Consider the following 56882-nt stretch of genomic DNA (forward strand, 5'->3'; position numbering starts at 1 on the left):
CCTTAGTGACTGCTGCTCGCCAGCGCCGGAGTAGTACCAACCGGAACTGAAGTTGAACATGCCGTCAGCATGTTTGGCGGTGTGCGATACGAATGAATCGTTGTCGATGGTGTGCTTGTCGACGGCGTTGAAGCAGAAGAGTCCATCGTCGGCCAGTGCGGCATGCACGCTAGCGACACAGGCATTCAGCCGCTCTATAGAGCCGCTGTAGTGGATGGAATACAGAAAACAGGTAATCAGGTCGACCGGCTGATCCACTCTGAAGCCACACATGTCCTGCAGGGAAAACCGTGCTTCCGGGCAGCGAATCGCTGCTCTGTCCAACATGGGCTGGTTGATGTCGAGCCCGCTGCTTTCATAGCCCGCATCGATGAAACGTCGGACATGCGGTCCGGTGCCACAAGCGAGATCCAGATGCCTGCAGCCTGCGTTACCAAATAGTTGCTGCAACCTATGAATACAGTAACTTTGCGCCTGGTAATCGATATCGGCACACATGAGATCGTAGTAACCCGACAGGTCGGTATAAATGGCGGTTCCGAGCATGGTGGCCCTGAAGTTTGAGCTGGACGTTAGGGGGCGCGCATCATATCCGGGCCGTATGAAATCGCCCATCGATTGCGCCTGGAATTATTTCGTCCTGCATGTCGGGCGCGGTGCGTACAGCCGAATGCCGGAGAGTCTCATCTCGCTGACAGAGCACGTTTCCCAACGAACACCACCCCCGGCCAATACAGCGAAGCAACGTCGCCCGATGCCAGCCAAGGCCGTCAATTAGCTGTGTTTGATCAGACGCAGCCCCGCTTCCGACGCGCGGTCGATACGATTAAGCCGCTGTCCACGGAATCAGCCATTCAGCCCATTCTTTCAACTAGAAAATCTTAAAGAATCCGGATCTCACCAACTCAACGGATTCTGAAAATGTTCATGCGCTCCCTCCTCGCTGCTGCCGTATCCCTCGCCTTGGTCGGGCAGGCTCAGGCTGTTGATCAAACGGCTTCCATTGAGCAAAACGGAAATAACAACACCGCAGAGGTCACTCAGTTAGGCGGCACCTATCTCTGGACGGAACTGGCTCAGAACGGCGATTCAAATGAAGCAACCGTGACTCAAGCCGGCACCAACGTGTCAGTCGAAGCGACACAGCAAGGCGTTGCGAACCAGTTGACGGCCACCCAGGAAGGATTTGGGACATGGGTTCGGTCTCACCAGGAAGGCGAAGGCAACCTACAAAGCATCGTGCAGCGATCCGAAGGCGGGGTAACGGCGTACGTCTACCAATATGGGGTCGATAACGAGGCATATGTTGTACAGAACGACGGCGATTACAACGATGGCAGAATCAACCAGCATGGCCAGCAAAACGTGGTCCGGCTGGAGCAGACCTACATCCTGAACAGTCTCGACGCGACACAGGAAGGGACTCGCAACCTGGCTAATGTTCGCCAGACCGGCCATGTAACGGCCCAGATCAATCAAACCGGCCTGGCAAACCACGTAGAGCTTCAACAAGGCGCGTATTCGCGGGCGAATGCCGTCATCAGTCAGACGGGGGAGTACAACGAGGCGAGCGTTAGCCAATCGGAGAGAAGTTATGACTCAAGTAGCGATCTGTATCTGACTCAGACTGGAGCAAGCAACAAGGCTGACGTCTATACAGGCACGGCTGAGGGTCAATTGGATTTCACGCAGATCGGTACGGGTAACGAACTGATCGCGCGTCAAGGCGTCCGCAACGGCAGCGTTACCGGTATTTCCAGGGGAGACTACAACGAAGTCTTCTTCGTCCAGACGGGTGACGGCAACACGCTTGACCTGGCTCAAAGTGGCGCGGATAACGTGATTGAAGCGTTTCAGATGAAAGATGCGGCTTCAGGAGACGTAGGCATCATCGATCAGACCGGTACCGGCAATTACGCGCGCTTGACCCAAGGAATAGACAGCCTTGGCAGCGGTATGGACACTGCGGCAATCATGCAGAACGGGATGAACAACAGCGCGACTGTCACCCAGCGTTAGTAGGCCTTTGTAGCCCGAACGGCCTTATCCTGCCGGAACGTAAAGCGCCCGATGCACCGCATCGGGCGCTTTCGTTACGAAGCGCCTGTAACGCGCATGCAAAGGCAGCTGCCTCTCCACGGCTGCATGAGCCTCCCTGCCCCATTTAGCGTTGACCGCAACGGCTCCTGTTCGCGTCTGCAAGGAGGTACATCGTTACATCAATTCGTGCCTAGCCCGAGCCGCGAGCCGCGAGCCGCGAGCCGCGAACGAGACAAGTCCGTATACTCGCCGCTTCCCGCGAGCCTTCCGTGAGCAGCACACTGTGAGCAACAAACGATATGCCTGCATTGGCCTGAGCAACCCGAAATCGCCGTCCAATGTGGGGGCGATCATGCGCGCGGCGGGCTGCTATGGCGCCGCTTCGGTGTTCTATACCGGCACCCGCTATGACCGTGCGAAGGATTTCATCACCGACACCAAGAAGGTCCATCAGGACATTCCGCTGATCAATATCGATGACTTGCGCAAGATCCTGCCGCTCGGCTGTGTGCCGGTGGCGGTTGAGCTGGTCGAGGGTGCGCGTGCTCTACCGGAATACACGCATCCTGATCGAGCGCTGTACATTTTCGGCGCCGAAGATGGCTCGCTCAGCAAGGAAATTCGTGACTGGTGCGAGGACGTCGTCTACATCCCCACCAATGGCTGCATGAACCTCGCAGCAACGGTCAACGTGGTGCTTTACGACCGGCTGTCCAAGGGCAACAACACCCGCTCCGGACCCGAGTTCGGACGCCAACCCCAACAAACCACTTAGCTCGCCGAACTTTTCGGCGATAGTGGCTGTGTTCAGGCTTGTCCGTTCAGTCCGGCGATTGCTCCCAGGCACAGCTGCTCCATGCAGCCGGCCCACTCGTTGATACGCTCCGGCTCGAGCTGCACCAGCATGGCGTAGCGGCGCCCACCCCAGACCGACAGATGCAGCGCCTCAAGGGTGGCTGTATCCGGGCGTACAGGCAGATCGTTCGCCGCGTCGATGACGCGATGCCAGGCGCCCAGTAAGTCCTCATAAACCCGGCGCTGGTGCTTGGGCTTCGCAACCAGCGCTTCCAGTTCGAGCATGTCTGGATGAAACCAGGGCAGATGCGGTTCGACGCCGACGAGCAATCGCACCAACCGCTGGATTCGCACCGGCCAGCCGATCGCAGCGGGCTCCACTGCTTGCTCGTCGATTGCCTCAAGCAGCTGCTCGATGCAATACCGCACGTAGCCCGAGTGCAGAGCCTGCTTGTTGGGGAAGTAGTCGTACAGGGTGCCGATGGCAACGCCAGCCTCAAGCGCAACGGCACGGGTCGTCAGTCGAGACCAGCCATCGCGCTGCCAGATCCGAACATAGCTGTCATAAATCGCCTGAACCGTGAACTTGGCGCGCGCCTGGATAGGCCGTTTGAGCGGCTTGGCGCTCGGCAATCGTGTGCTCATGAAATCCGAACCCGGCGGTAAAACGAAAGGGCTACAGTCGATGCCATCCCAATATGACCCCAAGGTGCCATCGATGAGCGTCATCCGCCAGCTGCAAAACAACAAGCAAAGCATGGAGCAAACCCGCATTCAGGCCCTGCCGATACCGGAACTGAAGGCCGGCGAGGCTCTGTTGCGAATCAGCCGACTGGCGCTGACCACGAACAATGTCACCTACGCGGCCTTCGGCGAAACCCCACACCTGCGCTACTGGGACTTTTTCCCGACCGGTGATGCCGAGTGGTTCCACATGCCCGCGTGGGGGTTTGCCGAGGTCGTCGAAAGTACGGTCGAGGGGCTGGCCAAGGGCGAACGCTTCTATGGCTTCTGGCCGATCGCCAGCCATCTCGTCATGCAGCCGGTGCGGGTATCCGAGCGCGGCTTCTACGACGGCGCCGAGCATCGGTTAGCGCTGACCTCGGCCTATAACCAGTACCAGCGCATCGGCACCGACGCTGCGTATCGCGCCGAGAGCGAGAACTACCAGATGCTGCTGCGACCGCTGTTCATCACTTCGTTCATGCTGGCGGATTTCCTGGAGGACAACGGCTTCTTCGGCGCGCGGCAGATCGTGATATCCAGTGCATCGAGCAAGACGGCATACGGCACGGCGTTCTGCCTGCAGAACAATCCGACCGTGACGATGATCGGCCTGACCTCCCCCACCAATATTGACTTTGTGCAAGGGCTGGGATGCTATCGCCAGGCGCTTGGCTACGATCAGCTCGGCTCACTCGATCCTAACGTGCCAACGCTCTACGTGGACTTCTCCGGCAGCACCGGACTTCGCCGGCAGGTCCACGCACATTTCAAAGGCACCCTGGTGCACGATTGCTATGCCGGATCGGCGCAGAACCAAGACTATGCCGAGCCCGACCAGACGCTAGCCGGCCCGCAGCCACAGCCTTATTTCGCGCCCTACCAGATCAAGAAGCGCAACGCTGACTGGGGCGCTGCTGAGGTCACCCGCCGCTTCAACGAGGCGCAGCTGGCCTTTATCGCTCGGGTGGGTGATGCGCAGCAGCCCTGGATGCAGGTGAACGAGCACGCCGGCCTGGAAGCCGCGCAAGCCTTGGGCGAGTCGCTGATAAAAGGACACATGAACCCGCTCGCGGGGCACGCGGTGGTACTCGGCTGAGTCCGCCTACGGGTTTCACGTGCTGGGAGGAATGAATGCTTACAGCCGTGGTGGCGTCAGCTCGCCGCTCACGGCTCGCTCGCTCCCACGCCTGCGCGAGGTTCGCCGCGGCTGCAGCTGATCCAGCGCCGCGGAGTTTTGCCTGGCCCACTCGTAGATCAACTCGATTGGCTGAACCATGAGTTTGCCCAGCGGCGACAGTGCATAACTCACCGCGGGAGGCACCGAATCGAGGGTGTGCCGCTCGATCAGCCCGCTCTCCTCCAGCTCCCGCAGCGTCTGAATCAGCATCTTTTTGGAGATACCCGGCATGCTCCGATGCAGCGCCCCACTGCGTGCAATGCCGTCATGTCGCGCATGAAGCGTATGCAGAATCATGCTGGTCCATTTGGTCGTGAAGATTTCCAACACGCGCCGCGGGGCGCAGTCTTCAAGCCATTGTTCTTCGTCAGAGCCCGTGTTCATGGGGGATGGTTACCATTTGGTGCCGACTTGGATCGGCATTTTCGAGTGGTTAAGGTGCAGGCCTGTTTCATTGTGTGAGGGTCTGAACATGACAAATCAAGCACTGGTGGTCGGGGCGAGTGGAATCGTCGGCTCGGCGGTGTCGCGCCTGCTGGCCAAAGAAGGCTGGGCGGTCGCCGGACTGGCTCGACGTCCCAACGCCGAAGCGGGCGTCACGCCGATAAGCGCGGACCTGCTGGATACTTCGTCGCTGGGCTCGGCGCTGAGCGGTCTTGCACCCACACACGTGTTCCTGACGACCTGGGCGCGCCAGGCCAGCGAAGCGGAGAATATCCGGGTCAACGCGCAGATGGTGCGTAATCTACTCGAGGCCTTGCGTTCGGCTGGCTCGGTTCGCCATGTTGCATTGGTGACCGGCCTCAAACATTACCTGGGTCCGTTCGAAGCCTACGGCAAGGGCTCGCTGCCGCAAACGCCGTTCCATGAGGAACAGGGGCGGCTGGACGTCGAGAACTTCTACTACGCCCAGGAAGACGAGGTGTTCGCCGCGGCGGCCCGCGACGGCTTTACCTGGAGCGTTCACCGGCCCCACACCGTGACCGGTATTGCTGTCGGCAACGCGATGAACATGGCGACCACGCTGGCCGTCCACGCCTCTATCTGCCGCTTTACCGGCCGACCTTTCCGCTTTCCGGGCTCGGAAGTGCAATGGAACAGCCTGACCGACATGACCGACGCGGGCCAGCTTGCCAGGCATCTGCGCTGGGCCTCGACAACGCCTGCGGCGGCCAACCAGGCCTTCAACATCGTCAATGGCGATGTGTTCCGCTGGAGGTGGATGTGGTCGCGCATCGCCGAGTGGTTCGATATCGAGGCCGCGCCGTTCGACGGCCAACCCGCGCCGCTGGAACAGCAGATGGCGAACGACGCCGAGACCTGGACAGCAATGGCCGAACAGTTTGGCCTCGCGGAAACGAATATCGACAAGCTCATTTCGCCGTGGCACACCGATGCGGACCTCGGTCGTCCGATCGAGGTCGTAACGGACATGTCGAAAAGCCGCAAGCTCGGATTTCTGGATTACCAGGCGAGTGACGAGGCCTTCTTCAAGGTCTTCGCCGATCTGCGTGCGAGCAAACTCATCCCCTGAGTGGAGCTACAGGCGGGCCGGATCACGGAGGCGAGTCTTCGTGATGTTCCTTTGTAGTGCTGGTTCCTATATAGGAGCCAGCCAGCCGGTGAATGGACGCATCGAGCAGTACGGCGATGCTCGCAGCACGGCAACTGGATTTCATTCGCCGCGCTTAAGTGATATTACATAGCCATCACGAAGATGGTGGCAGAGATGATACCAAGGATCCGGGCGATACCGCTCATAACCGGCGCTGCTCTTGCGCTGACTTTATTCGCGCTTGCGCCTTCCGGCACCAGCCAGGTCGCCGAAGCCGCCTCGTGCGGCCCAAGCGGGGCGAACTTGCAGCAGGGACCGCGGGGTGGCTGCTTTTACATAAACCGAAACGGTAATAAAACTTACGTGGCTCGCACTTGCTGCTGAAAAAATCTAACACCTGACAACGCCTGAGCTAGCCTGGATCGACGTGCTCCCAGGCGGCCGAACGCCATAGCTACGCTCTTCCCCTATTCAGGTGCAACTACATGACCATTGCCGAAGCCTGCCTCCTTGTTGCCTGCCTTCTTCCCCTTGCCTGCGCATGGATCGCCAAGTCGAAAGGCCTTGGTAAACCGCGCCGCGACGGCGGCTTCGATAACCACAGTCCACGTCAATGGTTGGCCAGTCTGGAGGGATGGCAGGCTCGGGCAAACGCCGCGCAGTTGAACAGCTTCGAAGCGCTGCCGATCTTCATCGCCGGCGTTCTGGTGGCCGAGCACCTGCAAGCCTCACAGGCGGTGATTGATGGCCTTGCCGCTGCTTTCGTCGCGGCCAGAGTCGGCTATATCGGCGCTTATCTCGCCGATTGGGCTAACGTGAGGTCGGTGCTCTGGGCGTTGGGGCTCGCCTGCTGCATCGCCCTGTTCTTCATCGGGTAAGCCCTCTGTCTGGCCGCGATGGCGCATTGGTCGCGCTACCGAGCCCCAGCAGCAAGCACGACGCCACGGAATAATGCCTCCCAAACATCTGGCCAATTCGTTGCGCACGAACAAGCCCTTGACGCCCGCAAGCGCCAAAATCTCTCGCATATTTGGTGAACAACGGCGCCAGGCAGTGGCCAGGCACGCTACCGAAACAGTACGCTTCAACCCCCTCTCGGTGATCGCCCCCCGATGAACGCCCAACAATCGTTTCTGCTTCGCTACCCATCTGCCAGCCTGCTGCTTATCCAGTTGCTGGGCATCGTGCTGTATCCCTTTCTCGACGATTTGCCGCGCGGTCGGGCGATCATGGGGACGTTCGGTATCGTAGTGCTAGTGGCGGCGTTGCGTATGGTGCAGCGCAGTCCGCTGATCCAGTGGGTGGCCTTCACGCTGGCGGCGTGCATTCTGGTGCTGACCATCATCGGTGAGGTGCGCGGCGGGCTGGAGTTGAGTCTGACGCTGGCCGCGCTGGAGGCGGCTTTCTATTTCTATGCCGCGGCCAGCCTGATCGCTTACATGATGGAAGATCAGCGCGCCACTACGGATGAGCTGTTCGCGGTGGGGGCCACCTTCACGCTGCTGGCCTGGGCCTTCGCCTACAGTTTCATGGTCTGCCAATTGTTGCTGCCGGATAGCTTTACCGCGTTGCTCGATCCCGAAGCACCGCGCACCTGGCTGGAGTTGCTGTTTCTAAGCTTTTCCATCCTCTCGGGCGTCGGCATTGGCGACATTCTGCCGATCACGCCGATGGCACGTGCGCTGGTGATGCTTGAGCAATTCGCAGGGGTGATGTACATCGCGCTGGTGGTCTCGCGCCTGATCGGGCTGACGATCCGGCGCTAGTGCCTTTGAAAACCGAAGAGCGGACATGGCGTCTGGCACACACTCAATTGATACCCCTTGTTTAGCCGTGCCGTTTGGCACCCAAGAGTATTGCCATTATCACCATACCCATCCCCACGAGATGTCCGAACGACAACAATTCTCCCAGAACAAGAAAACCAACCAGCGCCGCGCTGAGTGGCATCAAACCCGTGAACAGGCCTGCAATATTGGCGGGTACCTGTGAAACGCCTCTATACCAGAGCAGAAAGGACAACACGCTTGCGGTAAGTGAATAAAAGACAACCCAGCCCCAAAGTTCCCATCCAGGCCCAGCCCAAGCGAAATTCATCGCTTGCACAACAGCCAAAGGAGCGAACAGGAGGAAGCCTACGATATTTACGCCAAAGGCCATGCTCCAGGGATGTACCGTAAGAGATAAGCGCCGCGAGAAGACTGCAAATAACGCCTCGGCTAAAACGGCTCCCAGGACCAATAAATTGCCCAGCACATTGCTCTTTCCAGAAACGCCCGCATCCTGCAGGTTCAGCACGGCTATTCCTACCGCGGCAAAAACAACAGCCACCATTGCACGACGGCTGAGGCGCTCGCGAAGCCATAGCCATGCCAATAACGCAATGAGCGACGGAAGAGCGCTAGTAATGATTCCGGCACTCGTGGCAGTGGTGTAAATGACGCCATAAAGCATCAACAAGCTAAACAGGAAACACCCAAAAAAGGACTGAAGGAATAAACCCCGCCACGCAGGCCTGTCCAGGCCTTGACGAAATGATGGGCGGAACATCCCCGGAAGCAGAACGATACTTGCAATCAAGAAGCGCATCGCCGCAAACAGAAACACCGGCAGTTCACTGACGATCAGTTTTCCTATGCCGATATTGCTGCCCACCATGCACATCGACAAACCGAGACATAAGTACGCGAACAAAGGCACCCTGGATGAATTGTTGTCCATTTCTAGCTTTCTGTCCTATGACCTTCTGCGCATCACAAGGAATGAAGACATCGACGGCGCAGAGGGGCTCTTCCTTCCATCACATCAAGGCGCCCTGAACAGGGCCGTCCAGTGCGGGAGTTTCGTTGAAAAGAATATCCGCTGTCATTAGCGTGCCATCGTCCTTTTCATCAGCTTGAGACGAGCCAGACTCAGAGCGTGGTAAACCAATCGTCAGCAACGAATCAATGGCGTGGGCAGCGGGTCGATGCCATGAAAACGTGCATCCCGATTTTCCGCAGCCAGCGCGCTGACGAAGGCAGCCCTCTCCTGCAATCGCTGCCAAAAAGCTTCAGTGAGCCTTTGAAACTGCGGCCTTAGTCCGAGGAAGTCAGCCAACAGCAGCGCATAACCGACAGCGATGTCGGCGTTACTGAATCTGTTCTGACAGAGGTATTGATTACCTGCCTGCAGGGCGTTTTCAACTCCACGCAAGCGGCCCAGAAACCAGCGCGTGTAGTCCTCGACAACCTGGGGTTGCCGTCGCTCAGAGGATTCAAAATAGGCGTAACGGAGGATCAACGTTTGAGGGAAAGTAAGCGTCGCATCAGCCGCGCTTAGCCAGTTCAGGTACTGGCCATAATCGGCTTCGCCTTTATTCACCGACAACGCACCACCGCCGTACACCTGACTGAGGTACTCGCAGATGGCCGCCGACTCGGTTAACACGCCATTGCCATCGACAAGCGCAGGGACCGTGCCCAGCGGGTTGATTTGAAAGAACGCTTTGTCATGCAGGCGAGGCGGAAACGCCATCGTTACCAGCCGGTAATCCAGCCCGAGTTCTTCCAACGCCCACAACACACGAAACGAGCGGGCGCTAACGCAGTGGTACAGGGTGACTTCAGTCATCGTCGTCTCGCTGTTCAGCACCACTCAGGGGGACTTCTAGTGGGATTATTGGCCACGGACGAGCGCCGGCCAATGTCGAAAGTCTCCAACCGTTGCGCTCGCTTAGGACAATGATCGATGCCGATTCGAACACATGCGGCTGCGTGGGCATCAAAAAATGCTGGTGCATTTTCGCCGCATCAACCGTTGAATTGATTGATGGCAATGTGGCACTCCGCTACAGTCGCCTGCACACCTGCCAGGGACGGACCGATGCTTAATGGAAGCCTCGCCAGATGCAGGTTTTCAGAGGGAAATTGGCCATGGCTGTCGGACTTGAGCGCGTGTCGAACGATGAAGCCGCTACCCAAGCGAGCGAAACCATCAGGCGAGCGGACCCGGCATTCGCCCGTGGATGGAGCATCGTTCGGATGCGTGCGCAACTGGTGCCGCCGCGAATATGGGTGCTGTTGTTATCGGCTACCGTCATCGCCATTGCCGGCAAAGCGTTGACTGTTGAAGGGACAGCAAAGCATTCGGCGTCTGCCAAGCCCTTGCCTGTGCTGTTGATGATGACCGAGAAGCCGGTACGCCATACCAGCCCATGACGTTGGAGCCTCGCTGGCCATCAGCTGGTGCCTATTCGTAGTGGCCAGCGGCACGAAACCACGCGAGCTGTCACGCTTGCTTCATCATCAGCAGCAAGAAGCCCACCACGATTCCCGCCAGCGCAATCGCCCAGCCAATCCGGTGCGCACGATTCTTTTCTGCCTGCCGGACGGGGTCCACGGGCTTTTTCTTTTTCACGATTCACCTGCCTTTCGATCAATCACGTGCATGCCAGAAGCGCACGCCTCGCTGCGCGCGCCTTTTTAGGCCGTGGGGATCGAATTGTCCAGCAGCTCGCCCAGAACAGACCGCCAGCATTTGTCGAGGACGTTCAGCCGAGCGGGCTTTCCCCGGGATTCGGTTCGTTCTTCGGATCTGTGCCCGCTTCCGGATCGGCGTTTTCTCCCGACTCGGGTACGTCGCCATATTCATCAAAGTCCGGCGGAGTCAGGCCATCCTTGAGCGGGTCGTTTGGATCGATCATGTCAGCGGTCCTCATACGTTTGTTGGATGCTTTGGCAGCCCATACGTTAGAACCATGGATGGCGTGGTCGTTCGTCAGCTTGTAAGGCAGCACATAGGGTTCGCCGGCAGCGCTGCTTACCCTTCCCGCCCTGGCAAGATGTACCGAAGCGTGAAACGAAAAACGCCCCGATTTCTTACGAAAGCGGGGCGTACCGGCGACGGCGGCTGTAACGCTTACTGGGTTTGGGTCACGAATGCACTGTTGCCTGTACCGGATTGCAGGATAAACGCCTGGTTGGCCTGCATATCGTTCTGAACAACGGTCGCCAGGTTGTAGGCACCACCCGTCTGGGTCACGCTCGCAAACTGCTCGGCGCCGGCTTGGTCAATATCAACAGTGTTGTCACTGCCGCCCATTTGCAGAACGTCAGCGGTCAGCGAGTCGCCGTCCTGGACGATATCGACATTGTGGGAGTCGCCCATCGACATCCCCATAATGCTGTTGTCGTTGCCATCCTGAGCAAGGGTCGCGTTGTTGTAATCACCATCCTGTGTGAAGAACAGTTCGTTCGCGACGCCCGTCTGCGTAGCGGTCAGGTCGTTGCCCTCACCGCTCTGAATGCCAAAGGCAATGGAGTCGGTCGAGCCATTCTGGGTAATCGATCCGTTGTTGTAGTCACCGTACTGCTGCAGATTACCCTCATTGCCCGCCCCGCTCCTCTGGACGACGCTGCCATCGTTCCAATTGCCTTCCTGATAGGTGCGCACGAGGCTACCGGTCTCGCCGTATTGGTCGACCGAGGCCAGGTTGTTCGAGCCATCCTGGGACTGGAATGCCTCGACGCTTGTCGAATGCTGTTGGTAGATCTCCGCGGTGTTGGCGGAGCCGTTAGTCTGGATCTGCTCGGAGAAGGAGTTGCCAACTGTGGCGAACTGTTTCGCGTACAGGGTGTTGCTGTCGGACGTCCCAGTCTGGGTCTGGACAGCTTTCGCGAACGAGTCGGTTTCCTGATAAATCTCGACCGAGCCGTTATTGCCCGCCTGGTACTGCTCAGCAACATTGCGGCCTGTGTTGTACAAGCCGTTGTTCTGAGTGACGGTGGCAAGGTTGTTGTCGCCGGTCTGCTCCTGCGTTGAGGTGTCATAGTTGGCGAAAGCGTGCGTGGCGAAAACGGTCAGGATGGCGGCTGCTAGGGGCTTGCAGTTGAACATGAGTTTCTCCATGGTGATTGTTCTACGCTTTATTTTCCTTCCGGTCTGGGTGAGCCCATACCGTCGTATGCTGGTTCGGGTTTGAACCCTTGCCAGCAGAGCGGGCACAGCTGAAGCCCAACTCCGAGCGCGCGCCTCGATGACGCACTATTCGCTGCAGCAAGCCTTGCCTGCTGCGAACTAAAGCCATAGCTGATGTAACTTAAAGCCGAGACCGGAAACCCCATATCTCCGCCGATGATTCTGGACGCGAGGCAGCCGGGGTCGCATCGAGGCGGACCTGCTGGCCCTTACGTCGCGCCTTGGTGTCCGCTATCAGACCGTGATCATGCGCAACGACGGCGCAGCCGAAATCCATCCAACGATGGAAAAGATGCATCAGTGGTCGCCCTTTGATCTCGAATGCAACCTTAAGGCGCGTCGTGTTTCGGCTAAGGCAACAGACCGTTACCTGCTTGACGCTAGCGAGCGATGCATAGGACGAGCCGATACGGCAAAACGCCTGCCAACCAGACAGACCCCACTTGCCGTCTCAGCACACCCGCAATCTATAATCGTTCCTATTTGCACCGGATTCCTTCGCAATGCCTTCTTCCGTGCCCTTTTCCGCAGCCCGACAGATTCTTGCAATCGAAGACGACCCGGTTCTCGGCACACACCTGAAAACCTCTCTGGAAAGCCGTGGTTTTCAGGTCACGCTTGCTGAAGATGGGCTGACCGGCCTGACCTTGGCCAGTGACTCGGCTTACGACTTGGTCCTGCTGGATGTGATGCTGCCGGAACTCGGCGGCATGGAATTACTGACCCGTCTGCGGGCACAGCGCCGCACCCCGGTGCTGATGATGTCCGCGCTGGGCAATGAAGAGCATCGCATCCAAGGCTTCGATAGCGGTGCCGACGACTACCTGCCCAAGCCATTCAGCATCGAGGAATTACAGGTGCTCATCGCCGCTATTCTGCGTCGCGTGGCCTACGAACGCAGCGTGCAACCGGCGGTGAACGACGAGTCGATGCGCTTCGATGATCAGCGCGGCGACCTGCGTTACGAGGGGCGCTGGGTCGGTTTGACGGGCACTGAATATCGGCTGTTAAAGGTGCTGCACGACGCGGCCGGCGAGGTGCTGAGCAAACCCTTCCTTTACCAGCAGACATTGCGCCGCGGTTACTCGCAGCATGATCGCAGCCTGGACATGCACATCAGCAACATCCGCCGCAAACTGGCGCGCGAGCAGGTCACGGCATTGCGTCTGGAGTCGGTTTGGGGCAAGGGCTACGTACTGGAACTGCAGGCCGACTGATGCCCAACCGTCATTCATTGTTCTGGCGTCTAGTGATACTGGTCGCCGGATTCTGTCTGTCGATGATCTGGGTCAGCGGCTATGTCGGCCGTCAGATCGACCGGAACAATTCTTACCTGTCAGAGGAAGCGCGCGACGTCCTCTCCGGCTACGCCGAGGATGCTTACAACGCATTGCAAACGGGGCCAGAAGCGCTGAGCCGTTGGCTCGGGATGATGCGGCAGCGCGAGTCGAGTTGGATGGTGGTGGTCAACCAGCACCTGCAACCGCTCGGCGGCCAGAGGTTGAGCGTCGAGGAACGTCAGATGCTCACCTTCGTGAGGGATTACGAGTGGCCGATGAGCCGCCGCAACGCGGGGCTGCCACTCGTTTCGATCCCGCTGAGTGAGGCGGGCGAAAAGCTGATCATGCGCCTGCCCAAGCGCTTCCGGCCTTGGCGCAACCACGCGTTGCTCACGGCCGGCGCGGTGTATCTTCCGCCAGTACTGCTGTCGATACTCTTCTGCTGGTTGCTCTATCGCCTGCTGGTTTCCCCGTTGGACCGTCTGCGCCGGCAGGCCAACGCGCTACGCGGCAACCGTCTCGACTCGCTGCTACCCCCGTCGCTGGTCGGACGCAACGATGAGCTCGGGGAGCTGGGTCGCTCACTGGAATACCTCACCCAACGCCTGCGCGATGCCATCGCGCAACAACAACAATTGCTGCGCGATCTCTCCCATGAACTGCGCACGCCGCTCAGTCGCCTGCGCGTGGCGTGCGAGAGCGATTTGACCGCGGAAGAGATGCGTTGCCGTACCGACCGGGAAGTCCTCTGCATGCAACAACTGGTGGACAGCACGCTGGAGTTCGCCTGGCTGGACAGCGAGCAGCCGCGCTTTGAGTGCGAGCCGGTGGATGTCGAGGCGCTGTGGGATGTGCTCTGCGAAAACGCCTGCTTCGAAGCGGGCTGGCCGCGCGAGCGCATTCGCACGCAGGTGCCGAGCGGCTGCCGGGTGCTCGGCAACCTGAACGCACTGGCGCAGGCAATGGAAAACATTCTGCGAAACGCGATTCGCTACTCCCCTGCGCAAGGAACGGTTTGCCTCTCCGCGGATCGCGTCGGTGACTTCTGGCACCTGCGCATTAAGGACCAGGGGCCGGGCGTGCCTCGGGAACAGCTTTCGGTGATCTTCCGGCCTTTCGCTCGCCTCAGCGCGGCGCGGCCCGGTGGCGACGGCTTCGGCCTCGGATTGGCGATCGCCCGCGGCATGGTGTTGAGGCAGGGCGGCGAGATCTGGGCCGAAAACGCTGAGCCGGGCCTGCGAATGAACATCCGCTTACAAAGTGTATAGATTGTAAATGCGCTTTACTCTCAAATGAGAATACTTAGCATTACTGCCAGCACGGCGACCCTATCGCTGTCGCGCCTGGCATGCGGCCATCCGGGACCGCACGACGTAACGCTTCTCAGGGAGACTGCTTTAAATGGTGATTTTCAATCGGCACCGGCTGGCTTGCGCGATCGCCGTGGCAACTTCGATGAGCGCACCGGCCTACGCCGAAGAGCCCCTCGAACTACAACCCACAACAGTGGTAACGGCCGCCGGTTATGAGCAGAACATCGCCAAGGCACCGGCGAGCATTTCGGTGATCACCCGCGAGCAGTTGGAAAAGCAGTCCTACACGAACGTCGTCGATGCGATGAAGAACATACCCGGCGTCTACGTTACGGGCGGCGGCAACATGCAGGACATCAGCATTCGAGGCATGAGTTCGTCCTACACCCTGTATCTCGTCGATGGCCGCCCTGTATCCGCCGGCCGTTCGGTGAATACCAACGGCAGCGACGGCGGCAAACAGATCGGCCTGCCGCCGCTGGCCATGATCGAGCGCATCGAAGTGATCCGGGGACCGATGTCTTCGCTGTATGGCTCCGAGGCCATGGGCGGCGTAATCAACATCATCACCCGTAAAGGCGGCGATGCCTGGGCCGGTACCATTTCCGCCGAATACGGCCACTCGCTGAACGACATCAACGAAGACGAAGCCACCACCAACTTCTACCTGGGCGGCGCGCTGGTTCCGGGTTTGCTTGGCGCCCGGCTCAACGGCAGCTACACCCGGGCAGACGAAAGCGACTACATCGGCGGTAGCGACGGTGCCGCCAGCATACCGGACAGCCAGCGCAAGCAAGGCGGCGTCGAACTCTATCTGACGCCCGACGAGCGCAACCGCTTCTCGCTCAGTTACCAGGCCGCGCGGTTGAACGAAACCCATCACCCAGGCCAGAGCGTTGACATCACCGCGACGAAAAACACCACTGATTACGAAAAAGACATCTACGTGCTGGCCCACGACGGCCACTACGCCGATTGGCAGATCAGTAGCTACCTGCAGCACGACAAATCGGAGCGCGTGCAAGACCTGACCAAGCGCGAGGAAGTCACCACGCTGAACACCCAAGCGAGCTATTTCTGGGGCTCCCACGTCTTCACCGTAGGCGGTCAATACAAGTACGAAGACTTCACCGATAAATCCAACGGCCTGCTGACATCCAACGTGCCGGGCGCCGTTGCCAGTGTCGATCGCTGGCTGGCAGCCGTCTTCGCCGAAGCGGAATGGGGCATAACCGAGGATCTGGCAGTCACCACCGGCCTGCGCTACAACGACGACGAGCTCTTTGGTGGCTACCTGTCGCCGCGCCTCTACGGCGTCTACCAATCCACGCCGAACCTGACCCTCAAGGGCGGCATCTCCACCGGCTACAAACAGCCCGGTCTCGCTGATGCCACCGAAGGCTTCGGGCGCGGCACCGGTGGTGGCGGCTCTCCGGCACCCTACCCGCGCGGTTTGATCATCGGCAACCCGGAACTGGACCCGGAAACCAGCACCAACTATGAGCTTGGCTTCAACTACGACAACCCCGAACTGGGCTTCGCCACCAGCGTCATGGCGTTCTATACCCAGTACAAGGACAAGATCACCGAAGACCGCATTTGCGAAACCGATACCGACGGCTCCAGCACCAATCGGAACAACGTGGCGGCCTGGTCCTGCGGCTTCGGCGGCAATAACTTCTACTTCCTCAGCACGCGGACGAACGTCGACGAAGCTATCATGCAAGGCGTCGAATGGACGCTGGATTACAGCTTCCTGCCGAACCTGCGCCTGAGCACCAGCTACACCTTCACCGACTCCGAGCAGAAGACTGGCGAGTTCAAGGGCGACCCGCTGAACAAGCAGCCCAAGCACATGGCTAACGCGCTGCTCGACTGGCAGGCGACGTCCCGCCTCAACGCCTGGCTGCAGGGTAACTACCGCAGCGAAACCAGCACCTACCTCAGTCGCACCAGCATGTCCGACGGCACGCCGGGCTACGGCTTCTTCGACGCTGGCGTGGTCTACGAATTGACTCCCAATGTCGATGTGAAGGCGGGGCTGTACAACATCGCCAACAAGGAAATCACCAACGAAGACTACGAAGTGGTACTGGACGGTCGCCGGCTGGTCGTCGGCATGACGGTCGATTTTTAAGCACGATGCGCGGCGGCGCCTTCACGGCCCGCCATATCGCTTCGAACAAACTGCCCGCTGGTCTGCCTAGCGGGCTTTTTCGTATGACTTCAGCTGTTTCCCACCGGGAGCCTGTCGTGACTCGTTCCGTATCGCACTCGCGAACCGCATGGCCTGACATCGCCGCGCGCACCGCCCTCGCCATTCTTGGCGGCTATGCCTTCACCTACGCCGCGACGGCTGCCTTGGCGCGGCTGTTACCGCTGGATCGCGTCGATGCCCTGACCACCGCCTCGTTACTGTCGTTCGTGGTTTATCTGGCGTTCATGCTCTGGGCATTCGCTGCGGCGTCAGTGCGTCGAGTGCTGGCTGGTTTAAGCGGCGCCCTACCCCTGGCAGCCATCGGCTTCTGGCCACAACTGATGGGGGTTGTGGGATGAAGCAAAAGACCGTCACCCAATCCATGTCTTGGCTGCATACCTGGTGCGGGCTGCTGATCGGCTGGGTGCTGTTCGCCATCTTTCTCACCGGCACCCTGGCGGTGTTCGACAAGGAAATCAGTTGGTGGATGCAGCCGGAGTTGACCGATCAGGGCCAGTCGCCTGCAGCTGCCGCCAACGTCGCGCAGCACTGGCTATCGAAGAATCATCCAGACGAGTCGAACTGGAACATCAGCCTGCCGACCGAGCGCTCGCCGGCGCTCAGCGTATCCGTCGGGGAACGGCGTCGCGGTGCCGGTAGCACTCACCTCGATCCATTGACGGGCGAAACCGTCGAGGCCCGGGAAACCATCGGCGGCAATTTCTTCTTCCATTTCCACTACACCCTGCATATGCCACGGCTGCTCGGCATCTGGGTGGTTGGGTTCGCGGCGATGGCCATGCTGGTGGCGTTGATCAGCGGCATCATCATCCACAAGAAAATCTTCAAGGAGTTCTTCACCTTCCGCCCGGCCAAAGGGCAGCGCTCCTGGCTCGACGGCCACAATGCCAGCGCCGTCCTGCTGTTGCCGTTCCACCTGATGATTACCTACACAGGACTGGCGATTTTCTTCGTGCTCTATATGCCGGCAGCAGTCGATGCACTGTACGACGGCGATCGCCAGGCCTATTTCCGCGAGGCGCAACCGGCCCGTGCCGCCGCTCAGGTGTCGCGCGGCGAGGACCGCGGCAGCAAACCCGTCCAGGCGCCGGCTGCGCCACTACTGGCGCTGGGTGAGATCGTCAGCCGTGCCGAAGCGCACTATGGCGCCGGGATGATTGGCGGCCTGACCGTGAGCAACCCCGGCCGAGCAGATGCCCAGGTCACGGCGCGGCCGGTGCTGGGTAACCGCATCGAACTGACCAAGGGCGAAGGTATGGTCTTCAACGGTGTCACCGGTGAGCTGATCCAGGCTCCCGAACCGTCGCGCACCAGCCAGCTGACCCAACGCGTGATGGCGGGCCTGCACTTTGCCCAGTTCGGCGGCTACCCGATGCGCTGGCTGTATTTCATCTGCGGTCTGGTCAGCTGCGCCATGATCGCAACGGGGCTGGTGCTTTATGCGGTCAAGCAACGCAAGCAGGCAAACGCCAACCTGCAGTTTCTCCGGTTAGTGGAAAGCCTCAACGTGGCGGCAGTCGCCGGGCTTTCGCTGGCCTGCATCGCGCTCCTCTGGGGCAACCGGGTGCTGCCGGCGGAGTTGGCCGGGCGGCAAGACTGGGAGCTGCGGATGTTCTTCGGTGTCTGGGCACTGAGCTGGCTGCATGGCTGGGTACGCAAGCCGATGCAAGCCTGGCGTGAACAGCTGTCTGCCGCAGCGGCACTGGCGCTCGCCCTGCCGGCGCTGGACCTGATGACAACCGACGCGTCACTGGACGGCATTCGGCAGTCGGTCCTTGCATCCGTATTCGCCATGGGTCTGCTGATCGGCTGGACCGCCTGGAAACTCCCTACGGTCGTCGCTGCGAGAAAAGCCCGCCAACCCCAGCTCGACGGCACAGTCACAGGAGTCTCGTCATGAACGGTTCTGCCCTGCTTGCCAGCCTTCTGCTGGCCTACGCCGGCATGCTCGGCTTCTGCCTGGGCAAGGAGCGTCACTGGAAGCAATTGGCTAATCCGCGCGTTCCTGCGCAACTGCGCCGCCTCTGCTTTCCGGCGGGAGGCTTGCTGCTCGGCCTTGCCGTGTATACCGCTACCGGCGTTTGGCCCGGAGGCATGGCGCTGGTTGGCTGGTTCGGCCTGATCTCCCTCGCCGGCTTCGCCCTGCTCCTGCTGATCCCCTACGCCCCTCGCTTGGCCATGGGGATGCCGGTGATGGGCAGTCTGCTCTGGGCCGTTGCGGCACTGCTGTGATTCTGCTTTGCCCTGCCCGACTATAAGGCGATACGTGCTCTGGCAGGCGCGGATACGACCATCACGTTCGCCGTCAGCCTCGTTCTCAGGCCGCAAACACGGACGCGACTGCGTCCATGGCCTCTTTAAACGAAGCAGATGCGCTGTGTAACGTGGCGGTCTCTTGCCTTAAGCTGCCGGCCATCTCACGTCTATTCTGTGACCGTCATGACCCAGCGTGCCGTATCGCCCTTCCAACTGCTCATTCTCGTGCTCTCGATTTACGTGTTGGGCGCGTTGATCGCCGACATCCTGTTCGACCTGCCACCCGACGTATCTGAGTTGCTAAATTACATAGACAACATTGTCTGCCTGTTCTTTTTCATCGACTTTGCTAGACGTCTGCAACTTGCGGAGGATAAATGGCGCTTCATGCGCTGGGGCTGGATTGACCTGCTGGCCAGCGTACCGGCGGCCGGACTGCAAGCGTTCAAGATGGTGCGCGCCGTGCAGGTGTTGCGTGCGTTGCGTGCGATCAAGTCGACCCAGATGATCTGGCGCCTGCTGTTTCGCAACCGTGCAGAAAGCATCGTCGTGTCTGCCGCTACGGCCACACTGCTACTCGTCGCATTCGGTGCGATCACGATGTTGCTGGTCGAGGCGCCTAACCCGCAAAGCGCTATCAATACGCCGGAAGAAGCACTCTGGTGGGCCTTCGTGACCGTCACGACCGTCGGTTATGGCGACTACTACCCGGTCACGACCCAAGGCCGTATCGTGGCGGTGCTGCTGATGGTGTCCGGGGTTGGCCTGTTCGGCAGCTTCGCCGCCTATATCGGCTCGCTGTTTATCGCCGACAAGCATGATGAAAACATCGAACAGCAGGAAGCGGACCGAGCGGTGCTGCACAACCTGCTTGAGCAGGTAGAAAAGTTGACCACCGAAGTCCAGGCTTTACGAGGGCAACTGGAGGAACGGGGGCAGCCGCCACGGGAGTAATAGTAAGTGCCACCGGTAGCATCTCTCGGCCTGTCCGCCCAGGCTACCGCCGATCCTGAAGAACGGCACAATCCGCGATACGTACCGAACGTGCGGTAACGTCCGACGCGATCTCCCGCGTCAACCTGCCGAAAACGCCCAGCGGCCAATCCCAAACCGGCCGCAAGCCATTACAATGCGCGACTTTCGATTCACAGCCGGTCCGCGCTCATGTCCCTACCCCAGCATCACCTCGAACTGCTCAGCCCCGCGCGGGATGTGTCCATTGCCAAGGAAGCCATTCTGCATGGCGCCGATGCGGTGTACATCGGCGGGCCGAGTTTCGGTGCGCGGCACAACGCCGAGAACAGCGTGGAGGACATTGCCGAGCTGGTGACTTTCGCCCACCTGTTCCATGCGCGGGTCTTCGTCACCATCAACACCATTCTTCATGACGATGAACTGGAAGCTGCGCGCGCGCTGATCTGGCAGCTGTATGAGATCGGTGTCGACGCGCTGATCGTGCAGGACATGGGCGTGATGGAAATGGACATCCCGCCAATCGAGCTGCACGCCAGCACCCAGACGGACATCCGCACCCTGGAGCGCGCCAAGTTCCTAGACAAGGCCGGCTTCTCACAGCTGGTGCTGGCGCGCGAGCTGAACCTGCAGGAAATCCGCGCGATCAGCGATGCCACCGACGCTGCCATCGAGTTCTTCATTCACGGTGCCCTGTGCGTAGCGTTTTCCGGACAGTGCAACATCTCCCATGCGCAAAACGGCCGCAGCGCCAACCGTGGCGACTGCTCCCAGGCGTGCCGCCTGCCCTACACACTCAAGGATGATCAGGGCCGCGTCGTCGCGTTCGACAAGCACCTGCTATCAATGAAGGACAACAACCAGAGCGCCAACTTGCGGGCTCTGGTCGATGCCGGCGTACGTTCATTCAAGATCGAGGGGCGCTACAAGGATGTGAGCTACGTGAAGAACATCACCGCTTACTACCGCCAGCGCCTCGACGAGATTCTCGAAGGCCGCACCGATCTGCAGCGCGCCTCCAGCGGCCGCACCGATCACTTCTTCGTGCCGGACCCGGACAAGACTTTCCACCGCGGCAGCACCGACTACTTCGTCACCGACCGCAAGATCGACATCGGCGCCTTCGATTCACCGACGTTTACCGGCCTCGCCGTGGGCGAAGTGCTCAAGGTCGGCAAGCACGACCTCACCGTTCAGACGCGCGAGCCGCTGTCTAACGGTGACGGCCTGAACGTGCTGGTCAAACGCGAAGTGGTGGGCTTTCGCGCCAGCGTCGTTGAGCCACTGGGGCAGTTCGAAGAGGACGGCCAGCAGCTCATGCAGTACCGCGTCGAACCCAACGAGATGCCGGCTGCCCTGCGTCAGCTGCGTCCGAACCATCCGCTGAACCGCAACCTGGATCACAACTGGCAGAACGCGCTGCTCAAGACCTCCGCCGAGCGTCGCGTTGGGGTCCGCTGGTTGGCCAAACTGCGCGCCGATGAGCTCGAGCTTCACGTTACCAGCGAGGAAGGCGCTTATGCCTCCGTCTCGCTGGCTGGCCCGTTCGGCGAAGCGAAAAAGCCCGAGCAGGTGCCCGGTCAGATCGCCGAACTGCTGAGTCAGCTGGGTACAACCATCTACCACGCCGAAGAAGTCTACGTGGACGCGCCTCAGGCGTTCTTCATCCCGAATTCGCAGCTCAAAGCCCTGCGCCGCGAAGCCATCGATGCGCTCACCGAGGCCCGCGAAGCAATCCGCCCGCTGGGCAGCCGCAAGGCCGTCAGCGTACCGCCGCCGGTCTACCCGGAATCGCATCTGACTTTCCTCGCCAACGTCTACAACGAAAAGGCGCGCACCTTCTACCAGCGCTACGGTGTCGAGCTGATCGATGCGGCCTTCGAGGCCCACGAGGAAACCGGCGAAGTGCCGGTGATGATCACGAAGCACTGCCTGCGCTTCTCCTTCAACCTGTGCCCGAAGCAAGCCAAGGGCGTCACCGGCGTGCGCACCAAGGTTGCCCCGATGCAGCTGATTCACGGCGATGAGGTTTTAACGTTGAAGTTCGACTGCAAGCCGTGCGAGATGCATGTGATTGGCAAGATCAAGGGCAACATCCTCAACCTGCCGCAGCCGGGCAGCGCAGCCAGCGTCGTCGGCCACATCACGCCGGCCGATCTGATGAAGACCATTCGCAGCAAACCACACGCCTGACCAAGGCGGTCGTCAGGCGCCGAGGTGGTGCCCGCATGGCGGTCTGCCCTGGACCGCCTGATCCTCCGCTAACAACTCATCCGCCTTGCACCTAATCATCGCCGGAGAAACGATTGGTTCCGGCGTAACGGCATGTCACCGATTATTCGCTTGATGAGCAAACTTAATGGCGAATGGACACTCCTACTGGCACCGCACCCCTGCATTCCGGGCGACAGCACAGCTCAGCGTGATGACGAGGATCGAAACATGCGCCACAGGACAGTCAGTTGGTTAATCACTCTGCTGATATTCGCCGTTGTTACCGGTTGTGCGACGCCTCCGCCCAAAGAACCCACGACAAGCCCCACGCCTCCACCCGCCTCAAGCGAGCACATCGGCTCCGGAAAGGCCTCGTACTACGGCAACCAGCATCACAATAAGCAGACCGCGAGCGGCGAACGCTTCGATCAGGGAGCACTGACAGCTGCCCATCGCACTTTGCCTTTTGGCACGAAAGTCCGGGTGACGAACACACGCAACGGCAAGAGCGTGGTCGTACGCATCAATGACCGCGGCCCCTTCGTCCGCGGTCGAATCATCGATTTGTCGAAAGCTGCGTTCGAGCGCATCGCTAGTACGCGTTCTGGGGTCGTCCGGGTACGTCTGGAAAAAGTTGACTGAATCGCAACGACGTCTCGCCCTGAAGACATCGACTCCTGGTCCCGCTGAACGCTTTCCAGGCAGGACAAGCACTGCGTTCCACCCCTGCGGTCCACGCCGCCAGGCCGTTGGTTCACAGCCGAGACTGAGGCTCTCACTGGCAAGCCCGCCTCTGAAAAAACATTAGCTTGTGCGCCTATCAAGTACCGCTACGGCGTGCCGATAGAAAGGCACGTCAACCCACTGCGCGGTGCATTCATGTTCAACGGCCATCTAAAAAAACAACTCGAAGAGCAGGCAGCCGAGTTGTACATCCTGCGTCAGTTCCGCGACCAGATGAACGCCACCAAACTATTCATCACGCTCGATCCCGAGTTTCGAATTGCGGATGTCAACCAGCAGTTCGCCAGGACGCTCGGCTACACAGTTGATCAACTGAAAGGCCGCGCGATGGCGGAAATAGTGCCGTCTTATGTGAAAAACCTGCCGTGTTTTCACCAGTTCCGTGCTGCGATCGCCAAGCTGGCCCCCATTAGCGATGACTACCGGTATCTGCATGCTGATGGCAGCCTCGCATGGCTGCATGTCGACTGGTATCCGATTCAATCTGAACAAGGCGCTCTGCTGAGCATTCGCGGCTTCGCTCGGGATGTGACGAAGGATTTGACGACGGCGAAAGAGCACGAGGCTTTCATCAACGCCCTGCTTCGCTCCACCGCGGTCATTCAGTTCAATCTGGACGGCACCGTAATCACCGCCAACGACCAGTTTCTTCGGGCGATGGGCTATTCGCTCCAGCAGATCGTTGGCAAGCATCACAGCCTGTTCTGCACGCCTGGCGAAGCCGGATCGCAGCAGTACAAGCATTTCTGGCAGACGCTCAACCGCGGCGAGTTCGTGTCCAACCGTTTCAAACGACTCGACAGCCAGGGCCGCGATGTCTGGCTCGAGGCAAGCTACAACCCGGTGCACGATACCGAGGGCAACTTGTTCAAGGTGGTGAAGTTCGCCAGTGTGGTCAGTGATCAGGTCGCACGTGAAGAAGAAGTCAGGGACGCGGCGAGCATTGCCTATGAAGTGTCTCGGCAGACCGACACCAGCGCTGAGCGCGGCGCTGTAGTGGTTAAGGAAACGGTCGCGACCATGCAGCGCATCGCCAAGGAAGTGGAGTCGGCCACGCACGGCATCGAGGCGTTGGGCAAGCAGTCATTGCTGATCAGCACGATGGTGCAAACCATTGGCGGCATCGCCGCGCAGACCAACCTGCTGGCTCTGAACGCAGCCATCGAAGCCGCACGTGCCGGTGAGCAGGGTCGCGGTTTCGCCGTGGTTGCCGATGAAGTACGTCAACTGGCCGGCCGCACCAGTGCCGCCACCGAAGAGATCGTCACGGTGGTGCAGAAGAACCAGGCATTGGTCGACGAGGCCGTACGGGAGATGGCCAACAGCCGCGAGCAAGCTGCCGCAGGTTTGTCACTGGCCAACCAGGCCGGTGAGGTGATCGTTGAGATTCAAGACGGCGCCAAGCAGGTCGTCAGCGCAGTCGGCCGCTTCGCCAACGAGCTGAAATAAGCCCTGAGCGGTAACGTGGCGGATGGCATTCCATCCGCCCTTGCATCGAATCAGAGCGCGGCGTGGCCCACCGGCCGGGCATAACGATAGGTCGCAAAACAGCACAGCATGATGCCGCTCAACGCCAGCAGGCCGGCGACGATGCCTACATTGCTCAGGCCCAAGTGGCGGGTGACGAGGCTACCCAGCAGTGCGCCCCCACCGATCCCGACGTTGTATACGCCGGAGAACATCGCCATCGCGACGTCAGTCGCATCAGAAGCAAGGTTCAGAACCTTCGACTGCGCCGCCAGACCGAAGCACATCCCGGCGACGCCCCAAACCATCACCAGCGCACCCAGCATCGACGGATCGCGCGCGGCCGGCAGCAACAGCAGCAAGCAAACGGCCATGGTCGAAATCGCGGCGATCATGAAGCCTCTCGGAAAGCGCCCGCTGTAACGGCTGAACAGGATCGTACCGAGAATCCCGGCGCCACCGAACATCAACAGCAGTACAGTGGTCATGCCCCCGCTCAGGTGCGCGATCATCTGTGCGAAAGGCTCAATATAGGTGTACGCCGTGAACTGAGCGGTGATCACCAGCGCAGTCAGCACATAGGCCGCCACCAGCGCCGGACGTTTGAACAGCATTGGCAAGCTGCGCAGCGAACCGGAATTCTGGCTGGGCAGCAATGGCAGCGTCCGCGCCAGGCAGAGCACCACCAGCGCGGCTATCACAGCTATCGACAGGAAGGTCGTGCGCCAACCCAGCCATTCTCCAACCACTCGGCCGATGGGAATGCCCAGCACCATGGCCAATGCACTACCGGTCGCTAGCAGGCCCAATGCCTGTGCTTGCTTGCCCGGTGGCGCAACGCGCACGGCAAGCGACGCGGTGATCGACCAGAACACCGCGTGCGCCAGCGCGATACCGATGCGGCTGAGCATCAGCATGCCGAAGCTCGACGCCACGCTCGACACCAGGTGGCTGCCGATGAACACCGCGAACACGAAAATCAGCAGCGTGCGGCGCTCTACGTTGCGAGTCAGCAGCATCATCGGCAGCGACATCAGCGCTACCACCCAGGCATAGATGGTCAACATCAGGCCGACCTGGGACGGCGGCATGTCGAACGAGCTGCCGATGTCGCTGAGCAAGGCGACCGGGACGAACTCGGTGGTGTTGAAGATGAAAGCGGCTAGGGCCAGTGCAACGACACTGAGCCAGCTCCCAGCGTGGGAGGATTGCGATTCGTTCATGTGGGCGATGTCTTGATGCTGCCAATCGGCAACCGCAGCGCGCATTTTTGAAAAGCTATGTCTGTTGGCGCAAAGGCCCGCAGTGTGGGCAAAGCGACGTTCCGCTTCAGCCCACCAACGCGGTCAGCGTGGGCTAAAGCCCACCCTACAAGGCTCGGAGCCTTCCCAAAACCAATTGGCAACAGACATAGCCTTTTTGAAAAGGCACACCACAGCGTGACGAGAGAGAATTCAGGGATGACGGTCGTGCTCGATCACCACAACGCACCCGGCCCGCGAGCTTCGAAGAAGTGCGGGCAGCAACGGATACGATTGGAGGGCGAAACAAGACAGTCGGAGCGGCGCGGATTCTACGCCCGTGCCGTGCCGATGTCAGGTCGCGAAAACTATCTGCGACGAGCGGCCGCAGCTGCTCTTCGCAACGCTGCGATGGGCTTGCAGCCTGATTCCCTCAACGCTCTTGTTGGCAGCACACCGAGCGCCATCCACTTTGGGGAATGTTTTCAGTTCATTCGTCAATCGCATCCTCACCACTCGGCGTTCAACCGAAACTTTCCTGCCCGCCATCAGCCGTACCTACAGAACCCACGTATCTGGAGGATGTATGGCTTACCCGAAGATCCCCGCACAGAAGCAGGACCGCCAGCCCGGCTTGGAGAGCGAGATGCAGCCGCCCGCCGAGTTCATTCGCGACAGCTACAAAGGCAGCGGCAAGCTGGCCGGCAAAGTAGCGCTGGTCAGCGGCGGCGACAGTGGCATCGGTCGCGCGGCCGCGGTGCACTTCGCCCGTGAAGGAGCGGATGTCGCCATCATGTATCTCGACGAGCATGAGGATGCCGAAGCGGCCAAGCGCATGGTTGAAGCTGAAGGCCAGCGCTGCTTGCTGCTACCGGGAGACATTCGCGATAGCAAGTACTGCAACGATGCAGTCGAGCAGACCGTGAAGACCTTCGGCCGGCTGGACGTGCTGGTGAACAATGCCGGCCGGCAGGAGGTGCAAACGCGGCTCGAGGACATCACTGATGAGCAGTGGGAGAAGACCTTTGCCACCAACATTCACGGCTATTTCTATCTCACCCGCGCCGCCCTGGCCCACCTGAAGGCCGGCGCGTCGATCATTAACACCACCTCGATCAATTCCTTCATCGGCAACCCGATGCTGATCGACTACACCTCGACCAAAGGCGCCATCGACGGTTTCACTCGCGCCCTGTCGCAGCAGCTGATCGAGCGCGACATCCGCGTCAACCAGATTGCCCCCGGCCCGATCTGGACACCGCTGCAACCGGCCACTATCGGCAAGCACGACCCCGAGATGCTCGAAGATTTCGGCAGCCAGATGCCCATGGGCCGCTGCGGCCAGCCGTCGGAGCTGGGCCCGGCTTACGTTTATCTGGCATGCGAGGACTCGTCCTATGTCAGCGGACAGACCATTCACATCAATGGCGGGAAGGTGGTGAACGGCTGAGGTCGTCGTCACGCCCGAACGCAGCCAGCCCCGCACGAAACCAAGGTGAAATCATGACTCAGATTCTCATTGCCGCCTTTGACCACTATGCAGAAGCCGAGCACGTCAAAGCCGAGCTCCTGAGCAAGGGAGTGCCTAGCGACGACATCCAGATATCCGCCTCCTTCAATCCCGCTACTGTCGACAGCAGCCGGGTCGAAGTCATCGGGGAGGAGCCGGACGAGGACGCCACTGTCTCCGAAAAAGTTGGCAGCTTTTTTCGCAAAGTCTTTGGGGATGGCGCGAGTGAACATGCCGGACGCTATCCAGAAGCGGCCCGTCGCGGCTCCACCATCGTCACCGTCACCGTCGAAGATGAAGGCCAGGTGACCATGGTCGAGCAGCTGATGGAGCGAAACGGCGCAATCGATATCGACGAGCGCAGTGCCGGCTGGGGCGACGATGACACGACGCCCGTCACGGCCAGCACCGAAACCCTGACGACCGGCTACCCGGACGCCACATCCATCAGCGTCGACGAACGCGAGCTGAATGGAATGGCCACACCGGATCGCGGCGCAGACGATGGCTCGATTCCCGGCCGCGCCGAAAACGAAAAGGCCGCGCGTCGTGACAACACGGCCGGGCGCGTGCGGATCGTCCCGCGGTAACGCGCCGAAGCCGCGCTGGCCGCCGAAGGTGCGCGCCGGCGCCTACCAGGCTGTTGAAAAACTATCTGCGTTGCCGATCCAGCGCTAGAAAACGCTTCGAATCGCCAACTCGTAACCTCGATCGCGAGCCCGGTCCGCTTTCTCAGCAATTTCTGCCTTGTCTTGGCTGCCTAGCCAACGTTTTTCGACAGCCTGTTACTGCGCTGTGAACACCTCATCGAGCAGGTCGTTCATGGCCTGGAATGCGCGCTTCGCCACCAACGGGTTGTACTCGTTGCGGCCCGGCACCTTGGCATAGGGGTCGGTAAACGAATGCACGGCGTTGCCATAGCTGACCATTTGCCAGTCGGCATCGGCGGCTTGCATCTCGGCGACGAATCCATCGACCTGCTCCTTCGGGACCGCCGGATCATCGGCGCCGTGCAGCACCAGCACCGGTGCCTTGATCTGCCTGGCGTCGTCGGGGTTAGGCGTGTCCAGGTTGCCGTGGAAGGAAACGAAGGCATCCAGATCGGCACCGGAGCGGGCCAGCTCAAGCACTGCGCCGCCACCGAAGCAGAAACCGATCGCCGCCATCTTGCTTGTGTCCAGCGCCACGTCCTGCTGTGACCTGAACACATCGACCGCAGCCTGGGCGCGCTTGCGCATCAGCGCACGATCACCACGCACTGAAGTGGCGGCCGCCTTGGCTTCATCCGGGTTCGATGGCCGTACCGCCTTGCCGTATAGATCCGCCATGAACACCACATACTTCTCCCCTGCGGCGCGCGCGGCCTTCTCAGCCGATCGTTCGGTCACCCCGAGCCAGTTGGGCACCATCACCAAACCGGGGCGCGGCGTGGTCACCGCATCGTCGTAAACCAGCAAGCCCTCGAAGGCTTCGCCGTCGATTTCATAGGCATGGGGCTTGACCACCACCGCGGCTTCGGCAACACCGACCATCCCGGCCAGCGCCAGGGCAATACACGTCTTTTTCATGGGTTCGTTACCTGCGATGTGAGAGGACTTTTCAACAGTAGCGGAAAAACGCCATCGCACAGCTGCAATGCGGTGCGCTCAAGCGCTGTCGCCTCAGGCTCCTGTTTTTCGGGCAGGCCTACAGCCTGTATTCGCAGCGAGGTCGCGCCGCCACTGAAGCCACGTGCACCCGCTTTCGTCGGAGGCCCGACCTCGGGGCGGACTAGCTTAAGTGAACGACATTGGTCGCGCAGGCCACCTAACTTGCAACCGTTTCTGTTTGTGTCGGTTTTTATCAGTGAACGTCGCCGCCTGGATCACTCTCGAGAGAGACGAGTCTGCAGTGTCAACGCATTGGCCGTCGCCGCCCCGCTGGCCGTGTTGTCGAAGATGCACCAACTGGCAACGCCCTTCGGCTGATCGGCCAGACGTTCGGCCAGCGCACCAAGCCAATCAGCGTCGTACGAAGAATGGTAGATGCGTGGCGAACCGTGCAGGCGGTAATAGCGAAACCCCGGCCAGCCGCCCGGCTCGGCTGCTTCGGCGAAGGGTGCCGGATCGGCGACGACGCGGACGATCTGCGCTTGCTGCAGCAGCGACTCTGCATCGAGCCAGCTGCGATGGCGAGGCTCGATGGCCACCGGGCCGTCGTGACGGGCTCTCAATGCAGCGAAAAAGACACTGGCGCTTGCCAGGTCATAAGCCAGCGAAGGCGGCAATTGCACCAGCAGGCAGCCCAACTTCTCGCGCAGATGGCCGCACTCCTGCAGAAAACATTCGAGCAATTCTTCGCAGGCGACCAGCCGCCGTTCGTGGGTAATTTGCTTGGGCAGCTTCACGCAGAAGCGAAACGTCGCTGGCACGCTTTCGGCCCACTTGGCGTAGGTGGCGGGTCGATGGGAGCGATAGAAGGAGCTATTGATTTCGACGGCTGGAAAACGATTGGCGTAGCGCTGCAGGTGCGTGCCCTCGTCCGGGAATGCTGGCCACTGCTCGCGCGGCAGGCTCCATCCCGCCGTGCCGAGAAATATCGGGAGGTCGACGTTCATCGCAATAGGGTCCGGTCGTTGACTACTATTGATGACCATCACGCACGCCTGCTTGATCCTTCCAGAAATGATCGCGCCCCGTAGGCGCCGAATTCATTCGGCCGCAGTTGTGTGAAAGCCGAACAAGTTCGGCCCTACAGTAACGCGGCCCGCTGTAACCGCACCGCAGTCATAGCCCTGCCGGGAGAAAGCGAGGGGGACGGGGTTCGCTTAGTCCAGAATAAACGCCGCAATCCTGCACAGGAGCTCAGGTCCGTAGGGCCAAATTCATTCGGCCGCAGATGTGAAAGCCGAACAAGTTCGGCCCTACGGTAACGCTGCCCACTGTAAGCGCACCGCAGTCATAGCCCTGCCGGGAGAAGCGAGGGGGACGGGGTTCGCTTAGTCCAGAAAAAACGCCGCAATCCTGCACAGAAGCTCAGGTCCGTAGGGCCAAATTCATTCGGCCGCCGATGTGTGAAAACCGAGCAAAGTCGGCGCTACGGCGCTTTAGACCCTTCCGCTAGCCGCACAGGCCGGGTTCCGTCGTAAGCGCAGCGAAACGGGACCGAGCACCTAGGGTGCCGACTGCCTGCTCGATTGAACGGGTAACCGCTTTAGCAACCATTTGCGCGCCGGCACCACGGCATGCTCCTGAGCCCAGACGCAAAGTACGACCGTCAAGATCAAGTAAAGCGGATAGAACAACAGTGACAGCTGCTGCTCTCCGGCCCGGACGGCGCAATCGGCCCAGGCTTCGAAGCAGCTGGTCGAAGCGACGCCCAGCAGTTTTTCCGAACGAGAAAACAGGATGAACGCCGGTACATGCAGCACAAACAGAGGCAGCGATGCCGTCCCTAGACGCTGCGACCAGCGATTCACGCGAGCGCTACCTGGCGTGGCGATCAGCGCAAACAAGTAGACCAGTGCCAGCTGCGAGGGCAGCAGCAGCCCATTGTGCAGCAGGAAGTACCAGAGCTTTTCCCCCTTCAACAGCCAGATGGCAGCGATGAAGCAGGCCAGCACGAAACCTGCCAGCGCCAAACGCCCCCCCAGCCTCGGCATGCGCCCTTGGCTCTGCATTTCGCGGAACACCCCATACAACAAAATGCCGGCGAGAAATTCCGGCAGGCGCAGCAAAGGCATGCGGTGCAGCATGCCGGTTTGGGGAATACCGTATTCCTGCTGTTGAATCACCCAGAGCGGCGGGATCAAGTAAATCACCGCGATGACCGCAAGCCAGAGCGCCTTGTGCCGCAACCGCATCAGCCGCGGCGCCAGCAAAGGGAACGTCAGATAAAAGAAGAACAATGTGGAAATCGACCACAACGGTGGGTTGAAGGTCAGGTAGTAGGGGTTCCATGCCTGCAGCATGAACAGCTGCAGGACGAAGTTGAGCAACAGCTCGCCATTGCCCATGAAGTGCTCAAGGGTCTCTCTAGACGTCTCGCCCAGATCCTCGTTGGTGTCGTAAACCACGAAACGCAGAGTCGCCTTGACGTCGTCCGGTGGGATACCGAGTTTGGCGATGATGAACAACACCACCGCCGTCAGTCCCAATGAAAACAGGTGCAACGGATAGAGATTGGCGAAACGCCGGCTCAGGAAGCTGCGCCCCGGTTCGCGCAGTTGTCCTTGCTGACAATAGACATGGGCCAGCAAGAAACCCGACAGCACGAAGAAACTGCTGGTCGCGAAAAACCCCACCCCGGTCAGGTCTGACAGCCACCCGGGCCGTTGTTCCTCGGGATACGCATGGATCGTATGAAAGAACACCAAATACATGCCGAGCGAAAATCGCAACCACTCGAGCCCGATGAATTTTTCCTTGCTGACTTGCTCCATGCATTGCTCCTGCCATGCGGCAGCCAACGTGCCGTCCGCAAATAGGACGTTCCGTTGCGGGCAGTCGTTCGATAGCCACTGGGTATTCGAGCTGCTCACCGACGTTGCGGGCAACGATGGCAAGACACTCAGCCCCATCGGTCGTATCGCCGGATCAATATTTCGTCACGTATGCGTCGGGCACGGGCCGGAGCGATACAGGTCCAACCATGACCAGTAACCGGCAGAGAGGTCCGCTACCCGTGTTGTTCCGAGCCAAGCCCCAGCTACGAACAGGTATCGCAACGTCCCTGCTGATGGCAATGGTCCTGCTTGCATCGCCATTGCCGGCGGTTGCGCAGGACGGTTTCAGCTGGACGGAAAGCTTTCTCGAACACATCGCCAAGGTCGATGCGAGCACCTCGGGTGAGTTGGGTATCTACCTCAAGGATCTGGATACCGGCGTGTCAGCCTCCTACCACGGCGAGGAAGCCTGGTACCTCGCGTCCACGGTCAAGGTCCCTGTGGCCATAGCCGTCATGCGCCGCATCGACCAGGACACCCTGAGCCTGGACAGCACCGTGCGCTTGCTGGAATCGGACTACGTCGATGGCGCAGGCCCGACCAAACGACACGCACCGGGCACCTCGCTCAGCGTCCGCTACCTGATGGATCAGATGCTGATTCACAGCGATAACACCGCGAGCGACATGCTCATCCGCCTGGTCGGCCTCGACGCGGTCAACGCCGTGACCCGCGAGCTGGTGCCTGAAGGCTTCGGCCCGATCACCACCCTGGCGGATGTGCGCAGGCTGATCTACGGGGAATTGCACCCCTCCGCTCGCCTGTTGTCCGGCAGGGATTTCCTTTCGCTCAAAGCGCAGCGCAGCGAAGCCGGACGCCTCTCGCTTCTGGCCAGCCTGCTGGGCGTCCAGCAGAGCGCGCTCACCAAAATCCCGCTGCGCGACGCCTATGAACGTTATTACGCGACGCCTTTCAACTCCGGCACGCTGCAGGCCTATGGCGATTTGTTGTCCGCCGTGGTGGAAGGCAAGGCGCTGAGCCAGGCCAGCACCGAATACCTGCTCAGCGTGATGAATCGCGTCGCCACCGGGGCCCAGCGCATCAAGGCCGGTCTGCCACCAACGGTCGGCTATGCACATAAAACCGGCACCCAGCGCGCCCGCATCTGCGATGCCGGTGTGATCGCGCCGCCGCCCTTCCGCATAGCCGACCCCACCGGACGTATCGTTGTGATCGCCTGCGTGCGCGGTGCTGCATCCACCGCCAAGGCCGAACGCGCTTTGCGCGGCGCGGGCGAAGCGATAACCGCCTCTGGAGTGCTTCGCCTATGAAACCAGCCCCGCTCGCGCGCACCGGAAAATTGCTAGCCCTTCCGGCCTTGGTAGGCCTCGGGCTGGCGCTCTGGGCATATAAGGAACAGGCCTATTCGGAATCCTGGCGCAACGCACTGGAACAGGACATCCGTCAGATCGACGAACAGAGTCCAGGCAATCTCGGCGTTTACATCAAACATCTGGGTGACGGCGAGACACTAGATTACCAGGCGGATCGCTTTTGGTATCTGGGCTCGGCGGTCAAGGTGCCGATCGCCATCGCGGTCCTACAGAACGTCGACGAAGGCGAGCACAGCCTCGACGAACAGATGAGCCTGGAGGCGACCGACAAGGTCGACGGCTCCGGCGATCTGGTCTGGCAGGACAATGGCGTCGAGTATTCGCTGCGCGCTCTGCTGAATGAAATGCTCATCGAAAGCGACAACACGGCCGCCAATATGCTGATCCGGCTCATTGGCGAGGATGAGTTGAACGAGCGCACACGCAAGAACATGGGCGGCAAGGGGTTTGAACGCATCACCGACTTCACCCAGGTGCGGCGGGACGTCTATGGCGAGCTGCATCCCGATGCGCGCGAGCTGGACAATATCGAACTGGTGAAGCTTGCATCGGCGCCTTTCAGCAAGCCGCGCTACGAGGCGGTCGCCAGCGCCCTGTCGCTCTCCGAAAGCGAGCTGAAGGCCGACAGCATGGAGCAGGCTTACGAGCGCTATTACGCGCGCAACCTGAATTCCAGCACGCTGGAAGCATACGGCACGCTGCTGGAGAAACTGATTGAAGGCGATCTGCTTTCCGAGTCCAGCCGGGATTTGCTGTTCAAGGACATGAAGCTGGATCGGTATGATGCCTACCGCCTCGAAGCCGGCCTGCCCAGCGATGTGCCTTTCATCCAGAAAACCGGAACGCAACTGGAACGCGCCTGCCACGTAGGCGTGATCGAACCCCTGGCGGAAAAGCAGGCGAAGACCGTCATCATCGTGGCCTGCGCCGAAGCACTGGATGAAGCCAAGGAGGCCGGAGCGGCCTTTGAAAAAGTGGGCGAAGCCATCACCCGAGCGCTGCTAAAGCCTGTTTCGGCTAATTGATCCGGAAGAACGTTATTTCCCGTAGCGCCGATTTTATTCGGCCACACATCAGCGAAGGCCGAACGAGTTCGGCCCTACGGAATGCTGAGCGAGTGATCGGAAGTTGCCATTGGGTTGTCCATAATGGCAGCTGAACTGATCAGAGAGGCGTCGATCATGCGCAAGGCCGAAGTCAAACATCGAAACACCGTCAAACTCGACCGCCTGCAGCGCTTTCTGAACTGGACCACCGAGCGGCATCCGGACTTCGCGCCGAAGAAGAATCATCAGGAAAAGTGGTTCAGCACCTACATTGGCTATCAGCCACCCGAGATCGGTCGCGCTGCCCGATTGTTCTGGCTTGGACTCGATGAGTCGACCACCGAGGCCAGCCTTGAAAGCGCCGATCCCGCGAGCTTGATCGGTCGACTGCTGAACCGAGACGTAAATGACTTCAGCTGCACCGTTGACATATTTGGCGTTGAGAAAACGCTGGATTGCGGCCCGGTGCAGAACTTGCTAGAGCCTGAGTTCGCGCTGCGCATTCCTGATAGCCACTCGGCCGGCGAATTCGAACGCAACGTGTGTGGCGCGGTGGAAGCGTTGGTCAGGGATCGCCTGCATGTTCTGGAAAAACCTTTCGCCAGTTTGAGCGACGAACAGAAAGCCCAATGCCTGGACAGACTCCCTCCCAAGCTCTCGCGCCTCGATGACTTTTCGGTTCGAGCCGTCGACATCGTCAATGAGGTCAAGCACGAGCTGCGCTATGTGGTCGAGCTGCGCCACGGCGAACTCGCGCTGGATATGCAGCGCCGCATCCCGGGCGGCCAAGGTCATGTGCTCAGCGAGCACGAAGTGGCGGACATCAAGGATGAAGACCATCAGGCGATGAACGCCAAGTTCGAGATGATGATCGAGGAAGCGCAGGACTTCGATCTGCAGCTGCTCGGCGAGAAGCGCCTGACCGAAATCTTCATGATGGAACCGAAAAAGCTACGCCGGACCATCCGCTTCGCCCGTGAGGACAACCGGGAAAAGATGGCTTTCGCCGTGCTGCTGGAAAACAACCCGCGCTTCGTTCACTACCACAAGCTGTACGCCGCACGGCGGATCACCCGCACCTGGACCGCCCTGCTCGGCCCAACTAATAGCGGTAAGACACACCAGGCCATCGAGGCGATGACCGGCGTCACGCACGCGATCTACCTGTCGCCCCTGCGCCTGATGGCGCTGGAAAACCAGGAGCGCATCGAGTCGATGGGCGTGCCCTGCTCGCTGGTCACCGGCGAAGAGGAAATCATCCGCGAGGGTGCCACTCACTATTGCTGCACGGTCGAGGAATTCGCCCGTTTCCGTCACGAATCCTGGGATGTCGTGGTAATCGATGAAGTGCAGATGATGGCCGACTCGCAACGCGGCTGGGCCTGGGTCGATGCACTGGTCAGCGCCTATACCCAGGATCTCATCATGACCGGCCCGGAGCTGATCCAGCCGTCATTGAAAACTCTGTGCGACCTGTGCGAAGACGAGCTGGTGGTCAAGCGCACCAAGCGTCTGTCTCCTGTGGACGTGGCACGCCGCGCCACTACCCTCAAGCAGCTCGACGCCGGCTCCATGTTGGTCGCCTTCAGCCGCAAGACGGTGCTCGAACTCAAGGCCATGCTGGAGATGACTGGCAAAAGCGTCTCGGTGGTCTACGGCGCGCTGTCTCCGGAAGTGCGTCGCGAGCAGGCGCGCCGGTTTCGTGAAGGCGAGGCGGACATCATGGTCGCCACCGACGCGGTGGGCATGGGGCTCAACATGCCGGCACATACGCTGTGCTTCTATACGGACGAGAAGTACGACGGCATTCAGAACCGTCAGCTCAAGGTGCAAGAGGTCAAGCAGATCGGTGGGCGGGCCGGCCGCTTTGGTCACCATGACAGTGGCGAGATCACCGCGCTCGACGGGCAGACGCTGCAGTCGATCAAGCGCCTGTTCCACAGTCCAGACTTACCGGTCGACCTGTCGCAATTTCAGGTGCGGCCGTCCATCGAACACCTTCAAGCCATCTCCGAATTGATGAATGAGCCGAGCCTGCTGCGGGCCTGGCTGACCTTCAACCGCAACATCAATTACGGCGATGAATTCATCTCGATACTGCCAGACGAGTTGGCGGAATGGATCAAGCTGATCGACGACCCAACCATCGACTTGCCACTGCGCTGGATCTTCGCCTGCACGCCGATTCGCGGCGGCCTGGACAGTCCGGCCAGTATTTTCGCCCAGCAGTGGTTGAAGAAAGTCGCGCAAGACAAAGAGGTTCCGTTGCCTCGGCTGATCATCGATTCGGATCTGGCCACTTTGGAAAGCTCGCTACATGTCATCGAAACCTATCTGCACCTGGCGCGAACGCTGCCCGCGCACTTTCCGGCATTGGAACAGGCCGAAGAGCACCGCAGCCTGCTCAACGGCGCCATCACCCGCGAGCTGTCACGCCAACGCAAGCCACGCAGCTCGGACCGTCGGCGGCTTTCTGGCGAAACCCGAAGCTGCAAGCAGTGCGGGAAAGCGATGCCAATGGCTGAGCGACGATTTCCCCTATGCCAGAACTGCTTCAAAGAACAGCGGATCAACGGCCAGCAGCCCGCCAAAAGGCGAGCGCCAAAGCGAGCGAAAACGTAGCGAGCCATGGCCGGGTGGGCGCCCCGCCAGCTCAAACAATTGAGCCGGAGAGCGCCCTGCTTTCGCGCCTCAATTGTTAATGCCGACCTCTGCGCCAGTCTCGACGCTCCACTGGCACCATGACGTACTCGACGCGTTTTGGTCGATACCTCGCTGCGTGTGGCACGTAACGATGGTGATGGACGTGACGCTTCGGCTGGTGCCGATAGTGGCGAGCGCGTTGATGGCGGTCATCAGAATTCTTTGCTAGCACCGCAACCAAAACCGCCCCAACCGCCGCACCGGCCAATACCGGAACCACAACATTGCGATCGGCCGCTGAAGCGGCACTGGCGGCAACCAGGCAGCCGGTGAGCAGACCGATCTTGAGTATGCGACTGAACATGGCTTTCTCCTCTACGAGTGGGCTCGTTGCCCACAACCATCAAACACCGCCGCTCGGTCAGCGGGCGTCAGGTAGGTGTAAACAACGCGTAAACAGCCACGTCAGAAGCTGCGAAACATTGAGGCTGGGGCGGTCTCATATGAACGATGGACGCAGCTCGCGGAGGCCCCCATGCACGATACTTACGACCTGAAACGATTCGTCGTCGCCCAAGACGGCATCTACGACCGCGCGCTGGCGGAATTGAAAGCCGGTCGTAAACAGAGCCATTGGATGTGGTTCGTTTTTCCGCAGATCGCCGGGCTTGGCCATAGCGACATGGCGCGACGCTACGCCATTTCAAACACAGACGAGGCGCTCGCCTATCTGCAGCATCCGCTGCTGGGAGCGCGGCTGGAGGAATGCGCGCAGGCGATGCTGCAGCACACTGATGTTCCGGCGCGGCAGATTCTCGGTTCGCCCGATGACCTAAAGCTACGTTCAAGCATGACGCTGTTCAGCGCCGTCGCACCTGAGCGGACGATCTATCAGCAAATCCTCGACGCCTTTTACAACGGCGAGGCAGATCCGGCGACGATGGCCAGACTGCAACGCTGAGCGTTGCCAAGCTCCAGCATGTGGTTATTAAAGGCAATTGCACTGCTGGTATGCCATCAGGGCCCTGGTGCGCGGAGCGCACCCTACAAGGATCTCGTCCATCCATAGGGTGCGCTCTGCGCACCGGCCAGCACCTTCTAGCCCGCGCCGGCTGATGGTGACAACCGATCTACCGCTCCGTTCGCTATCTTTTTCGATGAAATGTTCAAGTTTTTACTTTGACAGCACCAAACTTTGACTTTAAGTTTTCGCTTCCGAACATTTCCGAACCCTCGCAGTATTCGGATCATAAAAACAACAGTCGTTAAAAGAGGTTCCACGCATGAGTAACCCGTCCACCCCGACGCTACGGGGGCAATGCATTGCCGAGTTTCTCGGTACCGCTCTGTTGATCTTCTTCGGTACGGGCTGCGTGGCAGCGCTGAAGCTCGGCGGAGCTGATCTAGGCCTTTGGGAAATAAGCGTTATTTGGGGAATCGGCGTCAGCATGGGGGTGTATTTGGCAGCCGGCGTATCGGGTGCTCACTTGAATCCGGCTGTGTCCATTGCGCTCTGGCTATTTGGAACCTTCGAGCGCAACAAGGTCCCCGCCTACATCCTTGCGCAAACGGCGGGCGCGTTCTGCGCCGCCGCGTTGGTTTATGGACTTTACAGCAGCCTGTTTTTCGATTTTGAACAAGCCCAGCAGATGACGCGCGGCAGCATCGCCAGTTTGGAACTGGCCTCAGTCTTCTCTACCTACCCTCATGCATCACTCTCGATCGGCCAGGCATTTCTGGTGGAAGTGGTGATTACCGCTATCCTGCTGGGAATGATCATGGCGTTGACTGACGACGGTAACGGCCTGCCTCGCGGTCCACTGGCACCGCTGCTGATCGGCTTGTTGATCGCCGTGATCGGAGGCGCAATGGGCCCGCTGACGGGCTTTGCGATGAACCCGGCTCGGGATTTCGGACCGAAGCTGATGACCTTTCTTGCCGGTTGGGGCGATGTTGCGTTTACGGGCGGGCGGGACATTCCCTATTTCCTCGTCCCGCTGATCGCTCCGGTACTGGGCGCATGCATTGGCGCAGCAGGCTACAAAGCGCTGATCTGCAGGCACCTGCCGAGCCTGGACGCAGGCGCCTGCAACGCACCGAAATCAGATTGCGACCGCTACAAACACGATGCCACTGCCCAAGAAGCTCGTTAAGGAATCGACACCATGAGCACCCAGAACAATAAGCAATTCATCGTCGCCCTCGATCAGGGCACCACCAGTTCCCGCGCCATCGTGCTGGACCGCAACGCTAACGTGGTCACTATCGCTCAACGCGAATTCGCACAGATCTATCCGCAACCGAGCTGGGTCGAGCATGACCCGATGGAAATCTGGGCCACACAAAGCGGCGTGTTCGTCGAGGCCCTCGCACAGGCCGGCATCACCAATGAACAGGTGGCGGCGATCGGCATCACCAACCAGCGCGAAACTGCCATTGTCTGGGACAAGAGCACCGGTCGCCCGATCTACAACGCCATCGTCTGGCAGAGCCGCCAGAGCACGCCGATCTGCGATCAGCTCAAGCGTGACGGGATGGAAGAGCACATCCGGCAGACCACCGGCCTGGTCATTGATCCTTATTTTTCCGGCACCAAGATCAAGTGGATTCTCGATCACGTCGAAGGCAGCCGTGAACGCGCGCGCCGTGGCGAGCTGTTGTTCGGCACCGTCGACTGCTGGCTGATCTGGAAGATGACTCAGGGCAAAGCCCACGTCACTGACTACACGAACGCATCGCGAACCATGCTCTACGACATCCACAAGCTGGACTGGGACCCGGTGATGCTGGAAGCGCTGGACATCCCCCGCGAGATGCTGCCCGAGGTGCGCTCTTCCTCCGAGGTTTACGGCCATGCCTATCTAGGGTCCGGCCAGAGCACGGGTATTCCTATTGCCGGTATTGCTGGCGATCAACAAGCCGCCCTGTTCGGCCAGATGTGCGTCGAGCCAGGGCAGGCGAAGAACACCTACGGCACCGGCTGTTTTCTGCTGATGAACACTGGCACCAAGGCGGTTCAATCCAAGCACGGCCTGCTCACCACCATCGCTTGCGGTCCGAAGGGCGAAGTCAACTACGCCCTCGAAGGCGCCATTTTCAACGGCGGTTCCACCGTGCAATGGCTGCGGGACGAGTTGAAGGTGATCAACGATTCGCTGGATTCCGAGTATTTCGCCACCAAGGTCAAGGACAGCAACGGCGTCTATCTGGTGCCGGCCTTTACTGGTCTCGGTGCGCCTTACTGGGACCCGCGCGCGCGCGGCGCGCTGTTCGGCCTGACCCGTGGCGTAAAGGTGGATCACATCATCCGGGCCGCACTGGAATCCATCGCCTACCAAACCCGCGACGTGCTCGACGCCATGCAGCAGGATGCCGGCGAGCGTCTGCGGTCGCTACGCGTCGATGGCGGCGCTGTAGCCAACAACTTCCTCATGCAGTTCCAGGCCGACCTGCTTGGCACTCAGGTGGAGCGCCCGGAAATGAAAGAAACCACCGCCCTTGGCGCCGCCTATCTCGCGGGCCTCGCGACCGGTTTCTGGAGCAGCCTGGATGAGCTTCGCAGCAAGGCCACCATTGAGCGGGTCTTCGAGCCAGCCTGCGATGATGAAAAGCGCGAAGCGCTCTATAAAGGTTGGAAGAAGGCAGTCGATCGCACGCGCGACTGGGAAGAGGACTGAGGATCAGCGCTGATTGAGGAACCAAGCGGCGCCTGAATGACGCCCGGCCTGTATTCACTTTGCGCCGGGCGTACTCATTCGGAAATGAACACTTCTTTAATCAAGGACCAGACTGCGGCATCCTTCGCGGCATATCGATAAGAAGGAAGCCTCCATGAGTCTGGCCCCACGACAGCAGAGCATTCTCGAACTGGTGCGCGAGCGCGGCTACGTCAGCATCGAAGAGCTGGCGCAACAATTTGCGGTGACGCCCCAGACTATCCGCCGTGACATCAACCAACTCGGCGAAGCCGGCCTCTTGCGCCGCTACCATGGCGGCGCCGCCCACGACTCCAGCGTGCAGAACACCGCCTATACCCAGCGCGCCCGGCAGATGCGCGACGAAAAACGCCGTATCGCCGATGCCATGGCGGCACACATCCCCGATCAAGCCTCGCTATTCATCAACATCGGCACCACGACCGAAGCCATTGCCCACGCGCTGCTCAACCACCGCGACCTCAAAATCATCACCAACAATCTCCACGTGGCGAGCATTCTCAGCCCGAAGGAAGATTTCGATGTGTTGATCGCTGGCGGTAACGTGCGCAGCGACGGCGGCGTGGTCGGCCAAGCCACGGCGGATTTCATCAGTCAGTTCAAGGTGGACTTCGCGCTGATCGGCATCAGCGGCATCGATGAGGACGGCACCTTGCTGGACTTCGACTACCAGGAAGTCCGCGTTTCCCAGGCCATCATCAACAATGCTCGCAAGATCTTTCTTGCCGCGGATTCGAGCAAGTTCGGCCGCAATGCCATGACCCGCCTCGGCTCGCTGGAGCAGATCGATATGTTGTTCACCGAGGCACAGCCACCGGAAGCGTTTCTGGAATTGCTGAATCGGCACAAAGTGAAGCTCGAAGTCACTGGCTAAAGCGTTCGTTTCGGTGATCATCAGCCCGCTGCAAGCACAACACCGTCCCGCACCCCGCTGCACGATGCGCCTAATGGCGCGCCTCGCGCCGACTCTCGCGTTGGCGGTGGCCGCTCATGGCACCGCAGTGGCTGCGCTGGTGGGCTGAAGCCCACCCTACTTCCCTGGCTAAAGCGCTCGTTTCGGTGATCATCAGCCCGCTGCAAGCACAACACCCGCCCGCACTGCGCTGCACGATGCGCCTAATGGCGCCCCTCGCGCCGACTCTCGCGTTGGCGGCGGATGCCACTGCAGTGGCTGCGCCGGTGGGCTGAAGCCCACCCTACTTCCCTGGCGGAAGCGTTCGTTTCGGTGATCATCAACCCGATGCAAGCACAACACCGACCCGCACTCCGCTGCACAATGCGCCCAATGGCGCACCTTGCGTCGACTCCCGCATTGGAAGAGGCCGCCAATGCCACTGCAGTGGCTGCGCCGGTGGGCTGAAGCGCACCCTACTTCCCTGGCGGAAGCGCTCGTGTCGGTGGTTAACAGCCCGCTGCAGCAGTAGGGTGGGCGGGCGGCGCTCCGCTTCAGCCCACCAGTAGCATTTCCATAACATTCCCCGCCCATGCTGATGGCGCGCATTCAATGGGCGGCATTATCACCATGGCCGGCTAATCACCAAACGGCAGTCCGTATCGAATCAATATTTTCTTTTGATATAAAAAACGAACATATCAACTGGAGGGAGGTACACTTCTGAGCTAGGATGTTCATATTCGAAAATTAATGTTCGTTTTCTAAGGAGAATTTCGTGACTGAGGCCGTCTCCGAGCTATACGACATCGCCGTTATCGGCGGTGGAATCAATGGTGTGGGCATCGCTGCTGATGCAGCCGGACGCGGCCTGTCAGTTTTCTTATGCGAACGCGATGACTTGGCCAGCCATACGTCGTCGGCCAGCAGCAAGCTGATTCATGGCGGCCTGCGCTACCTTGAGCATTACGAGTTCCGCCTGGTTCGTGAGGCGCTGGCTGAACGCGAAGTGTTGCTGGCCAAAGCGCCACATATCGTCAAACCGATGCGCTTCGTGTTGCCACATCGTCCTCATCTTCGTCCCGCCTGGATGATCCGTGCCGGCCTGTTCCTTTACGACAATCTTGGCAAACGCGAAAAACTGCCCGCCTCGCGCGGCCTGCGTTTCGATGATGGAAGTCCGCTGAAGCCGGCAATCACGCGCGGTTTCGAATATTCCGATTGTTGGGTCGACGACGCGCGATTGGTCGTCGTCAATGCCATGGCCGCGCGCGAAAAAGGCGCGCACATCCACACCCGTACCCGGTGTTTGAGCGCCAAGCGTGCCGCGGGTATCTGGCATGTTGAATTGGAGCGCCAAGATGGCACGCGCTTCTCGCTACGCGCCAAGGCATTGGCAAATGCCGCCGGGCCCTGGGTCGCACAATTCATCGGAGACAACCTGCAGCAGCGCTCGCCCTACGGCATTCGGCTGATCCAGGGTAGCCACATCATCGTGCCCAAGCTGTACGAAGGTGAGCAGGCGTACATCATGCAGAACGAAGACCGGCGTATCGTCTTCGCCATTCCATATCTGGATCGCTACACCATGATCGGCACGACTGACCGCGAATACCGCGGCGATCCGGCCACGGTCAGTATCACGGAAGAGGAAATCACTTACGTTCTGGGTGTCGCCAACACTCATTTCCGCAAGCAGCTGGAACCTAAAGACATCCTCCATACCTTTGCCGGTGTCAGGCCGTTGTGTGACGACGAGTCAGACAATCCCTCTGCGGTAACTCGCGATTACACCTTGTCGCTCGCCGCCGAAGAAAAGCAGGCACCGCTACTGTCGGTCTTCGGCGGCAAGCTGACGACTTACCGCAAGCTTGCGGAGTCGGCGATGGCGCAACTCAAGCCGTTCTTCCCGCATATGGGCGAAAGCTGGACAGCCAGCACGCCCTTGCCTGGCGGCGAAGACATGAGTACAGCCGAGGCGCTCAGCGAAGAGCTGGAGAAAAACGTGCTGGGTGCTGACCGAGCTTTGGCCAAACGTTGGGCGACGCTCTACGGAAATCGCGTCTGGCGCATGCTCGGCGAGGCGCGTTCGGTCGATGCGCTGGGCGAAGACCTCGGCCAGCAACTGTATGCGCAGGAAGTGGAATATCTTCGTCGGGAAGAATGGGCAACCCAGCTCGACGACATTCTCTGGCGCAGAACCAAGCTCGGTCTGGCATTCAGCAGTGCCGATAATGCCCGTTTGGAACGCTACCTAGCCGAACGCCCCATTGCCCAAAGCGTACGCAGCAGCGACGCCGCCTGAGTCTACCAATCAAGTATCGCTGACCTGCCTGCGAACGGCAGGCTTCGGCTCATGCCAGTTCCGTGAACCCACACCTCGCTAGCCAAGGCGACACCTTTCGCACCCATCAGTTCCTCTCCATTACCGTTGCGGTCATCAAGCCTTCACATCCGCGCAGCACCTTAGGGCAACTTAAAAGCTCTCGGGAATTGCCTGATGACGACCAACACCGGTGCCCTCGCGAATAATTCGTCTACACCCATGACACGCCAATGGCTGTCATGGCTGCTGGTCGTTACCTTGATCTATCTGTTGCTGGCTGCCGTAGGCGCTATTGGCGACGGCTTCAAAGCTGCAGTGGGAGACAATGCAAAAGAGCTGTTCGCTTTTGCTACCAACCCCTTTGTCGGGTTAATGATCGGCCTCGCAGCAACAGCGCTCATCCAGAGCTCCAGCACCGTGACCTCGATCATCGTCGGCATGGTGGCTGGCGGGCTGCCGATTCCGATCGCGATCCCGCTGATCATGGGCGCCAACATCGGCACTTCCCTGACCAGCACCATTGTCAGCCTGGGCCATGTTCGCAACGGTGTGGAGTTTCACCGAGCCTTCGCCGCAGCCACGGTTCACGATGCCTTCAATATCACCGCAGTGGCCATTCTGCTGCCGCTGGAGCTGCTCTTCCATCCGCTGGAGCGCATATCTGAAGTCCTCGCTGGACTGCTGGTGAGCGACAGCACCAGTGTCGACATGAAGAGTGTGAACTTCATGAAAACCATACTCACCCCTGCCAGCGACGTGCTCAACGCCAGCGTGGCCTGGCTACCGAGCCAGGTCTGGGCAGGCATCGCACTGATTATCATCGGGGTGGGCCTGATCCTGTTCGTAGTGCAGGCCATTGGCAAGGTGCTGCGTAAGGTCATGGTTGGCCGCGCCAAGGACATCATGCACACCAGCGTCGGCCGTGGTCCTGTGTCGGGAATTGCGTCGGGAACCATCATCACCATTCTGGTTCAGTCGTCCTCGACCACCACGGCGCTGATCGTACCGTTGGCCGGAACCGGTGTGTTTTCGCTCAAGCAGGTCTACCCCTTTACCCTGGGTACCAACATCGGCACCTGCGTCACCGCACTGTTGGCGGCTACGGCGATTTCCGGCCCAACGGCTGAGCTGGCGCTACAGATTGCCCTGGTGCACCTGTTGTTCAACCTGTTCGGCATCTTCTTCATCTACGTGCTGCCTTTCCTGCGCGGGATTCCCCCGGCCATTGCCACGCACCTTGCTGACCTGGCGCAGCGCAGCAAGCTTTATGTCGGGGCGTACATCGGCGGGGTGTTCTTCGGCCTGCCTCTGCTATTGATCGGCGGAAGCCAACTCTGACCCAGCCATGAGGCCACCCATGCAAAGCGAACGTCGTATAGAGACAGAAAACCGTATCCGTGAACTGCGCGAGTCGCTGAATGAGCTCGAAGCCCAGCTCGATCAGATTGATGCGCAGGAACAAAAAGCGCAGCACCGTGAAATCGATCGGCTGGATGACTACATCAACGCCGTCGACACGCGATTCAACAGCCTGCAAGTGTTCTGGAACTCGTTGAAACACGACTGGTTGAAACCAAAGGCTTGATCCATGGAGAGGAACGACAGCATGCACGTCAAACCCGGCCCGCTTCTGCTGATCAGTCTCACGCTCGGCTTACAGCTTGCATTCACCTCGTCCGCGAATGCTGCCGAGCCAGCCACCGAAGGGCTCGTCATCGATGGCTCCAGCACCGTCTACCCACTAACCCTAGAAGCGATGCGCCGTTTTCAGCGTGCGCAGCCGGGCCACCCCATCGATGTATCGTTCTCCGGAACCAGCGCGGGCTTTCGCCGCTTCTGCGCTGGCGAGACGGACATCAACGACGCTTCTCGTGAAATGAACAGCGAGGAGCAAGCACTTTGCACAGAGAACGGGATCGGTTATCGCGAGATACCGCTGGCAATGGATGCAATCACCGTGGTTGTACACCCGAGTAATGATTGGGCAACCGACATCACGGTCGAGGAGCTGAAAAAGCTCTGGGCCCCGGCCGCGGAGGGCAAGGTAATGCAATGGAGCCAGGTTCGTGCGGGCTGGCCCGATCGCCCGGTGAAGCTGTTCGGTCGCGGGCAGGACTCGGGCACTTACGATGTGTTCACCGAAGAGGTTGTCGGAGAGGCTCATCGCAGCCGTCAGGATTACACCGCCAGCGAGAACGAGGAGGAGCTGGCCGCCGGCATCGCTGCCGAGCCGGATGCGCTCGGCTTCTTCGGTATTGGCGCTTATCACCGACATTGGGATGAGCTGAAGCTGCTTGCAATCGACAGCGGCAAGGGCCCGGTCTATCCGACGCTTGATACGGTCAGTGAGGCGCAATACCAACCCTTGACCCGCCCGTTGTTCATCTATCTGAGCGAGCGGAGCCTTCAGGGAAAGCCGGCTACCAGAGCCTTCGTTGAGCATTATCTTCAAGGCCTGCCGACCTGGATCCACTTCACCGGGTTCATGCCGCTGCGCGCCGAGCGCTACGCGCAGAACCTGGAGGCACTCAGCGAAGCGCCGGCTGCAAATGCGACCGGCGCCAAGTGAGACGGGTGAATCAGTAGACCGTTGGTACGATCATGCTGTCGGGCACCGGATTGCGCAGGTAGTCCGGGTTGTAAACCCGCTCAGGCAGCTTCACCGGCGTCCGCTCCACCTCGCCATAGGGAAGCTGGCTCAGCAGATGGCTGATGCAATTCAAGCGCGCGCGCTTCTTGTCGTCGGCCTCGACGATCCACCAGGGCGCATCATCGATGTGAGTACGCTCGAGCATGATCTCCTTGGCGCGCGTGTAAGCCTCCCAGCGCCGCCGGGACTCGAGATCCATGGGGCTTAGCTTCCACTGCTTGAGCGGGTCATGGATGCGCGCCAAAAAGCGTCGGTTCTGTTCTTCATCCGAGATGGAAAACCAGTACTTGATCAGGATGATTCCCGAGCGCACCAGCATCCGCTCGAACTCCGGGACCGAGCGGAAGAACTCTTCGTACTCATCATCAGTACAAAACCCCATGACCTTCTCGACACCGGCGCGGTTGTACCAGCTGCGGTCGAACAGAACCATTTCGCCTGCGGCGGGCAGGTGCGAAACGTATCGCTGGAAATACCATTGGGTGCGCTCACGGTCGTTGGGCGCAGGCAAAGCAGCGACGCGGCAGATCCGCGGATTGAGCCGTTGAGTGACGCGTTTGATAACCCCGCCCTTTCCAGCGGCGTCGCGGCCTTCGAAGAGAACAACCACGCGGACTTTGTTATGCACGATCCAGTCTTGAAGCTTGACCAGTTCGCCTTGCAGTCGCAGTAACTCAGAGAAATAAACCCGTCGGGACAAACCCGTATCCGAAGGTTGCGGCGTCCCTTCGCGGGCGATCAGCGCGTCCATGCGCGCGTCGTCCAGTTCCATCTCCAACTCTTCGTCGAGGCTGTCCTGAAAGTCGTGGAGCAGATGTTGATAGACATTGAGCGAGCTGTGCAGGTCGTCGGTCATCGGCGGTCATCCGTAAGCGTGAGAAGAACAGCCACGCGCTTAGGTGGCCTTGGCTCACGCTAGCCAGTACCGATGACCGGATCATGACCAAAGCGATGCGAGACGCCAGCATTGCTGATGGTCACCGGCGACGTTTGAATCACAGCGCAATTCCGGTAGGCTCGCAGCTTTCCCACTGGAGTAGACCCTCATGGCACGCGCTACCGCCCGCCACATCCTGGTTCCCACCGAAGAAAAGTGCAACGAACTGAAAGCTGCAATCGAAGGCGGCGCCGACTTTGCTCAGGTTGCCAAAGACAACTCCACATGCCCTTCCAGCCGCCAGGGTGGTGATCTGGGCTCGTTCGGCCCCGGTCAAATGGTCAAGGAATTCGACACCGTCGTGTTCAGCGCCCCGCTCAACGAAGTGCAAGGCCCGGTGAAGACCCAGTTCGGTTATCACCTGCTGGAAGTGACCAGCCGCCAGGACTGATCCTCCCGTTCCCCGCACTCATGTGCGGGGATCCCATGCCGCTTACAGATGTTGAAACAGCCCTCTCTCCGCAACACCTTCCCGCCTGTTCTCATTCCTACCCGATCCGCTTGCAAACAGCCGCTCGTGCTGAAAACACACTATCAGTCCAGCTTGTCGTTGATTTATTACGGCCACGAAAGGTCTTCAGAACAGCACGTCAACGGGCAATCGAGAACGGCCTTTTTGAAACGCCCGAACGCCTCGCAATAGCTAAGATCAACTAACGGCGGGGCGACTCGCCAAAAGCGGATCAACTGAGGACTGACCATGTTTCATGTATCTCGCATCGCTGATAAACGCATCGATGTGGATTTCTCCGGCAAGCTCGATGCCGGTGAAATGCGCTTCGCATTGGATGAACTGCTGCGCAAATCCGATGGCATCAGCCACGGGCAGATGCTCTTTCGTGTTGGTGACTTCGACATGCCGACGCTTGGCGCAGTTGGGGTGGAGTTGTCCCGCATACCGCAGCTGTTCCGCTTCATACGCCGCTTTGATCGCTGCGCTGTCGTCTGTGCGAAGGATTGGGTGCGCAGGGCCAGTGAGATTGAAGGCGCACTGATTCCGGGACTAACGATAAAAGCGTTCGACGAGCATCAGGGCACCGAGGCGCATAACTGGTTGGAAGGCCTGAGCTGAGCCGGGCCCAAAGCCAGCCCGGCAGCGGATCAGCGAGGCGTGCCGAATACCTGAGTCCAGTAGCTCACCGCAGCGCTGTCCTTGTTGATCGCGTAGGCGGCGCCCATCTCGGTGAAATCTGGGTTCATGATGTTGCCGCAGTGCCCGGGACTGGCGAGCCACCCAGCCATGACTTGCTCAGCCGAGCCCTGCCCCGCCGCGATGTTTTCGCCGATCCGTTGCCAGCCATAGTCGGTGCGACTGGCCCGGTCACTGACCTGACTGCCATCCGGCGCCTGGTGACTGAAGAAGTTCTGCTTGGCCATGTCGCGGCTGTGGCCGAGTGCGGTATCACCCAGCTTGGCATTCCAACCCAGGGGCGGCGCCGCCTTGAACGAACGGCTACCGCAGGTGCGCGGTTTGGCGCGCGCCTCATTGACCCGCTGCAGAATATCCCTACCGACGTGCTGCCAGTCGCCTAGATCTGGCGCGAGCAGTGGCTTGGCCAGTAGCACTTGCCAAGTGTTGTCTTCGCGGGAAACACCGACTTCGGCAAAATCCTGGCTGCGCAGGGGACCACAATAGCGCTGCTTCAGCGCCTGCATGGCGGTTTGCGCGTTTGCCGGGCCCGATATCGAAATAGCCTGCAGTTTGGCCGGCCGATAGCCGGAGGCTTGCAGTGCTTCCTGTAGCTGGGTCCCGCTGGTGGCCGGTTCCAGCGCAAGCGCTTCGTTGGGTGCCAGCGGACTGACAGCCTGACCCTTCCCGCCTTCGCACGCTTCGGCCGCTCCGCGAAATTCATTGATCAGACCCACCAGGGCATCGGGCTCCTGTGCGTACGTCTGGCCTGCCAGGGCCGTCGCCATTATCAGCAATACCCCAGCCGCGACGCGTGGCGGATGGCCGGTCCGTGCCAGAAGCGGACATGAAGTCGCGTTGAATACGGTCATATGTCACCTGCCTGCCTGCGGTTAACTATGCTGACCACGATCAGCCGCGGGCGATCCGCTCTTCTGCAAACGCTGACGCCGTGCGCTCAAACAAGCGTCGTATAGATGCGATGATGCGCAACGAAGCCGATCCCTGACATCTAGCCTGATCACACACATGACCCTTTCTGATTTTCTGCTGTTCGCTCTGCCGGCGATTTTTCTGACGGGCCTGTCCAAAGGCGGCTTCGGAGGCGCCTTGGGCGGGATTGCCGTGCCGCTGCTGGCACTGGCGATCTCTCCCAAACAGGCCGCTGCGGTAATGCTGCCGATCCTCTGCCTGGCGGATGTGGTCGGCCTCAAGGCGTATATCGGACGCTGGGACGTGGCGAACCTCAAAGTGATGATGCCGGGCGCGTTGATCGGTATCGCACTCGGCACACTCACGTTCGGCATGCTCGACGAGCGCATGATCGGTCTGATGATGGGCGTGATTGCAGTGGGCTTCGTGCTGCTCGGCCTGATTTCCCGCAACGACAAGCCACGGCCTCTGCAGCGCGGACGCGGCACCCTGCTTTCATCTGTTGCGGGCTTCACCAGTTTCGTCGCCCACGCAGGCGGGCCGCCGATCATGATGCACCTGCTGCCGCAGCAGTTGGACAAACTGCGTTACGTGGCGACCATCAACCTGTTCTTTCTGATGACCAATGCGATCAAGCTGATCCCGTATGCTGCGCTTGGCCAGTTCAATCGCGAAAACCTGCTGCTGAGCCTCATGCTTGCGCCAGTGGTGCCGTTCGGCGTCTGGGCCGGACTCTGGCTGCACAAGCGCATCGATCACACCTGGTTCTACCGGATCGCCCGAGTCGGCATGTTGATCGCCGGTTTGCAGCTGATCTGGAAAAACATCTGAGCAGTCGCCATGGTAGAGCCTGCCCGCCCGTGACATTTTCTGAACGATCGCAGCCCTGTCCAGTCGGATTTTATGAACCCACTGCAACAGGAGTCATCCTCATGCTGAAGTTTCTGGGCAGCACAATTGGCATTATTTTCCTGATCGGTCTGTTGGTAGTGATCGGCTTGTTCATGCTGGTGTTCTGACACCGCTACAGCCGAGCAGCGTGCGGAAGCGCCAGCCAGGCGACCGAGTCGCTGCGTCGGACGAGTTATCGAAAGGCCGCCGGGGTTCTCCGGCGGCCTGTTCGTATCTGCAGTCGACCGCCACTTCGGGATCGAACCTTCCATGCAAAAGCACCTGACCGACTCTGAGCCCTACCGCGTTATCTGGCTGGTCTTGCTGATGCTCGCGTGCCAGGCGCTGTGGTCACCTTCGGCGACGGCGCAGGAAGGGGTCGCCACAGTTCGCATGGACGGCCGCGCCCTGTTCCGCGTCGGACCTAATGCCGAGCTGGAGGCCAGGCCGCGTGCTCGACAGGTAGAAAGGCAACTGGCGGCGGTGCTGGAAACGCCTCAGGGCGTTACCCGAGCACGAATTGAAAACGCGGGTGACCAGGGCGACGATCGGCAGATCAGCGTGGCCGGCCGCCCATTAGTGATGGTTACTCCTGCCGATGCCGAGGCCAATGGACAGCCAATCGACGCCCTTGCTCAGGAATGGGCCGCGTTGATCGACCGAGCGCTAGCAACCGCCATCGAACGTCGCGATTCGGAGCGCGACCGTTTCGTCACATCGGTTCAAGTCAGCGTCGAGACAGCATTTGCGCGCCTGCTCGAATCAGCCATTAACATCATTCCGCGCATCCTGGCAGCGTTGCTTGTTTTGTTGCTTTTCTGGGGATTGGCAACGGCAGTACGAGCGCTCATGCGGATCATTTTTGCCCGTTTGGCGAATGATCGAACTGTGGAGAACCTGGTGCGCCAGGTCAGCTATTACACCGTATGGCTACTCGGTTTGATCGTTGCCGCCAGTGCCTTCGGCCTGGAGCCCGGTACGCTGGCGACCGGCCTGGGCCTGACCAGCTTGGCGCTGGGCTTTGCCCTGAAGGACATCCTTTCGAATTTCGTGAGCGGGCTGCTGATCCTGACACTGCGCCCCTTTCAGCTGGGCGACCAGATCATCATCGGTGAAACCGAGGGCAGCGTGGAGCGCATCGAACTGCGCGCCACGCAGATTCGCACCTACGATGGTCGCCGGGTCCTGGTGCCGAACGCCGAAACCTTTACGTCGCGGGTGACCAACAACACGGCCGCACCGATCCGGCGGGGCAAGGTGGTTTGTCGGCTCAGTTACGGCATTGATATCGATGCGATTTCCGTCGTCATGCGCGACGCTGCGCAGGGAACGCCTGGTGTACTCGCTGAACCACCGGCATCCGTCAGGTTGGGCGAACTGGGCCAGAGCGAGCTGATGTTTGACGTGCAATTCTGGTGCGACTCGCGCCGTTCCGACTTCGTGGCCACTGCCTCCGAGGTGCGTAAAAGTCTGATCGTAGCCTTGCGCGCCGCCGACGTTGCACTGCCCGATCAAGCGCGTCAGAACGTCGTGCTACACACCCCGAACGGCAGCTGATTCCGCCAAGACTTCAGCATTCAACCGGGATTTTCAGCGAGTACCGGCAGACGAGGGTTCCAGTTGCAGTTTGCAACGAGCGACTCGGGGCTGACATGCCGGCGGCACATGGCGTCGGCCACAGGCAGAAACGACTGTTACAACACCGGTAAATGGGAGCGAGCGGGCAGTACCTTGAGCACGCCCCCTTTTGGCCCGACCTACGGAGCTGAATGTCTAGACGGCGTTGGTGGTCCAACTATCACCACCAATCACCGAGGATCATTCAATGGGCCTGTTCGACAAGATCAAAGACAAGCTGGGCATGGGCGGCGTGAGCAACGAGGCGCATAAGCCTGCTGCAGCGGATTCGGGTGTCAACCAGCACGCGACCGATACGGTGGTGGACTCGGAGCGCCCTACTACTGCCAACAACGCGACCACTACACCACCAGGTGCCGGCGCATCGACCCCAGGCATGGGCGGCACAATGGGTACGGCCGGCGCGACCACCAGCGCTGTGGACGTACCGGCGAAACTCGACGGCATGGCCGCAAACTTCCCGGAAACGCTGAACTGGCGCACCTCCATCGTCGATCTGCTCAAACTTCTGGGCCTCGATAGCAGCCTGGAGTCGCGAAAGGAGCTTGCCACCGAGTTGGGCTGCCCGGCGGACAAGATGGCCGACTCTGCGCAAATGAACATCTGGCTGCATCGGACCGTGATGCATAAGCTCGCCGAACATGGCGGCACCGTTCCGCCTGAACTGCGTACCTGATCTGGAGCTAACGACGTTCCCGCGCTGACGCGTGGGAACGTCGTGCTGAACGCTCCGCGCCGAGGCTGCTGATCAATCGTCCAACGACGGACCGATCATCTCCGCGAGCTGGGGATAGACGCCCGGACAGGCGACCAGGTAAGGGTTGCCAAGCAACAGCCCGTCATTACGGAAAAAATTGTTCACCCGACCGCCCGCCTCTTTCACCAGCACCAGCCCGGCCATGCAGTCCCAGCTTTTAAGCTCGGTTTCGTAATAACCGAGCAGCCGGCCAGCTGCGACATAGGCCGTCATCAGCGCACCCGAACCGTTGCGGAAAAACATGCCGTTTTCGGCAAGCAGCTTTTCCATGAACGGTATGAAGTGTTGCTTGCCACGTGGATGAAAAGTACCGGTGGCAGTCACACCCTGCCCGACATGGGTGGCGGCGCTCACCTTCAATGGCGTGTCGTTGACGAACGCACCGCGGCCCAGGCAGCCGTGGAAGAGTTCATTGTGATTAGGATCAGCAATGGCGCCGAGATGAGGTTCACCATCGATCAGCAGGCCAATGGAAACACACCAATTGTGCAGGCCATTGACGAAGCAAGCGGTGCCGTCGATAGGGTCGATGACCCAGACGCAGCGAGCGCTGAGGTCGGCCGAACCGCTCTCTTCACCTAGAAAACCATCCTCGGGAAACAGCTGTGTCAGCCGTTCCCGGATGAATGCCTCAATCTGCTTATCAGCGATGCTGACCACGTCCTGTAGATCGTCCCCCTTGTGCTCAACGACCAGCGCATCGCGCTTGCGGTAGAACTCAAGCCCCATCTGAGCGGCTTCCAGAGCTAAAGATTTGGCATGGGCATAACGTGCATCGATGTCGAGAATGGAGGCGGAGGGTTCCGAACTCATGCTGGTCCTTACGAGGCAGAGGCGCAGTGATTGCGCGAAAAAGCGAATTCTAGTGAATCGGCGACGACAGGCCTATGCTGCGGCGCGACAACGACCCATGGTCGTCGCCGCGCCAGTCGCCCATTACGCTTCGTCGTGCCTGTTCCGACCTTCCGATTCGCCGCTGCTGTAAGTCGATCCTGCCAGGTCCTCGCCCGGGGCGGCGCGACCTTCCAAGGGTGGTAGCGCCTTGGCCTTTTCGATGTCGACACCGACGCCGTCAGCCAGACGCTGACCGTAATCAGGATCGCAATGCCAGAAATGCCAGATCATCCGCAGGCAGATGTGTTCCGGGCACTCCTTGAGGTCAGCGGTGATGTTGGCGATCAGATCGTCGCGTTCCCAACTTTCGAAGCTGCGGTAGCGCTCACCCGTTTGTCGATAGTCCGCCTGGGCCTTGGTGGTCTGATAGCGACCGAGGTGCCCTTCAACCCATTGGTGGTAATCGTGAGTCGGCTTCGGTGCCTCTTTCAAGCCGCCCAGCGAGCTCGGCTCGTAGTTGATATGAGGATTTTCCCCGCCTCCATCGACGAAGTGCGCCATTGACCCGTCACGCTGATTGGTGGCCGCTGGCTTTTTCGGCGCATTGATGGGCAACTGCAGGTAATTGGCGCCGACACGATATCGCTGGGTGTCGGAATACGAGAGCGTTCTGCCCTGCAGCATCTTGTCGTCAGAAAAGTCGATGCCGTCCACCAGCACACCGGTGCCGAAGGCAGCCTGCTCGGCTTCGGCGAAGAAGTTCGAGGGGTTGCGATCGAGTACGAGACGTCCCACAGGCAATAGCGGGAATTTGTCCTCCGGCCAGCGCTTGGTGTCATCCAGCGGATCGAAGTCGAGTTGATCATGCGGATCGTCGGACATGATCTGCACAGCCATTTCCCATTCGGGGTAATCGCCGCGCTCGATGGCGTCGTACAGGTCGCGGGTCGCGTGGCCGACATCCTTCATCTGAATCTCCGCGGCCTGCTGTGCAGTGAGGTTCTTCACGCCAAGCTTGGGCTCGAAGGAAAACTTGCAGAGCACCGCCTCGCCCTTGTCATTGACCAGCTTGTAGGTGTTTACGCTGGAGCCCTGCATGTGCCGATAGTCGGCTGGGATTCCCCAGGGGCTCTTGACCCAGGTGACCATGTGCAGTGCTTCAGGGTGATGCTGGACGAAATCGTAGAAGCGCCAGGCTTCCTGACGATTTGAGATGGGATCCGGCTTGAAGGCATGAATCATGTCCGGGAACTTGATGGCGTCTCGGATGAAGAACACCTTCAGGTTGTTGCCCACCAGGTCCCAGTTGCCGTCCTCAGTGTAGAACTTGATGGCGAAGCCGCGCGGATCGCGGGCGGTTTCCGGTGATTCCTTACCGCCGATCACGGTGGAAAAGCGCAGAAAAACCGGAGTACGCACGCCAGTGTTGGTCAGCACCTTGGCGCGGGTGTACTTGCTGGCGGGCTCATCGCCAATTTTGCCATAAGGTTCGAACCAGCCATGCGCCGCAGTCCCGCGGGCATGCACGACGCGCTCCGGAATCCGCTCGCGGTCAAAGTGAGTGATCTTTTCGATGAATTGATAGTTTTCCAGCGTTGCGGGGCCGCGCTCGCCAACGCTGCGCAGGCTCTGGTTATCGCTGACGGGATGGCCCTGCCGAGTGGTTAGGGTCTTGTTTTCATCGGTCATGACGGCTCCTGAAACAGGGGGAATGAGCTTTATTAGGCGCCACCTACCGAGAGGGGCTCGGCAAGACTGAAGCTATCGGACCGATAGACAAACTTATGTCGATGAAGCCTGCGATCGGTCCGGGCCCGTTCAGGACAATTCTTCACCTTGCTCATGCAGGCGCACGTTAAGCTCGTCGACGACCGGCGCCCATTCGGCATCGTCCATCAATTGCTCCTTGAGAAACGAACCCTGAGCTTCGTTCCAAAATGGCGCTTCGGAGACTTTCATGTGGTTGGGGATTGGCCGATGGCGGGCAATGAATTCATCGATACTGGCCGGATCCGAGGGCAGACCGAGCTGTTCGAAAAGCGTACCGAGGTCTTTATTGGGTAATTCCATGAGGGGCTCCGTCAGGGCTACTTAGAGGGTCCCGAGCCGCCTTGCTGGCGATCCGGATGTTCTAAATAGAGAGGATCGGGGCATGTACAGTTCAATGAAGTGCGTCGCGGTGGCGCTTCAGCATCAGGTTTGGACTGGCAACAGAGCGACGACAAAAGCCTGTCGTGCCAGGAGCGGCACGGCAGGCAAAAATAGAATCAAGCCGCTTTGTCGAACAGATTTCGTCCTTGACTGAGGTACTGGTCCACCAGCCATTTGCCGTGCGCGATAGACGCCCGCTGGGCTTGTTCAAGTTCCGCCATGAAGGCGTGGCCGACAGGTAGCGCCATACGCCGGGTGGTTTGTCCTTGCATGTTGCTTATTCGGCAACCGCCGGCCCAAGGAGTCGGTGTGCCCGGATGTTCCATTACTTCAGCTGTAATGACGTGATCGCGATATTCGCATTGCATCATGGTCATGGTGTCACCTCTTGAACTGATGGCCGTGGCAATTCCTAAGCGATGCCGCCACGCGCCGATTGCCCCCCTCTCGTCAAGGTCCGCCACGAGCCTCGCGCGCCGGTCGTCGGCGCCCCTCGTGCGATACCTTCAATGGGTATAGCACAGGCATCGGAGATCGATAGACCCGGTGGTCGCGTTATTGCCAATCGGCAGCGATGGGATTAGGTGGGATCGAGCGCTAATTGAGGCGAGGAGCAGGCATCGCGGAGCGATGCCTGCTGTTTCGATGGCGGCCATGCGATGAGGCTATCCGCCCAAAGTCACATGGCACGGCTGGTCAGGAGGTACGCAGTTGCTCGTCGGCAAGAAAGTCCGCCGCGAGCAGCGCATCCCTGTCCTGTACTTCGAGGGTTTCGCCTTCGATGGGCGTCGGCGCCGTCGCACGTTTGCTGCGCAGTTTGCCGAATTGATGCTTGAGGGCGTTGTTGAGCTTGTCTACGGCGCCATCGACGGCCAATTCTAGCGAAGCCGCCTTGTGCGTGACGGAAATCGGCTGCTGGCCTTTCGGCCGGGCCTCCATTTGGCAGCGCTTGTCCTGCGCGCCGGCCTTGGCGCCGTTTTCGTCGTTCAGGTGCACCACGACGCGTGTGACGTCGTTGTCGAATCGATCCAGCTTGTCAGCAACAGCGCCACTGAC

56 protein-coding genes (1 of these 56 running past the window's edge) are annotated in these 56882 nt (G+C 60.0%); 36 read left to right on the forward strand and 20 right to left on the reverse strand.

The genetic code is table 11. From position 1 onward, the window contains the following. The coding region (locus NA647_RS16085; protein WP_256058611.1) for a class I SAM-dependent DNA methyltransferase at nucleotides 1-546 on the reverse strand (546 nt) is incomplete at its 3' end. Nucleotides 547-921: 375 nt separating this feature from the next. Between NA647_RS16085 and NA647_RS16090 the strand changes: the two genes are divergently transcribed. Both NA647_RS16090 and NA647_RS16095 read left to right on the forward strand, forming a co-directional pair. Further along, nucleotides 922-2019: a hypothetical protein gene (locus tag NA647_RS16090; RefSeq protein WP_256058612.1), complete on the forward strand. Its 1098-nt coding sequence runs from the start codon at nucleotides 922-924 to the stop codon at nucleotides 2017-2019. Nucleotides 2020-2323: 304 nt separating this feature from the next. Beyond that, complete coding sequence (locus NA647_RS16095; protein WP_256058613.1) at nucleotides 2324-2815, forward strand: RNA methyltransferase; 492 nt, start codon at nucleotides 2324-2326, stop codon at nucleotides 2813-2815. Nucleotides 2816-2847: 32 nt separating this feature from the next. Here NA647_RS16095 and NA647_RS16100 read toward each other — a convergent pair whose 3' ends face one another. Beyond that, nucleotides 2848-3480, reverse strand: a complete 633-nt coding sequence (locus NA647_RS16100; protein ID WP_256058614.1) for a TetR/AcrR family transcriptional regulator — start codon at nucleotides 3478-3480, stop codon at nucleotides 2848-2850. 73 nt (nucleotides 3481-3553) lie between these two features. Here NA647_RS16100 and NA647_RS16105 point away from each other — a divergent pair, with 73 nt between their 5' ends. Further along, nucleotides 3554-4657 (forward strand): DUF2855 family protein, encoded by a 1104-nt coding sequence (locus NA647_RS16105; RefSeq protein ID WP_256058615.1) that lies wholly within the window; start codon nucleotides 3554-3556, stop codon nucleotides 4655-4657. 39 nt (nucleotides 4658-4696) lie between these two features. Here the strand turns inward: NA647_RS16105 and NA647_RS16110 are convergent, their stop codons facing one another. Beyond that, the gene (locus tag NA647_RS16110; RefSeq protein WP_256058616.1) at nucleotides 4697-5122 is read right to left on the reverse strand and encodes a winged helix-turn-helix transcriptional regulator; all 426 of its coding nucleotides are present in this window, start codon (nucleotides 5120-5122) and stop codon (nucleotides 4697-4699) included. Between the two features lie 88 nt (nucleotides 5123-5210). On the opposite strand from NA647_RS16110, the gene NA647_RS16115 reads away from it, so the two are divergent. The 3 genes from NA647_RS16115 (at nucleotide 5211) to NA647_RS16125 (ending at nucleotide 8059) form a co-directional block, all read left to right on the forward strand. Next, nucleotides 5211-6272, forward strand: a complete 1062-nt coding sequence (locus NA647_RS16115) for an SDR family oxidoreductase (protein WP_256058670.1) — start codon at nucleotides 5211-5213, stop codon at nucleotides 6270-6272. Nucleotides 6273-6778: 506 nt separating this feature from the next. Then, nucleotides 6779-7171, forward strand: a complete 393-nt coding sequence (locus tag NA647_RS16120) for an MAPEG family protein (protein ID WP_256047956.1) — start codon at nucleotides 6779-6781, stop codon at nucleotides 7169-7171. 234 nt (nucleotides 7172-7405) lie between these two features. Next, on the forward strand, nucleotides 7406-8059 hold the full coding sequence (locus tag NA647_RS16125) for an ion channel (RefSeq protein ID WP_256058617.1): 654 nt from the start codon (nucleotides 7406-7408) through the stop codon (nucleotides 8057-8059). A gap of 61 nt (nucleotides 8060-8120) precedes the next feature. On the opposite strand, the gene NA647_RS16130 is transcribed toward NA647_RS16125, so the two are convergent. Beyond that, nucleotides 8121-9014, reverse strand: a complete 894-nt coding sequence (locus NA647_RS16130; RefSeq protein WP_256058618.1) for a DMT family transporter — start codon at nucleotides 9012-9014, stop codon at nucleotides 8121-8123. A gap of 213 nt (nucleotides 9015-9227) precedes the next feature. Beyond that, entirely contained in the window at nucleotides 9228-9929 is a 702-nt protein-coding gene (locus NA647_RS16135) for a glutathione S-transferase family protein (RefSeq protein ID WP_256058619.1), read from the reverse strand. Nucleotides 9930-10207: 278 nt separating this feature from the next. Between NA647_RS16135 and NA647_RS16140 the strand changes: the two genes are divergently transcribed. Then, the gene (locus tag NA647_RS16140) at nucleotides 10208-10492 is read left to right on the forward strand and encodes a hypothetical protein (RefSeq protein WP_256058620.1); all 285 of its coding nucleotides are present in this window, start codon (nucleotides 10208-10210) and stop codon (nucleotides 10490-10492) included. A 70-nt stretch (nucleotides 10493-10562) separates the two neighbouring features. Here the strand turns inward: NA647_RS16140 and NA647_RS16145 are convergent, their stop codons facing one another. From NA647_RS16145 to NA647_RS16155, 3 genes are all read right to left on the reverse strand, one after another. Then, nucleotides 10563-10691 (reverse strand): hypothetical protein, encoded by a 129-nt coding sequence (locus tag NA647_RS16145; RefSeq protein WP_256058621.1) that lies wholly within the window; start codon nucleotides 10689-10691, stop codon nucleotides 10563-10565. A 133-nt stretch (nucleotides 10692-10824) separates the two neighbouring features. Further along, the gene (locus tag NA647_RS16150) at nucleotides 10825-10977 is read right to left on the reverse strand and encodes a hypothetical protein (protein WP_256058622.1); all 153 of its coding nucleotides are present in this window, start codon (nucleotides 10975-10977) and stop codon (nucleotides 10825-10827) included. 215 nt (nucleotides 10978-11192) lie between these two features. Next, nucleotides 11193-12170: a hypothetical protein gene (locus NA647_RS16155; protein ID WP_256058623.1), complete on the reverse strand. Its 978-nt coding sequence runs from the start codon at nucleotides 12168-12170 to the stop codon at nucleotides 11193-11195. A 584-nt stretch (nucleotides 12171-12754) separates the two neighbouring features. Between NA647_RS16155 and NA647_RS16160 the strand changes: the two genes are divergently transcribed. From NA647_RS16160 to NA647_RS19635, 10 genes are all read left to right on the forward strand, one after another. Next, nucleotides 12755-13468 (forward strand): response regulator transcription factor, encoded by a 714-nt coding sequence (locus NA647_RS16160; protein WP_256058624.1) that lies wholly within the window; start codon nucleotides 12755-12757, stop codon nucleotides 13466-13468. Continuing rightward, nucleotides 13468-14799, forward strand: a complete 1332-nt coding sequence (locus NA647_RS16165) for a HAMP domain-containing sensor histidine kinase (RefSeq protein WP_256058625.1) — start codon at nucleotides 13468-13470, stop codon at nucleotides 14797-14799. The genes NA647_RS16160 and NA647_RS16165 overlap by 1 nt, the downstream gene beginning before the upstream one ends. 133 nt (nucleotides 14800-14932) lie before the next feature. Further along, on the forward strand, nucleotides 14933-16981 hold the full coding sequence (locus tag NA647_RS16170; RefSeq protein ID WP_256058626.1) for a TonB-dependent receptor domain-containing protein: 2049 nt from the start codon (nucleotides 14933-14935) through the stop codon (nucleotides 16979-16981). A gap of 116 nt (nucleotides 16982-17097) precedes the next feature. Continuing rightward, nucleotides 17098-17400 (forward strand): iron transporter, encoded by a 303-nt coding sequence (locus NA647_RS16175; protein ID WP_256058627.1) that lies wholly within the window; start codon nucleotides 17098-17100, stop codon nucleotides 17398-17400. Continuing rightward, nucleotides 17397-18962 (forward strand): PepSY-associated TM helix domain-containing protein, encoded by a 1566-nt coding sequence (locus tag NA647_RS16180; protein ID WP_256058628.1) that lies wholly within the window; start codon nucleotides 17397-17399, stop codon nucleotides 18960-18962. Before NA647_RS16175 ends, NA647_RS16180 begins: the two co-directional genes overlap by 4 nt. Continuing rightward, complete coding sequence (locus tag NA647_RS16185; protein ID WP_256047971.1) at nucleotides 18959-19294, forward strand: DUF3325 domain-containing protein; 336 nt, start codon at nucleotides 18959-18961, stop codon at nucleotides 19292-19294. Before NA647_RS16180 ends, NA647_RS16185 begins: the two co-directional genes overlap by 4 nt. 207 nt (nucleotides 19295-19501) lie before the next feature. After that, on the forward strand, nucleotides 19502-20272 hold the full coding sequence (locus NA647_RS16190; RefSeq protein ID WP_256058629.1) for an ion transporter: 771 nt from the start codon (nucleotides 19502-19504) through the stop codon (nucleotides 20270-20272). Between the two features lie 210 nt (nucleotides 20273-20482). After that, nucleotides 20483-22483 carry a peptidase U32 family protein gene (locus tag NA647_RS16195; protein WP_256058630.1) on the forward strand — a complete coding sequence of 667 codons (2001 nt, stop codon included), beginning with the start codon at nucleotides 20483-20485 and terminating at the stop codon, nucleotides 22481-22483. A 249-nt stretch (nucleotides 22484-22732) separates the two neighbouring features. Then, nucleotides 22733-23146, forward strand: a complete 414-nt coding sequence (locus NA647_RS16200; RefSeq protein ID WP_256058671.1) for a septal ring lytic transglycosylase RlpA family protein — start codon at nucleotides 22733-22735, stop codon at nucleotides 23144-23146. A gap of 237 nt (nucleotides 23147-23383) precedes the next feature. Next, nucleotides 23384-24697 (forward strand): methyl-accepting chemotaxis protein, encoded by a 1314-nt coding sequence (locus NA647_RS19635; protein WP_272889726.1) that lies wholly within the window; start codon nucleotides 23384-23386, stop codon nucleotides 24695-24697. A gap of 50 nt (nucleotides 24698-24747) precedes the next feature. Here the strand turns inward: NA647_RS19635 and NA647_RS16215 are convergent, their stop codons facing one another. Next, a complete protein-coding gene (locus tag NA647_RS16215; RefSeq protein WP_256058631.1) occupies nucleotides 24748-25938 on the reverse strand; it encodes a sugar transporter in 1191 nt (396 codons plus the stop codon). Between the two features lie 604 nt (nucleotides 25939-26542). On the opposite strand from NA647_RS16215, the gene NA647_RS16220 reads away from it, so the two are divergent. Next, nucleotides 26543-27406, forward strand: coding sequence for an SDR family oxidoreductase (locus NA647_RS16220; protein ID WP_256058632.1), 864 nt, complete (start codon nucleotides 26543-26545; stop codon nucleotides 27404-27406). Between the two features lie 53 nt (nucleotides 27407-27459). Beyond that, on the forward strand, nucleotides 27460-28056 hold the full coding sequence (locus NA647_RS16225) for a hypothetical protein (RefSeq protein ID WP_256058633.1): 597 nt from the start codon (nucleotides 27460-27462) through the stop codon (nucleotides 28054-28056). Between the two features lie 195 nt (nucleotides 28057-28251). Here the strand turns inward: NA647_RS16225 and NA647_RS16230 are convergent, their stop codons facing one another. The 3 genes from NA647_RS16230 to NA647_RS16240 all read right to left on the reverse strand — a co-directional run bounded on the left by NA647_RS16230 (nucleotide 28252) and on the right by NA647_RS16240 (nucleotide 31886). After that, nucleotides 28252-28998: a dienelactone hydrolase family protein gene (locus NA647_RS16230; protein WP_423836488.1), complete on the reverse strand. Its 747-nt coding sequence runs from the start codon at nucleotides 28996-28998 to the stop codon at nucleotides 28252-28254. A 332-nt stretch (nucleotides 28999-29330) separates the two neighbouring features. Beyond that, complete coding sequence (locus NA647_RS16235; protein WP_256058635.1) at nucleotides 29331-30062, reverse strand: DUF72 domain-containing protein; 732 nt, start codon at nucleotides 30060-30062, stop codon at nucleotides 29331-29333. A 555-nt stretch (nucleotides 30063-30617) separates the two neighbouring features. Next, nucleotides 30618-31886 (reverse strand): acyltransferase family protein, encoded by a 1269-nt coding sequence (locus NA647_RS16240; RefSeq protein ID WP_256058636.1) that lies wholly within the window; start codon nucleotides 31884-31886, stop codon nucleotides 30618-30620. Between the two features lie 296 nt (nucleotides 31887-32182). Between NA647_RS16240 and NA647_RS16245 the strand changes: the two genes are divergently transcribed. From NA647_RS16245 to NA647_RS16255, 3 genes are all read left to right on the forward strand, one after another. After that, nucleotides 32183-33220, forward strand: a complete 1038-nt coding sequence (locus tag NA647_RS16245) for a serine hydrolase (RefSeq protein WP_256058637.1) — start codon at nucleotides 32183-32185, stop codon at nucleotides 33218-33220. 29 nt (nucleotides 33221-33249) lie between these two features. Continuing rightward, the gene (locus NA647_RS16250) at nucleotides 33250-34308 is read left to right on the forward strand and encodes a serine hydrolase (protein ID WP_256058673.1); all 1059 of its coding nucleotides are present in this window, start codon (nucleotides 33250-33252) and stop codon (nucleotides 34306-34308) included. 156 nt (nucleotides 34309-34464) lie between these two features. After that, nucleotides 34465-36951, forward strand: a complete 2487-nt coding sequence (locus NA647_RS16255) for a helicase-related protein (protein ID WP_256058674.1) — start codon at nucleotides 34465-34467, stop codon at nucleotides 36949-36951. A gap of 76 nt (nucleotides 36952-37027) precedes the next feature. Here NA647_RS16255 and NA647_RS16260 read toward each other — a convergent pair whose 3' ends face one another. Beyond that, nucleotides 37028-37336, reverse strand: a complete 309-nt coding sequence (locus NA647_RS16260) for a hypothetical protein (RefSeq protein ID WP_256058638.1) — start codon at nucleotides 37334-37336, stop codon at nucleotides 37028-37030. 171 nt (nucleotides 37337-37507) lie between these two features. Between NA647_RS16260 and NA647_RS16265 the strand changes: the two genes are divergently transcribed. From NA647_RS16265 to NA647_RS16305, 9 genes are all read left to right on the forward strand, one after another. Continuing rightward, nucleotides 37508-37933, forward strand: coding sequence for a DUF1810 domain-containing protein (locus NA647_RS16265; protein ID WP_256058639.1), 426 nt, complete (start codon nucleotides 37508-37510; stop codon nucleotides 37931-37933). 322 nt (nucleotides 37934-38255) lie between these two features. Beyond that, on the forward strand, nucleotides 38256-39125 hold the full coding sequence (locus NA647_RS16270) for an MIP/aquaporin family protein (RefSeq protein WP_256058640.1): 870 nt from the start codon (nucleotides 38256-38258) through the stop codon (nucleotides 39123-39125). Nucleotides 39126-39137: 12 nt separating this feature from the next. Then, the gene (glpK, locus tag NA647_RS16275) at nucleotides 39138-40649 is read left to right on the forward strand and encodes a glycerol kinase GlpK (protein WP_256058641.1); all 1512 of its coding nucleotides are present in this window, start codon (nucleotides 39138-39140) and stop codon (nucleotides 40647-40649) included. 154 nt (nucleotides 40650-40803) lie between these two features. Beyond that, nucleotides 40804-41562, forward strand: coding sequence for a DeoR/GlpR family transcriptional regulator (locus tag NA647_RS16280; RefSeq protein ID WP_256058642.1), 759 nt, complete (start codon nucleotides 40804-40806; stop codon nucleotides 41560-41562). 116 nt (nucleotides 41563-41678) lie between these two features. Continuing rightward, nucleotides 41679-41876 carry a hypothetical protein gene (locus NA647_RS16285; RefSeq protein ID WP_256058643.1) on the forward strand — a complete coding sequence of 66 codons (198 nt, stop codon included), beginning with the start codon at nucleotides 41679-41681 and terminating at the stop codon, nucleotides 41874-41876. Between the two features lie 482 nt (nucleotides 41877-42358). Then, nucleotides 42359-43885: a glycerol-3-phosphate dehydrogenase gene (gene glpD / locus NA647_RS16290; protein WP_256058644.1), complete on the forward strand. Its 1527-nt coding sequence runs from the start codon at nucleotides 42359-42361 to the stop codon at nucleotides 43883-43885. Nucleotides 43886-44080: 195 nt separating this feature from the next. After that, entirely contained in the window at nucleotides 44081-45244 is a 1164-nt protein-coding gene (locus tag NA647_RS16295) for a Na/Pi symporter (RefSeq protein ID WP_256058645.1), read from the forward strand. A 19-nt stretch (nucleotides 45245-45263) separates the two neighbouring features. Next, a complete protein-coding gene (locus NA647_RS16300; protein ID WP_256058646.1) occupies nucleotides 45264-45491 on the forward strand; it encodes a hypothetical protein in 228 nt (75 codons plus the stop codon). Between the two features lie 21 nt (nucleotides 45492-45512). Further along, nucleotides 45513-46475: a PstS family phosphate ABC transporter substrate-binding protein gene (locus tag NA647_RS16305; protein ID WP_256058647.1), complete on the forward strand. Its 963-nt coding sequence runs from the start codon at nucleotides 45513-45515 to the stop codon at nucleotides 46473-46475. A gap of 10 nt (nucleotides 46476-46485) precedes the next feature. On the opposite strand, the gene ppk2 is transcribed toward NA647_RS16305, so the two are convergent. Then, nucleotides 46486-47412: a polyphosphate kinase 2 gene (gene ppk2, locus NA647_RS16310; RefSeq protein ID WP_256058648.1), complete on the reverse strand. Its 927-nt coding sequence runs from the start codon at nucleotides 47410-47412 to the stop codon at nucleotides 46486-46488. A gap of 190 nt (nucleotides 47413-47602) precedes the next feature. Here ppk2 and NA647_RS16315 point away from each other — a divergent pair, with 190 nt between their 5' ends. After that, nucleotides 47603-47884: a peptidylprolyl isomerase gene (locus NA647_RS16315; RefSeq protein ID WP_003282311.1), complete on the forward strand. Its 282-nt coding sequence runs from the start codon at nucleotides 47603-47605 to the stop codon at nucleotides 47882-47884. A gap of 309 nt (nucleotides 47885-48193) precedes the next feature. Next, nucleotides 48194-48565 carry an STAS/SEC14 domain-containing protein gene (locus NA647_RS16320; protein WP_256058649.1) on the forward strand — a complete coding sequence of 124 codons (372 nt, stop codon included), beginning with the start codon at nucleotides 48194-48196 and terminating at the stop codon, nucleotides 48563-48565. Between the two features lie 29 nt (nucleotides 48566-48594). Here the strand turns inward: NA647_RS16320 and NA647_RS16325 are convergent, their stop codons facing one another. Then, on the reverse strand, nucleotides 48595-49494 hold the full coding sequence (locus NA647_RS16325) for a CAP domain-containing protein (RefSeq protein ID WP_256058650.1): 900 nt from the start codon (nucleotides 49492-49494) through the stop codon (nucleotides 48595-48597). A 157-nt stretch (nucleotides 49495-49651) separates the two neighbouring features. On the opposite strand from NA647_RS16325, the gene NA647_RS16330 reads away from it, so the two are divergent. The 3 genes from NA647_RS16330 (at nucleotide 49652) to NA647_RS16340 (ending at nucleotide 52760) form a co-directional block, all read left to right on the forward strand. Next, nucleotides 49652-50386: a sulfite exporter TauE/SafE family protein gene (locus NA647_RS16330; RefSeq protein WP_256058651.1), complete on the forward strand. Its 735-nt coding sequence runs from the start codon at nucleotides 49652-49654 to the stop codon at nucleotides 50384-50386. A 330-nt stretch (nucleotides 50387-50716) separates the two neighbouring features. Then, nucleotides 50717-52003, forward strand: a complete 1287-nt coding sequence (locus NA647_RS16335; protein ID WP_256058652.1) for a mechanosensitive ion channel family protein — start codon at nucleotides 50717-50719, stop codon at nucleotides 52001-52003. A 268-nt stretch (nucleotides 52004-52271) separates the two neighbouring features. Further along, nucleotides 52272-52760 carry a DUF3597 domain-containing protein gene (locus tag NA647_RS16340; protein ID WP_256058653.1) on the forward strand — a complete coding sequence of 163 codons (489 nt, stop codon included), beginning with the start codon at nucleotides 52272-52274 and terminating at the stop codon, nucleotides 52758-52760. A gap of 72 nt (nucleotides 52761-52832) precedes the next feature. On the opposite strand, the gene NA647_RS16345 is transcribed toward NA647_RS16340, so the two are convergent. From NA647_RS16345 to NA647_RS16365, 5 genes are all read right to left on the reverse strand, one after another. Then, nucleotides 52833-53654 (reverse strand): inositol monophosphatase family protein, encoded by an 822-nt coding sequence (locus NA647_RS16345; protein WP_256058654.1) that lies wholly within the window; start codon nucleotides 53652-53654, stop codon nucleotides 52833-52835. A 123-nt stretch (nucleotides 53655-53777) separates the two neighbouring features. Then, nucleotides 53778-55364, reverse strand: a complete 1587-nt coding sequence (locus tag NA647_RS16350; RefSeq protein ID WP_256058655.1) for a catalase — start codon at nucleotides 55362-55364, stop codon at nucleotides 53778-53780. Between the two features lie 129 nt (nucleotides 55365-55493). Beyond that, nucleotides 55494-55745, reverse strand: coding sequence for a DUF2789 domain-containing protein (locus NA647_RS16355; protein ID WP_256058656.1), 252 nt, complete (start codon nucleotides 55743-55745; stop codon nucleotides 55494-55496). 197 nt (nucleotides 55746-55942) lie between these two features. Then, entirely contained in the window at nucleotides 55943-56203 is a 261-nt protein-coding gene (locus NA647_RS16360; protein WP_256058657.1) for a hypothetical protein, read from the reverse strand. Between the two features lie 319 nt (nucleotides 56204-56522). Beyond that, a protein-coding gene (locus NA647_RS16365) for an HPF/RaiA family ribosome-associated protein (protein WP_256058658.1) crosses the window boundary here: on the reverse strand, nucleotides 56523-56882 show its 3' portion. It continues 60 nt past the right edge of the window; the window shows 360 of its 420 coding nt (coding positions 61-420); the start codon falls outside the window, past its right edge — the gene reads right to left on this strand; it ends in the stop codon at nucleotides 56523-56525.

Origin of the sequence: Stutzerimonas stutzeri (assembly GCF_024448985.1) — a bacterium.
GTDB lineage: Bacteria > Pseudomonadota > Gammaproteobacteria > Pseudomonadales > Pseudomonadaceae > Stutzerimonas > Stutzerimonas stutzeri_AP.

Bases quoted from the DNA above. Each gene is read 5' to 3' on its own strand.
- NA647_RS16090 (WP_256058612.1), top strand. From the start codon at position 922: ATGTTCATGCGCTCCCTCCTCGCTGCTGCCGTATCCCTCGCCTTGGTC.
- NA647_RS16100 (WP_256058614.1), bottom strand. From the start codon at position 3,480: ATGAGCACACGATTGCCGAGCGCCAAGCCGCTCAAACGGCCTATCCAG.
- NA647_RS16105 (WP_256058615.1), top strand. From the start codon at position 3,554: ATGAGCGTCATCCGCCAGCTGCAAAACAACAAGCAAAGCATGGAGCAA.
- NA647_RS16110 (WP_256058616.1), bottom strand. From the start codon at position 5,122: ATGAACACGGGCTCTGACGAAGAACAATGGCTTGAAGACTGCGCCCCG.
- NA647_RS16115 (WP_256058670.1), top strand. From the start codon at position 5,211: ATGACAAATCAAGCACTGGTGGTCGGGGCGAGTGGAATCGTCGGCTCG.
- NA647_RS16120 (WP_256047956.1), top strand. From the start codon at position 6,779: ATGACCATTGCCGAAGCCTGCCTCCTTGTTGCCTGCCTTCTTCCCCTT.
- NA647_RS16125 (WP_256058617.1), top strand. From the start codon at position 7,406: ATGAACGCCCAACAATCGTTTCTGCTTCGCTACCCATCTGCCAGCCTG.
- NA647_RS16130 (WP_256058618.1), bottom strand. From the start codon at position 9,014: ATGGACAACAATTCATCCAGGGTGCCTTTGTTCGCGTACTTATGTCTC.
- NA647_RS16140 (WP_256058620.1), top strand. From the start codon at position 10,208: ATGGCTGTCGGACTTGAGCGCGTGTCGAACGATGAAGCCGCTACCCAA.
- NA647_RS16150 (WP_256058622.1), bottom strand. From the start codon at position 10,977: ATGATCGATCCAAACGACCCGCTCAAGGATGGCCTGACTCCGCCGGAC.
- NA647_RS16155 (WP_256058623.1), bottom strand. From the start codon at position 12,170: ATGTTCAACTGCAAGCCCCTAGCAGCCGCCATCCTGACCGTTTTCGCC.
- NA647_RS16160 (WP_256058624.1), top strand. From the start codon at position 12,755: ATGCCTTCTTCCGTGCCCTTTTCCGCAGCCCGACAGATTCTTGCAATC.
- NA647_RS16165 (WP_256058625.1), top strand. From the start codon at position 13,468: ATGCCCAACCGTCATTCATTGTTCTGGCGTCTAGTGATACTGGTCGCC.
- NA647_RS16170 (WP_256058626.1), top strand. From the start codon at position 14,933: ATGGTGATTTTCAATCGGCACCGGCTGGCTTGCGCGATCGCCGTGGCA.
- NA647_RS16180 (WP_256058628.1), top strand. From the start codon at position 17,397: ATGAAGCAAAAGACCGTCACCCAATCCATGTCTTGGCTGCATACCTGG.
- NA647_RS16185 (WP_256047971.1), top strand. From the start codon at position 18,959: ATGAACGGTTCTGCCCTGCTTGCCAGCCTTCTGCTGGCCTACGCCGGC.
- NA647_RS16190 (WP_256058629.1), top strand. From the start codon at position 19,502: ATGACCCAGCGTGCCGTATCGCCCTTCCAACTGCTCATTCTCGTGCTC.
- NA647_RS16195 (WP_256058630.1), top strand. From the start codon at position 20,483: ATGTCCCTACCCCAGCATCACCTCGAACTGCTCAGCCCCGCGCGGGAT.
- NA647_RS16200 (WP_256058671.1), top strand. From the start codon at position 22,733: ATGCGCCACAGGACAGTCAGTTGGTTAATCACTCTGCTGATATTCGCC.
- NA647_RS19635 (WP_272889726.1), top strand. From the start codon at position 23,384: ATGTTCAACGGCCATCTAAAAAAACAACTCGAAGAGCAGGCAGCCGAG.
- NA647_RS16215 (WP_256058631.1), bottom strand. From the start codon at position 25,938: ATGAACGAATCGCAATCCTCCCACGCTGGGAGCTGGCTCAGTGTCGTT.
- NA647_RS16220 (WP_256058632.1), top strand. From the start codon at position 26,543: ATGGCTTACCCGAAGATCCCCGCACAGAAGCAGGACCGCCAGCCCGGC.
- NA647_RS16225 (WP_256058633.1), top strand. From the start codon at position 27,460: ATGACTCAGATTCTCATTGCCGCCTTTGACCACTATGCAGAAGCCGAG.
- NA647_RS16230 (WP_423836488.1), bottom strand. From the start codon at position 28,998: ATGGTCGGTGTTGCCGAAGCCGCGGTGGTGGTCAAGCCCCATGCCTAT.
- NA647_RS16235 (WP_256058635.1), bottom strand. From the start codon at position 30,062: ATGAACGTCGACCTCCCGATATTTCTCGGCACGGCGGGATGGAGCCTG.
- NA647_RS16240 (WP_256058636.1), bottom strand. From the start codon at position 31,886: ATGGAGCAAGTCAGCAAGGAAAAATTCATCGGGCTCGAGTGGTTGCGA.
- NA647_RS16245 (WP_256058637.1), top strand. From the start codon at position 32,183: ATGGCAATGGTCCTGCTTGCATCGCCATTGCCGGCGGTTGCGCAGGAC.
- NA647_RS16255 (WP_256058674.1), top strand. From the start codon at position 34,465: ATGCGCAAGGCCGAAGTCAAACATCGAAACACCGTCAAACTCGACCGC.
- NA647_RS16260 (WP_256058638.1), bottom strand. From the start codon at position 37,336: ATGTTCAGTCGCATACTCAAGATCGGTCTGCTCACCGGCTGCCTGGTT.
- NA647_RS16265 (WP_256058639.1), top strand. From the start codon at position 37,508: ATGCACGATACTTACGACCTGAAACGATTCGTCGTCGCCCAAGACGGC.
- NA647_RS16270 (WP_256058640.1), top strand. From the start codon at position 38,256: ATGAGTAACCCGTCCACCCCGACGCTACGGGGGCAATGCATTGCCGAG.
- glpK (WP_256058641.1), top strand. From the start codon at position 39,138: ATGAGCACCCAGAACAATAAGCAATTCATCGTCGCCCTCGATCAGGGC.
- NA647_RS16280 (WP_256058642.1), top strand. From the start codon at position 40,804: ATGAGTCTGGCCCCACGACAGCAGAGCATTCTCGAACTGGTGCGCGAG.
- NA647_RS16285 (WP_256058643.1), top strand. From the start codon at position 41,679: ATGGCACCGCAGTGGCTGCGCTGGTGGGCTGAAGCCCACCCTACTTCC.
- NA647_RS16295 (WP_256058645.1), top strand. From the start codon at position 44,081: ATGACGACCAACACCGGTGCCCTCGCGAATAATTCGTCTACACCCATG.
- NA647_RS16300 (WP_256058646.1), top strand. From the start codon at position 45,264: ATGCAAAGCGAACGTCGTATAGAGACAGAAAACCGTATCCGTGAACTG.
- NA647_RS16305 (WP_256058647.1), top strand. From the start codon at position 45,513: ATGCACGTCAAACCCGGCCCGCTTCTGCTGATCAGTCTCACGCTCGGC.
- ppk2 (WP_256058648.1), bottom strand. From the start codon at position 47,412: ATGACCGACGACCTGCACAGCTCGCTCAATGTCTATCAACATCTGCTC.
- NA647_RS16315 (WP_003282311.1), top strand. From the start codon at position 47,603: ATGGCACGCGCTACCGCCCGCCACATCCTGGTTCCCACCGAAGAAAAG.
- NA647_RS16320 (WP_256058649.1), top strand. From the start codon at position 48,194: ATGTTTCATGTATCTCGCATCGCTGATAAACGCATCGATGTGGATTTC.
- NA647_RS16325 (WP_256058650.1), bottom strand. From the start codon at position 49,494: ATGACCGTATTCAACGCGACTTCATGTCCGCTTCTGGCACGGACCGGC.
- NA647_RS16330 (WP_256058651.1), top strand. From the start codon at position 49,652: ATGACCCTTTCTGATTTTCTGCTGTTCGCTCTGCCGGCGATTTTTCTG.
- NA647_RS16335 (WP_256058652.1), top strand. From the start codon at position 50,717: ATGCAAAAGCACCTGACCGACTCTGAGCCCTACCGCGTTATCTGGCTG.
- NA647_RS16340 (WP_256058653.1), top strand. From the start codon at position 52,272: ATGGGCCTGTTCGACAAGATCAAAGACAAGCTGGGCATGGGCGGCGTG.
- NA647_RS16345 (WP_256058654.1), bottom strand. From the start codon at position 53,654: ATGAGTTCGGAACCCTCCGCCTCCATTCTCGACATCGATGCACGTTAT.
- NA647_RS16350 (WP_256058655.1), bottom strand. From the start codon at position 55,364: ATGACCGATGAAAACAAGACCCTAACCACTCGGCAGGGCCATCCCGTC.
- NA647_RS16355 (WP_256058656.1), bottom strand. From the start codon at position 55,745: ATGGAATTACCCAATAAAGACCTCGGTACGCTTTTCGAACAGCTCGGT.
- NA647_RS16360 (WP_256058657.1), bottom strand. From the start codon at position 56,203: ATGACCATGATGCAATGCGAATATCGCGATCACGTCATTACAGCTGAA.